The sequence below is a fragment of the Acinetobacter sp. MF4640 genome, assembly GCF_002018895.1.
In the GTDB taxonomy this organism is placed as follows: Bacteria; Pseudomonadota; Gammaproteobacteria; order Pseudomonadales; family Moraxellaceae; genus Acinetobacter; species Acinetobacter johnsonii.
In genome coordinates, this window is record NZ_MVOM01000025.1 from 1 (window position 1) to 54,494 (window position 54,494).

Consider the following 54,494-nt stretch of genomic DNA (forward strand, 5'->3'; position numbering starts at 1 on the left):
AAGTGAAGGAGCTGTCTGCTGAAATGCTGAACTTAAATTCTGAGAAAAAGTCATAAAAAAATGAGCGTATCTGGATACGCTCATTTTTACCGCATTTCAGCTATTTTGTCTTAACTGATCAGCATTACTCCTTTGGGGCGCTTTTTTTATTTATTCATTTTACTGCGAAAGTGATTATTTTAGGCAAGATACATCATGTTTTAGTGTTCATCCTAAAAATAGCGTAGAAGTTTACGCACACTAAATTGTCTAACAATCTACGCTTAAAACTGTCCTAAACTGATATTTTGCTGACCCTAACTGCACTTATGGGCGGAGCCCAATCACGTAAGATAAAAAGACGAAAACAACTATAAGTAATGGATGTCTTCAGGATATTCATAGGAGCAGAAAGATGAATGCAAAGGTAAAAATCACCAACCGTGCGGGCGCGAGTTTCCCTGTACGTCGGATGAACTTTGAGTTTGAAAGCGTACCTGAATATTGGATGAATGGTTCAGCTGGACTGACCCATTTTATGACTGCGCTTTCGGCACTCTTTCCAGCAGGTGAAATGTTTTTTATCGACAGTGTTCGTGTCGTTAGACAGCATCCCTCAATCAAAGATAATGCCGAACTACAAAAAGAGATTTCAGCCTTTATTGGTCAAGAAGCGATGCATACGCAAGAACATGAAGGTTTTAATGCTTCGGCACAAAAGTATGGGCACGATGTTGCACCACTTGATCGCTATACGGATCGTGCAATTCAAACCACGCGTAAAGTGTTTGCTTTTCTCGGCAAGCCTGTGGGTATTACTCAAGAGATGGTGGATTTAACGGCAACCACCGCGCTGGAACATTTTACTGCAACCATTGCCTCTCAGTTGTTGGTCAATAACCACATTCAAGAGCTGATGAGCGATGAAACCATGAAAACCATGTGGTTATGGCATGCCATTGAAGAAAATGAGCACAAAGCTGTGGCTTATGATGTGTTTGAAGGTGTTTTTGGTAAGGGAGTCAAATCCTATTTACTACGAACGGGATCACTGGTTGCAGCCATGGCCATTTTATTATGCGTGCAGTCGTACTTTGTATTTCGTTTATTACAGCAAGATAAACAGCTGAACAGGGCGGCGCTGAAAGATATTTATACCTATGCATATAGTCCATCGAAAGGGATTATTACAGGGATGGCACGTGAAATGATCATGTACTTTAAACCGGGTTTTCATCCTAATCATCACGACACCGATGCGTTACTTGAGAAGTGGAAGTTAAAATTAGGGTTTTAAGCAGTTTTGGCTCTTTGAGCGATGTAAATCGCTCTTTTTTTTGTTCGGTTTTTAGCACAAATTTTTTATACTGTGACCTCCACATTTTAGAAAGATAAACGAAGATGATTCGTTTAATGCAAGCTGCGGACTTAAGCCAAGTTGCGCAGATTGAAAATTTAGTTCAAACCCATCCTTGGAGCCTACAACAGTTCCAAGAGTCCATGCAGTCTTATCACAGTACCGTGATTGAACAGGCAGGGCAGGTGGTAGGCTTTTGTATCCTCCAGCCCGTTCTTGATGAGGCCAATTTATTGTTGATGGCCATTCATCCAAGCCAGCAAGGCAAAGGGTTGGGGTATCAGCTATTAGATGCTTCACTGGCACAACTTAAAAACAACCCGATACAAGTATTTTTAGAAGTCCGTGAGAGCAATCAAGCAGCGATTGCCTTGTATGAAAAGTCCGGTTTTCATCAAATTGATTTGCGTAAAAATTATTATCCTAAACCAGATGGTGGTCGTGAGCATGCCATTATTATGGTGAAATCGTGTAGTGATGACTTTTCCGAGTTATTTAAATAAGAGAACAGTTGAGCTTCTGTATGGTGCCATTATTTAATAATGGCGTTATTCCACCCCGAAGGTAGGGTGGTCATTAAGGAGTTTCCCAGTTGCTGCACTTCCTCGCTGCTCAGACTATGATTGAGTCTGCGCCACTGACCATCAATTAACAATTCTAGCGGTAAATACTGCGATTTATAGTTCATTTTTTCTGAGTGCGGCACCCAATAGCCTAAATACACAAACTGTAAAGCGCGTGCTTTGGCGAGCTCGATTTGTTTTAAAATGGCGAAAGTCCCTAGTGAGCGTTTGTTTTCATCGGGATCAAAAAAAGTATAAACCGCAGATAAACCATCATCTAGAGGATCGCAGGTCGACACACAGATGAGCTGGTCTTCTTTCCATAGCTCTAAGAAAAAGCTCTCAGTACAGCTATGCACGAGGAATTTATCAAATTGATCACGGCTAGGCGGGAACATGTCTCCATCGGCATGGCGTTTAAAAATATAACGCTCATATAAGTCATAATGTTTTTGGGTGGCGTCTGCAGTGCGGGTAATTTTTAAAGTGAGATCTTGATTGCGTTTCCATGCTTTTTTTTGACTGCTGTTCATTTTAAATTCGCGCACAGGTACGCGGCTAGATAGACACTGTCGACATAGATGACACTCTGGGCGGTAAACAAAATCACCACTCCGGCGAAAACCAACCCGAGAAAGTTCAGACAGCGTGACGACATCAATACGATGTGCTGGATCGAGAAATACCATCCGAGCTGACTTTTTTTCTAGATAGCTACAGTCATGCGGTGGCGTGATGTAATACTGTAAATCATTCAGTAGGGACTTCGGGTGATACGAATTCATGATAAATCCCTCTATTATTCTTTATTCAGTCAGTCGCGCATTTTGCGCTATTGTTTTACTTGAAAATACACCGTCCTGATACATTTTCCAATCGATAGCGGGTTGATTTACAACATCTTGTAACGATTTTAAGTAGGTTTGCCGAGAAAGTGTACAAGCACCAAGGCTTAACAGATGATTATTGACCAATTGGCAGTCGATCCAAGGCAGCTTATTTTCACGTCCAATCAACATCAGCGTATAAAATGCCATTTTTGAGACATCCGTTTCGGTACTGAACATGGACTCTCCAAAACAGCCGTGTCCAATGCTGACGCCGTATAGTCCACCAACCAAGCGTGTTTGATCCCATACTTCAACACTATAGCCATAACCTGCATCAAACATTGCACAGTAGCCATCAATAATGTCTTCACTGATCCACGTGTCATCAGCGTAGCTGCGTGGTAGTGAGCAGGCACGGATCACCCGTTCAAAAGCCTGATTGATGGTGATGCGATAATCTTGCTTTTTCATACTCCGAATGAGAGTTTTACTGGGCTGATAATCCTGCGGACGGATGATGCAACGTGGCTCGGGGCACCACCAGCAGATGGGCTCGCCTGTTGAGAACCATGGAAACAAACCATGGCTGTAGGCTTCAAACAGGGTAGAAGGGGAGAGGTCTGCACCGATACAAATTAAGCCTTCACCCTCGGGGTCAACTTCAAGCGGATCGGGAAAGATATACTCAGAAGGCGGTAACTGCTGCATAGTGATGTGTATACATGATAAAAAATGACTTTAAGATCATACATAAAAAAACCGCCTATGGAAGGCGGTCTTTTTCAAGGCTTAGATTATTCGCCTAAAGCATCCAAATACTTTTCCGCATCTAGCGCAGCCATACAGCCAGAACCCGCTGAAGTGATCGCTTGACGATAAACGCTATCAGCAATGTCGCCTGCTGCGAATACACCTGCGACAGAAGCAGCTGTGGCATTACCAGATGTACCGCTTTGGACTTGGATATAGCCATCACGTAAGTTCAATTGACCATCAAACATCGCGCTGTTTGGCTTGTGCCCAATGGCAACAAACAAACCTTGCACATCAATATCTTGTGTAGATTCATCTTGAGTCGATTTTAAGCGAACGGCCGTTACACCTGTGTTGTCACCTAAAACTTCATCGACTTGGTGATTCCAAATGATGCTGATTTTGCCTTCTTTTTCTTTCTCAAATAAATGATCTTGAAGAATCTTTTCAGAACGCAATGAATCACGACGGTGAACCAAAGTCACATGCGATGCAATGTTAGACAAATATAGTGCTTCTTCAACGGCAGTATTACCGCCACCCACAACCATGACTTTTTGGTTTTTGTAGAAGAAACCATCACAGGTTGCACATGCGCTTACGCCTTGGCCCATAAAAGCAGCTTCAGACTCAAGACCTAAGTACTGAGCGGTCGCACCTGTGGCAATAATCAGTGCATCACAAGTGAACTCATCCATGTCACCTTTGAGTACAAATGGACGTACAGAAAGGTCGACTTCATTGATATGATCGTAGATGATTTCGGTACCAAAGCGTTCAGCATGCGCTTGCATACGTTCCATCAGTGCAGGACCTGTTAAGCCTTCAGGGTCACCCGGCCAGTTATCAACTTCAGTCGTTGTCGTTAGTTGACCACCGAGTTGGATACCCGCAATCAATGTCGGCTTTAAGTTGGCACGCGCAGCATATACCGCAGCACTGTAACCCGCAGGGCCTGAACCGAGAATAATCAAACGTGAGTGACGAGCGCTCATACGTAGAATCCTTTTTTTATTTAGAAATTTGTGGAATTATACGTGAAACTCTATAACAGTTGTGTGAGTTCAATGTCGATATTATTGATCAATCAAATCGATTTGAGCTATATAGAAGAAATATGCGGTGTAGAGCGGGAAAAAGTGGAAAAATCATCTGCTCGTTATACATAAAGCATTTAAGAATAGTGCATCTTTTTATAAAGAAGAGGTGCATAATATGACGTTTATTGTGAAACTTTTGCTTTAGGTTTCGAACAAAAACATTAATGAAGAATTTGTTACAGGACAGTATATGACTGAGGTGTCGGGTGCTTATGCACAGCGCTTATTAATGACATTATTTTTAGTCTCGTTTGGCATTTATTTGTTCCTTGCTACCGTGACCTATACCCCATTTGATCCGGGCTGGATGCATATATCAAGTGATACCTTGCAAGTCTCGAATGCCAGTGGCGTTGCTGGGGCGTGGATTGCTGACTTATTGTTCGGTTTTTTAGGCTGGGCAAGTCTACTTATTCCTGTGTTTTTGTTCATTGAAGCCATTCAAGTATGGTGGCCGCATAGTTTTTTAAACCGCCCATTTCGTTATGCTGCACAATTCTTTATTTTGCTTGCAACCGCCAGCTTACTGTTCTTGTTTTGGAAAGTTCCAGCGGACACTTTAGACAATGCCTCTGGCGGCATTATTGGTTATGAACTGGGACAAAGTTTGTCGCAGATTTTAACCATTTACGGTGCAACCTTATTTTTGGTCGTGTTTACCGTGGTCTTATTGACCTTGGCTTTCGGTATCAAATGGAACCGTACTTTCGCGACCCTCAAAGCAACTCCTGCATATTTACAAGATTTATTTTACCGTAATGTGCCTGAAAGCGAGTCTGCCTTTGATCGCACGACGCCAAGTGTGAAAAAAGAAGTGATTGCAACGGCACCGAAAAAGAGTTTTGAAGAGACCGAATTGGTCGAGGCACCAGCCGTGCAAGAGCTATCAGTTAAAGCACCTCAGCGCGACTATTCAGCAGAGCATTTGTTTAATGACATGGTGGCCAAAGAGCAACGTGTTCAAGAACAACAGGTGGATGTGGATGATGAAGTAGAGCTTGAGCGGACTATAGAAAAAGCGCACCAATTAGAACAAGACAGTCAACGCGTGGTGGCGACAGGGGAAGTGTGGCGTGCATTAAACTCAGGAGAAGATCAACGTCATAAAAATGATATTGATGCTTTACTTCGTGCTGCCGAAGAAGATCGCCCATTTAGCCCAGAACAACATTTTCAAGCAGTGGTTCAAGATCATACAACCCCAATTGCTGATCCTCATTATTTCCAAGACGATGCCCCTGCACAGAAGAAAAATGTCGATTGGGATGATGATGAAATCTTTGACGAGCTGCTTGCTGCCGTACCCAATGGCAAAACAGCAACGGATGTTCACAGCCCATTCAATACGCCTGAACCGGTGTCTCATTTACATGTGGTTGAAGATCCAATTGCGGTAGCCGAGGTTGCAACCTTGAGTGTTGCTGCAAGTCCCGTTGCGTTACAACCAGCGCCGAGTGGAATTGCAAAAGCACAGCTTGATGAGTTGGATGATTTAGACGAATTCCTTGCTGAAGATTGGTCGGAGCAGAAAGTAGCTGCTTCAGATGTACGCTCCAGCAGCAGCTATGCGCAGTCATCAGCTTTTGTACAAGCACCCATTCAGCATCATAATACAGTGAGCACAAGTGCTACAGCGGCTGTAGCCAAAGAAGTTTTGTCCAAAGAAGCGTTTATTGAAGCATGGCAGGACACTGCTGGAAAACCGCAAGAAGAAGACGACTTCGATTTTGATGCGCCACTAACGGATGCATCAGGCCGTCCAATGTCTTTGTCCATGCAAGTAGCAGAGCGTCGTCGTGATTTATCACCGCTGCCAGGACTGGATTTACTGGATGAAGTTGACCTCAATAAAAAAGTCAATTTCACCGCTGAGCAGTTGGCGCGTTTATCTGAACTACTTGAAATTAAACTACAAGAGTTCAATGTCAAAGCCAAAGTAGTCGAAGCACAGCCAGGGCCTGTAGTAACTCGTTTTGAATTGGATTTGGCCCCAGGTGTGAAAGCCTCTAAAGTGACCAATATCTCGCGAGATTTGGCTCGTTCAATGTCGATGGCATCTGTACGTGTGGTTGAAGTCATTCCAGGTAAACCGTATATCGGGATTGAAGTGCCGAATAGCACACGTGAAATGGTGCGTTTAATCGAGTTGTTGACCATTCCTGCTTTTACCGATCCGAATAGCATTCTTTCGATGGCAATGGGCAAAGATATTTCGGGTAATCCCGTCATTGCTGACTTAGGTAAAGCACCGCATATGCTGGTTGCAGGCACCACAGGTTCAGGTAAATCGGTGGCAGTGAACTCGATGATTTTATCGATGTTGTTGAAATATACGCCGAATGAGTTGCGTTTAATTTTGATTGACCCGAAACAGTTAGAACTTGCTAACTATAACGATATCCCACATTTGCTCACCCCAGTTGTGACTGATATGAAAGATGCGGTCAGTGCATTGAACTGGTGTGTGAATGAAATGGAACGCCGTTATAAGCTGATGTCTTTCTTAAAAATTCGTAAGCTAGCGGACTATAACCGTAAAGTGGAAGAAGCGATTGCCAATGGCGAAGAGCTGATTGATCCGACCTGGAAAGCAAGTGATTCGGTTGTCGGTGAGCGTGCACCACGTTTGACCCCATTACCATCGATTGTAATTGTGGCGGACGAGTTTGCCGATATGATTATGCAGGTCGGTAAGAAAGCTGAAGAAATGATTACGCGTTTGGCACAAAAGTCACGTGCCGCAGGCATTCATTTGTTACTTGCAACGCAGCGTCCATCGGTCGATGTAATTACAGGTCTGATTAAAGCTAATATTCCAACACGTGTGGCTTTACGCGTGAACTCAAAAATTGACTCTCGCACGATTTTGGATGCTGGTGGGGCGGAAGACTTACTGGGTCATGGTGATATGTTGTTCTTAGGGCCGGGTAAAATTGAACCTGAACGTGTACATGGTGCCTTTATTGCCGATGATGAAGTCAACCGCATCTGTGATGCTTGGCGTGAACGTGGCTCGCCAAATTATGTTGATGAAATCCTAACACCATTTGATGAAGAGCCAAGTTCTCGTGGCTTTGAAGATGGTGATGGCGATCCAAACCGTGATGCACTTTATGACCAGTGCGTATCCTTTGTATTGGAAACACGCAAGGTTTCGGTGTCCTCGCTACAACGTAAGTTTAGTTTGGGCTATAACCGTGCCGCGCGGATTGTCGACCAAATGGAAGAAAATGGGATCGTGAGTGCGCAAGGTGCGAACGGTAAGCGAGAAATTTTAGTTTAAAAGGAAAGCCTGCGGATTGCAGGCTTTTTCTTAATCATTCAGTTTAGGCATCCAGTCATGCAAATTATTGATGCATTAATTCCATTGGTAGTACTCATTGCCATGGGGTATGTATTAAAGCGGTATCGCTTTTTAACGGTGGAATTTTGGCAAGGCGCTGAAAGACTGAATTATTGGATTTTGTTTCCTGTTTTGCTGTTCAGTAGTCTAGCCACCGTTCATTTTAATGTCGGGCAAGTCCTGCCAGCGCTTGCTGTGGTCTTTACTGTGACCTTGCTGATGAGTGTCGTGCTGTGGGTATTAAAAGCGGTGTATGGTACACCTGTGGCGCAATTTGGCGTCTATTTACAGAGTCATATTCGCTTTAATACTTATATTGGTTTGACCAGTATGGCTTTGATTTTTGGTGCTGCGGGGATGCAAGTCTTTGCCATGATTATTGCCTTTGTCATTCCTTTGGTGAATGTACTGTCCGTACTTGGTTTTTCTCAAGGGCAGGGACTGTCTTATAAAAATATTGCGTGGTCGGTTGCGAAAAATCCGCTGATTCTGGCTTGTCTGGTCGGGATTATTTTTAATTTTTCAGGTATGCATTTGCCCGAGAGCATCAGCCAATCTTTAAAGCTGGTAGTAGGGATGAGTCTCCCACTTGGGCTATTGTGTGTGGGCGCAGCACTACAGTTTAATGCGCTAAAATATGCTGGCCGAGCGCTGATTCTGAATACCTTTGGGCGTTTAATCTTGGTGCCTATTTTAGCCTATGTAGGATGTCTTTTATTTGGTTTAGCAACATTTGAAACCATGATTGTGGTTGTTTTCTTCTCACTGCCGACAGCATCGGCTGCCTATGTCCTGACCAAATATTTTCAAGGGGACAGTCAGCTCATGGCAGCAATCATTAGTTTGCAAACTTTGTGTTTCGGTTTGACTTTTCCACTTTGGATGTGGTTTTTACAGTCATAAAAAATGCCAGTCTTCTAGGAATGAGCTGGCATTTGTAGGTCATGTGCATTAAGCAGATCTAGGTTTAGGCGAATTTAGCCAAAACCTCTAAGAAGGGAGCTGCTTGACGTTGATATGCGGCAATTACTTCATGGATACGCTGACCTTCTGGATTGGTTGCATTAATGTCGCGACCATCCGTTTTAAATTGGGTGAGCAGACGCTCATAATCACTTGGGCGCATGTGTTTAAAGGCATGGTACAACACATGAAAGTCGCCATTCACACCTTCAGGAGGAAGCTGAGTTAAGTAGGCAAATACACGCTCATCTGACCATTCTTCATTGAACGTTGCTGGCTGAGATAATGCCATAGCAATCTCCTTACTGGTTTAATCATTAAAAAAGGCAAAATATGGGAGACAAAGAAAATACTTTCTTGTGTCTGCGCATATTCTGCCTTGATTCAATTTACTTGACTAATCAAAAATCAGATTAACGTTCTTCAGGCAAATTGATATTCATTTCAAGCATTTCAATATTCGCTTCAGAACGGACAGCCATTTGAATGTGCTGTTCATCTACACCGCGAACATAGCGATTCACCACTTGCATGATTTCTTTCTTCATTTGGTCGATTTTGTCTTGGCTAAGACGTTTACCTAAACCGCTTTCAGACGCTACGATGACTTTCAAACGATCTTTTGCGGTTTGAGCACTAGACGGTTTTTCATCATTACTAAAAAGCTTACTCCAAAATCCTGCCATGTCTACGCTCCAAATAGTCGTGCTAACCAGCCTTTAGGCTTCACCGTAATATGACGGTAAGGACGTTCTTCACCTAAGAAACGTGCCACAAGGTCATCATAGGCTTGGCCTGCTGCTTCTTCAGTAAAGAGAATCACTGGTTTACCTTCGTTAGATGCTTGTAAAACACTCTTACACTCAGGAATCACTCCCAAAGTTGGCACACGTAAAATATCTTTAGAAATGTCGTCAATGGTTAACATTTCTTGTTTATCCGCACGTTCAGGGTTGAAGCGTGTGATACACAAGTGTTTACGAATACGACCTTCATTCATTTCAACTTTTTTGGTTTTGCTGTCGAGCATACCAATAATACGGTCAGAGTCACGTACAGATGAAATTTCAGGGTTGGTGACAATAATCGCTTCATCGGCATGGTACATTGCTAAAATTGCACCGCGTTCGATACCTGCAGGTGAGTCACAAATAATGTAGTCAAACTCTTGTGACAACTCATCCATGACACGTGCTACGCCTTCATCAGTTAAGGCATCTTTATCACGGGTTTGCGACGCAGGTAAAATATATAAATTCTCGATATCTTTATCACGGATAAGCGCTTGTTGTAATCGAGCTTCGTTATTTAATACATTGACAAAATCATACACAACGCGGCGTTCACAACCCATGATCAAATCAAGGTTACGTAAACCTACGTCAAAATCGATCACAACAGTTTTGTGACCACGTAGGGCTAAACCTGTTGCAAAAGATGCGCTTGTCGTAGTTTTGCCTACGCCACCTTTGCCTGATGTTACGACAACAATTTTCGCCACCGAATCCACTCCTGTTATGGTTTAAATCCCCTTATTTATCATTTGGGGCTTTTGGTGTTTATTTATACATTAAAATTCAAGCGCTTCAAATACAAGCTCTTGTTGATCATTTAAGTAAATATGTGTTGGGCGTTTTAAATGCTGCGCTGGAATATCATCTGCAACACAATAGGTCCCTGCAATTGAAACCAATTCAGCTTCTAAAGCATGACAGAAGATGCGTGCAGCGCTGTTTCCGCCCGCGCCGGCAATGACTCTACCACGAGCACTACCATAAATATGTATATTTCCTGAAGCAATCACTTCCGAGCCACTGTTAATGCCTGCGGTAATAATGATATCGCCTTGATTTTGAACCAAGCACTGCCCCGTACGTAAAATTTCGTCATGATATGAAGTTGCATGGCGAATGACAGGTGCTGCCGCAACTGGCGTATTGGTAGAAACTGTCGTAGCAGGAGCAGGAGCTTCAACCACTTGCTCTTTGGTTGCTTTGACTTCTTGAAGTTGCGAGCTAATACCATGTCCTTGCGCGGGAATCACAGGGAATTGAATGGCACGGGCTTGTTCAGCCAAAATTCCTTCTTGTACTGCCATCGGCTGTACATCCAGATCCAGCAATAATTGAATCAAGGAAATTAATTCTTGCTCAACGCTACTTTCCAGAACAACTAACGCCCCAGCAGTCGATGCATTTTGTAATGTTTTACTTAATTGCTGTCGGATTGCATCATGATCATTGGTGTCAAGGGTAATGCGAATCGCATTGACCATTCTGCCAGTTATCCGGATATCAGCCATAATTTTTCCTTAAGACTTCTCAGATTTATTTTTTACTAAAGAAGTGATGTTGTAAATAGAGCAAATCCTAGAACAAAATGAAGGATTGCACTAGCTGCGTTTGTAATATTTTTACCTTAATGCTTATTCTTTGGCTTGATCATCTTTTTCAAGCTCTTCTAACCACTGTTTCACCTTAACTTGCTTGCGAATGGCATCTAAGCTTTCATAGACCACAGACTCAACCAACTGTTCCAAAGACTGATTATCGATTTTTAAATCACTGACTTTTTCAGCTATCAAGCGATAGGTGGCATTGGGCTGTGCTGGATTTCCCACAACCATTGGTTCCAGTAAACCTTGTGTGATGTTTTCACCAAGTCTTTGTCCGATACTTTGAATTTGTTGCTCAATTCTTCCACCCACAATTGGAATCAAACGCAGTAATTGGGTCAGTTCAGGGGTATCTTCAATCGCACGATTCACAATCAGACCGACATTTTGGGCAATGAAATATTGACGTTGTTTCAGTTCGGTGGCGAGAGATTCTTGTAAAATTTCAGCCAATGCTTGTGCAAATAAAGTCCGATGATGATCGACGAGGTCATGAATAATTTTTTTATGGGTCGAGCTGGTATTTAATTCGTGCTTCACCCCATCCAATACAGTAATAACCACACGGTCAGACAGTTCTTCCATCACTACGCGATAGTAAAATTTGCCCTTCGCTTGTACCGATGGAGGAATGACGTTATAGCCTAATTCATGCAGTCGAAAAGCAATCACTCCCGCGCGGAATAATCTTAAAAAGCGTAAATGAGGGATAATTGCTAAAATTTCGTACCAATGGATGAAAGGGAAGAAAAACCAGCGACGATGGTGTCGATACACGATGGCAATGCCCCAACGCACCAATAATTCAGTAATCAAGAACAGAATAAACCAAGCTTCTGTGGTGATGACCCACGGATGCAAATGCTCACGATAGAAGCTTAAGACACTTTCTAGGTGAATGGCATGGAAAAACCATCCACCGATATTGCTCATGATAAAAAAATTAGCACACAAACAAAACAAGTTAAAAATGATGAGAAACACCATAAAAATGTCATAGATCAAAAACAGTTTGAAATACAAACTTTGTGGATCAACCTGATGATATTTAGACTTTTTGACTTGGTTATTCTGCATCATGCATAGACCCTTACTGGGTTAAATTGGACGTTGAGTATTTGGCTTTCATTTTTTCAATCAATTGGTCTTTTTCAGTCCAAAGTTGATCGACCCACTGTTGGAATTGTTCACGAAAGTCTGCATCGTCTTCATAGTTTCCAGCGAGTACCCATGCAGGAATATCAATTTTACGCAAATTGACCGCAATCCGTGGGACGTCCCCGAGCCAAAATTCACTATAGCCAGGCGCGCCGTCAGGATAGACAATGGTCATATCCACTAAGGCATCAATGTCATTACCTAAAATACCTAAGGCTAAGGCCAAGCCACCCGCTTTCGGTTTAAGTAAGTTTTGATAAGGTGATTGCTGCTGTGCGTGTTTTTCTGGAGTAAAACGCGTGCCTTCCAAATAGTTTAACAGGGTGAATGGTTGGCTAAGCAGTTGTTCACAAGACTTACGTGCCTCTTCCATATCGCGTGTTTTCAACGCAGGATTTTTCGCAATTTGTTCTTTACTATGCCGCTTCATCATCGGGAAGCCGAGAATTTTAAAAGCTTGGCCGACAAATGGAATAAAAATAAGTTCCCACTTGGTAAAGAAGCGGGTAAGGGGCATACGGGTTAAACCAAAATATTGGTTAACCGTGGTGTCGACCCAACTTTGGTGGTTACAGGTCATGAGATAACGACCTTGCATACTTAGCTCAAGACCATCATCGACAGAAATATCCCATTTCGTGCTGGGCAAGACATGATCGATTAAATAATTGTTCACAGCCAGCCAACTGTTAGTGATTTGAATATTCGTCTCATCCACCTTTTTAGATTTTTTAAACAGTTTGGTCAGGCCAAGCGCAAGCACTGGAGGGCCATGAAAAAAAGTACTGCCTGTAATGACTGAACCAACAGTTAAACCACGTGTGATTTTTTTTAATAAAGGTTGTTTTTGGTTTGGTGATGACATAAAAATAAACCCTAAAATATAATGCGTTTCGCAACTCGTTCTATTTCTAAAGCTCAATATAGTACGGGATGATCAAATAGAAAAGCACCAAGCATTAACTGTGTAGAAATTGTGACGAAGAAAGCCTTGAAAAGGAAATTTTTTATTACATATTGTAAATAAAGGCTTTATTATTAACAAAAAATCAATGGTCTAGATCATCGTTTTACGACAATATTCGGTCTATAAACAAAACACACAAAGAAGGAGGCATGCGATGCGTGCACTAGCAATTTCCGCAGTCGTTGGGGCAATGGTTCTTACAGGTTGTCAAAGCACTGGTAATAACATTGGCGGTGTAGAATACGATAAAGCTGCTCTAGGGACCTTAATTGGTGCTGCTGCAGGTTATGGTGTTTCTAAAGGAAACGCAAACACGAGTCGTCAGAATAACCGTGCTGCAGCGATTGGTGCTGTACTTGGTGGTGCGACTGGTGTTTACCTTGACAACAAAGAGAAGAAACTTCGCCAACAAATGGCGGGGACTGGTGTAGAAGTTAACCGTAATCCAGATGGCTCTGTAGGCTTAATCATGCCGGGTAACATTACTTTTGATACCAACAAATCAAACATCAAGCCGAACTTCTATTCAACTTTAAACAAAGTTGCGCAAACCTTAACTGAAGATAACAAGAGCGGTATTCTTGTAACAGGTTATACAGACAGTACAGGTAATGATTCAATCAACATTCCTCTGTCTCAAGCGCGTGCGCAATCTGTAGCAAGCTACTTGGCATCTCAAGGTGTTTCTACAACACGTATTAATGCACAAGGTCAAGGTTCAGCAAACCCAATCGCGTCTAACGCGACTGCTGAAGGCCGTGAGCAAAACCGTCGTGTAGAAATCAGCATCTACGCAATTCAATAATTTTTATTGAAGACTGAAAAACCACCTTCGGGTGGTTTTTTTATGACTGTTAAAATATGAATTTGCATTATGCATCTGTAGCGGAGATGACTATAATCGAGCTCGGAATGAAATAGAGGAAAGACTATGTCACTGGCAAGTCAATTAAACGACAAGCAACTTGAAGCCATGAAATACACTCAAGGACCCTTGTTAGTACTTGCAGGGGCTGGTTCAGGTAAAACTTCGGTGATTACCCGTAAGATTGCCTACTTGGTGAAACACTGCGGCATTCCTGCTTATCGTATTACGGCGATGACGTTTACCAACAAAGCAGCACGTGAAATGAAAGAACGTGTCACCAAGCTGCTGTCACGTGAAGAGGCAAAAGGGCTTTCAGTCTCGACCTTCCACACCTTTGGCCTAAACATGCTGCGTTTAGAGCTGAAACACACGCCATTAAAAAATAATTTTTCTATTTTAGACGCAGACGACTGTAAGCGTATTTTGATGGACTTGATGCATCGTGACAATTTATCTGGTGCGGAAAGTAAAGAGCTGATTGCCAAAGCCATGAAGATGATTTCAGATTGGAAAAACGATCTGATTCCACCTGAGCAAGCACACACCACCTGTGAAACCGCAGAAGATGTTCAGTTTGCGCACTTGTATCAACTGTATGAGCGTAATTTACGTGCCTATAATGCGGTCGATTTTGATGACCTGATCGTGATGCCGACGCGTCTTTTACAAGAAAATGCAGAAGTACGTGAGCGCTGGCAAAATCGCATTCGCTATTTATTGGTCGATGAGTATCAAGACACCAACACCGCACAGTATATTTTGGTGAAATTGCTGGTGGGAGTGATGGGTCAGTTCACAGCGGTGGGTGATGATGATCAATCGATCTACGCATGGCGTGGTGCCAAGCCTGAAAATATGGCTTTGCTGAATGAGGATTTTCACAATTTAAAAGTGATTAAACTCGAACAGAATTATCGTTCGACCAGTCGTATTTTAAAAGCGGCCAATACCGTGATTGGTAACAATCCGCATATTTTTGATAAAAAACTGTGGTCAGATAAAGGTCATGGTGAAGTAATTCGAGTGATTACGTGCCGCAATGATGACGATGAGTCGGAACGTGTGGTGAAAGACTTAATTACGCATAAACTGATGAATGGTAAAAATTGGAAAGATTACGCCATTTTGTATCGGGGGAACTTTCAAGCACGTGCACTGGAAACACAACTGCGTCAAATGCAGATTCCGTACAAATTATCGGGTGGTCAGTCGTTCTTCGGACGGGCTGAAATCAAAGACGTGATGAGCTATTTGCGCGTCATTATTAATCCTGAAGATGACAGTGCATTTTTACGGATTATCAATACACCTAAACGTGCCATTGGGCCTGTGACTTTAGAAAAGCTGGGGCTGTTTGCACAAGAAAATCATTTGTCTTTGCTCTCTGCCGCAGGTGATCAGCGTCTCACCATGGTGATTCCTAAAAAAGCCACCACGCAGTTGGCGGAGTTTGCAGACTTTATTACCACCTTTACCCGTGAGTTGCTTGAGGATGATGAACCTGTACCGATTATTCGCAAGATGATGGTTGAAGCGGGTTATATCGACTATGTCAAAGAGTCTGCGGCGACGCCTGCGCAGGAAAAAACCAAGCTGGATAATATTGAAGTGCTGTATAGCAGTATTCAAAGTTTGATTAACCGTGCTGAAGATGTTGATGAGAAAAACATTGAAAGTGTAATTCGTAAAATGGTGTTGCTGGATATGTTAGAGCAGCAGCAAGAAGAAGAAGACACTGACAAAGTAAACCTGCTCACGCTGCATGCATCCAAAGGGCTTGAGTTTCCATATGTCTATCTGATTGGTCTTGAGGAAGAGTTGCTGCCGCATAAAAACTCGATTGCCGCAGATACAGTTGAGGAAGAGCGTCGCCTGATGTACGTGGGCATCACCCGTGCGCGTCAGGGTTTAACCATCACGCTTGCAGAACAACGTAAGGCGGGCGGTCAAATGAAGCAAATGACACCAAGTCGCTTCTTGGATGAGTTGCCGCAAGATGAGTTGGAATGGCTGGGGCGTAAAAAGAAACTGGCGGGCAATATCGATCCGAAATTACAAGCGCAGCATTATTTAGACAATTTACGTGCGTTGATTAAGCGCTAAATATTTTTTTGTTTTAGAAATTTATTGTACTAGGAAAAAGAGAATGAAAGTTCAGGTTAAAGTGTTGGATTCACGTTTAGGCAATGAATGGCCAATGCCAACTTATGCGACAACGGGTTCAGCAGGCTTAGACCTTCGTGCATGTGTCGATGCTGCGACCGTCATTGAACCGGGACAAACTGTTTTGGTCAAAACGGGTTTATCTATTTATATTGAAGACCCACACTTTGCGGGTTTAATTTTACCGCGTTCAGGCCTAGGTCATAAGCACGGCATTGTTTTGGGTAACTTGGTGGGCTTAATTGATTCGGACTATCAAGGTGAATTGATGGTGTCGGTTTGGAACCGTAGCCAAACAGCTTTCAGTTTAGAACCGGGTGAACGTCTTGCACAGTATGTACTTGTACCTGTGATGCAAGCACAGTTTGATATTGTAAATGAATTTGAAGCGACAGAACGTGGTGCAGGTGGTTTCGGACATACTGGTCAAAACTAATCTGTTAGTGATAAAGTAAAACAACAAAGCCTCTCCATGAAAGAGGCTTTGTTGTTTTAATGCTGAATGATCATTTTTAGTTCATAAAAAGTTACAACTCTTTTTTGAATCCTTAGTAAAATTAAACGCAGTGTTAAGCATAACAACAAGGACAGCTGAAAGAGCTGTTGATCTGAATAAATTAGAAGTTAGACCTATGGATTTTCAGCCAAAATTTCCTGCACATATTTTTCGTGCCTATGACATCCGTGGCAAATTGGATGTCATGAGTGCTGAGTTGATTCGTGCCATTGCACAAGCGCTCGCAACTCAATATTTAAAGACTGGGCAGACACGTTTAGCCATTGGTTATGATGCTAGACAAAGCAGTCCTGCTTTTGCAGAAATTATTTACAAAGAATGTCTTAAACAGGGCTTAGATGCGCAAATCATCGGATGTTGTGCTAGTCCTGTGTTGTATTACACGGCACGCCAGTTTGATGGCAACGGCATTATGGTGACAGCCAGCCACAATCCGAAGTCGGATAATGGGATCAAATGGATTATGCAGGGTGAGCCTCCTTTACCTGAGGCAATCCAGCAGGTAGCACGCGATGCAAATGAATATTTTGACAGCCATGCAGAGATGAACTGGCAAACGTTGCCACATCAGATCGTGCCTGAATATTGTCTGGCTTATCAGGGGGCATTGCTCAATGATATACAGCTCATGCCTCAACCTCGATCCTATAAAGTCGTGGTGGATGGTTTATATGGCTCAGCAGGACGTTGTGCCGTCTTGGTCTTAAAGAAACTCGGCTCTGAGGTGTATGCTTTACGCTGTGAGGCCAATGGCGAATTTCCTGAACATGCCCCCGATCCATCTCAAGCCAAACATTTAGATCTGTTGCGTAACGCCGTGCAACAGCAGCATGCCGATATCGGTATTGCCTTTGATGGTGACGGTGATCGTGTTGTATTGATTGATGAAAAGGGCGTAATCATTTCAGCAGACCGTTTATTGTCCTTGTTTGCGCACATGTGTTTGGCCGATCATCCAGAACATGAAGTGGTTTTTGATGTGAAATGTTCCACCATGGTTCGAAATACAGTACTGGCCCATCAGGGTATTCCAAAAATGATTCGTACAGGCAGTTCTTTTTTGCGGAAATATTTGGCGCAATCTAAAGGACATGCGGTTTTTGGCGGTGAATATGCAGGGCATTATGTGTTTAATGATGGTCGTGGTTTTGGTTATGACGATGGTTTATATGCCGCACTACGTGTGTTGGAATACTTAAGCTTGAAGCAATGCACTTTGTCGGAAGCACTGGCAGACTACCCAGAGCGTGCCAGTACAGAAGATATTTATATCAGCACCCATCAGATTTCACCCGCGCTGGTTTTAGCGAATGTGGAAAAACAAAGTCAGCACTTTCAAGCGGAAATGAGTAAAATTGATGGCGTAAGACTTGATTTTGAGGATGGATTTGGCATTATTCGAGCATCGAATACGGGCGAGTATTTTACTGTGCGTTTCGACGCGGACAGTGATCAGCGGCTCCATCAAATTCGCCATAACTTTGTGCACATGCTGACGGCAGATTATCCGCAGATTGCACAAGACCTATTAGACGCCCATTAAGGAGAGGCACATGCCACATCAACATACTGGCCTCGACAAAGCACAAGTCCTGACTGAAGCTTTGCCGTACATTCAACGTTTTGCTGGAAAAACGCTAGTAGTGAAATATGGTGGCAATGCAATGACCGATCCTGAGCTTGAGAGCTCGTTTGCACGTGACATCGTTTTGTTAAAAACCGTCGGTTTAAACCCAATCGTGGTGCATGGTGGCGGTCCACAAGTGGACTCGTTTTTAAAGCAGTTGGGGCGTGAGTCTGACCGTATTGATGGCATGCGAGTGACCGATCCAGCGACCATGGAAGTGGTTGAAATGGTGTTGGGCGGTAGTGTGAATAAATCTATCGTGAACTTGATTAATCAACATGGTGGTCGTGCCATTGGTTTAACGGGTAAAGATGGTAATTTACTGCGTGCACAAAAGTTACTGATGGAAAAAACTGCGGAAGATGGCACGGTACAAAAAATTGATCTAGGCCTAGTGGGCGAAGTGACCAGTGTTAAAACTGATGTATTGGAAATGTTTACCAGTGGTGATTTTATTCCTGTGATTGCACCTTTAGGTGTGGATGAAGAGGGCAATACCTACAACATCAACGCGGATTTGGTGGCTGGAAAAGTGGCTGAAGCCTTAGGTGCTGAAAAGCTGATTTTGTTGACCAATATTTCAGGTGTTTTAGATGAAAATAAAAACCTGCTCACTGGTCTAACCACTCAAGAAGTTGACCGTCTCATTGAAACGGGTGTGATTTACGGCGGTATGATTCCGAAAGTGGGTTGTGCTCTAGATGCGGTGAAAGGTGGTGTGGTGAGTGCACATATTGTGGATGGCCGTGTGCCACATGCAACGCTGTTGGAGATTTTCACCGATCATGGTGTCGGTACACTAATTACCAATCGCAGTAATAAACACTAAATATTTTGAAAAGCCTCCTCGGAGGCTTTTTTTAGGCCTATACGTTTTATAAAAATGGTTTTATGCGTGAATGTGGTCGGGTTATCAAGCATTGTGAATTGCAAGCCAGTCAGGACTCATGCACAATAAAACCATCATAAATAAATATGTTTAAATAAGATCAAGATTATGTGCCAACTGCTCGGAATGAACTGTGCAACGCCGACTGATATTACCTTTTCATTTCGAGGCTTTTCACAGCGCGCGGGGATTACTTCAGACCACTGTGACGGTTTCGGGATAGCTTTTTTTGAGGATAAAGCCTGCCGTTTATTCGTTGACAATCAATCTGCAGTTGAGTCGCCGATTGCTGAATTAATTCGTAATTATCCAATCAAATCACGCAATGTGATTGCACATATCCGCAAAGCGACACAGGGAAAAATTAACTTAGAAAACTCACATCCATTTAGCCGTGAGTTATGGGGACGACAGTGGATTTTTGCCCATAATGGCGATTTGCATGAGTTTGATCCTGTACTGTCAGGACGCTTTACCCCAGTTGGCAATACCGACAGTGAACGTGCATTTTGCTATTTACTGGACCAACTGGTGAATAAATTTGGCTATACCGAGCCAAGTCTAGATCAAGTTTTTGATTTATTAACTGATGTTTCTCCACGGATTGCGGAGCATGGCACGTTCAATTTCTGTTTATCAAATGGGCAGGCCCTGTTTAGTTATGCCATTACCAAACTGCATTGGTTGGTGCGTGAATACCCATTTAAACCTGCGCAGCTGATCGACATTGATGTTGAAGTTGATTTTAGTCAAGTGACTACCGCAGAGGATCGCGTGGCCGTGATTACCACCGAACCGTTGACTCAAAATGAAGCGTGGACGGCATTTTCACCCGGTGAAATGATTTTATTTCAATATGGCAAAGCGATCCGCCACCAAATGACCCATGTGGAACGTTTAATCCGAGAAGCCAAAGATCCGTCTTTAAAACGCGTCACTAAAGCAGATCAATATTAATTTATTTCAAAATGATTAGAATATAAAAGCATGTTGATAATAATATAAAACATGCTTTTATTTTGATACATACTTATAAAATAATAAAATCGATTAAATAATAACTGATTCTTTTGATCGGATTTAAATTTATTTACCTATTTAAAATATATACTTAAGTTTAATTTTGTGGAAATAGTATAAAACCAACCAATTTGATTCACTTTTATTTTTAATTATAGTCGATATGATTAATTCATGTAATTGATCTATTAATTTTTATTGGGTGGTCGGAATGATAATGAAGTGGGTTCCAGAATATAATACTGGTATCGATGTGATTGACGATCAACACCGCCGTATTCTCGATTATATCAATGAAATTGATGCGATCGATGTCAATACTGGCCGTGAACGCGTTAAACAGATTTTAGAAAATATTATTGATTACACACAGTCTCACTTTACTTTTGAAGAGTCTCTCCAAGAAGAAGCGGGTTATAAATATCGTGTACCGCACAAACGTGTACATGATTTATTTATTAAAAAAATTGAATCTTATCGGGACCGTTTTGAGCTGGGTCATTCAATCGAAGCTGAACTGCATGAAGTGTTGTCGAAATGGCTGATTAACCATATCCAGCATGATGATGCAGATTATGTCGGTGCCGTAAAAGAAAATATGATGGGCATTATCAAAGAAAAAGAAAAGAAAAAAGGGAAAAATTGGTTTGCTCGTTTCTTTTCATAAGTGAGCCAAACGAGGGATAAAAACAATAAATTTTAATTATATTTAGCGCAGCAAATCATCAGTTTTGATGGTTTGCTTTTTGTTTTTGATTTTCATAAGCGAGCAAGGCAAAATAGCGCAAGACTTATTGAAGGAACGCATCATGCAAGACAATGCTCTGTCACGATGGTTATCGCCGCTGATGGCATTTTGTTTATCATTTATTATCATTGCCACACTTGCACCCTTGGTGGGAATTCAGGTTGAACGTCAGCTCGACTTTTGGTTACTTTGGTTAGTGACCATGGTGATCTTGGCTTTACCTGTGTGTTACTTAGAAATTGCCTTAGCCAAGCGTTCAAAAACCACGGCATTGAATGCTTTGTCGAGTTTGACGCGTGATGCCGATGCTTCTCAGACGTGGCGTCTTGTTGGATGGCTTGCTGTCGTCTTTATTCCTTTTTTAGCGGGCGGCATGTTGTCTAATGCTGCGCGATTATTAAATCAATATGCACTCGCGGATATGACATCGTCCGTGATCTTTATTGCTTTGGCTGTGGTTGCCATTGCGTTGTCTTTTGCCCCACGTCTGTTGGCCTTAGCGTTAACGGCGGTCGGTGTACTGATTTCCTTAGTGTTTGCAAACCTCTCTGGTACAGGAACCGCTGAGTGGCAAGTGACGCCGGTTGAATTTTCAGAATGGGGCAGTGCAACGGTATTGGCTTTAGTGGCAAGCGGTTTAGGACTCGGCCTGTACTGGCAGAACAGTTTGGCACAAGTTCAACAGCAAGATGCTGCAACCAAGACTGTTTTACCGATTTGGATTGCACAAATTTTAGCTGTGGTTGCTTTTGCATTTTTTGCAGTCCAAGCGGCATTACCTGCGTATGCGATTGCCTTAACTGCGGTTGCAGCGGCAGCCGTGCTGTTACAGATGGCACGTGAGCAGTTGGCACAGCGCCAGTTAAATATTGTGATTCAGTGGCTCGTATTGCTAGCTGCAACGTTGGTGTGGTTAATTCCAGCCACTGGCCCGATTTTTAACATCTTATTGATGCTGTGGGGCTTAGTGATTTGTTTGATTTATGCCATTTTTGCTGGTTGGATTATGAAAATTAGCCATTTACGTAAGTCGATGAACTTTAGTAATGAAGCTTTTTATAATATTTGGCGCATTGCTGTACGTGTGGTATTACCCGTTTCTATCGTATTGGCAATTGTAGCCGTGCTTGGAAAACTGATTTAATGAGCATGCTTCAACAAGTCTGGGTTGCTTATGCAACAGCAGACCAGCAGTTTCATATTAGTGTGCCGTTTTCTGAGGGAATGACGGCACAAGATGCGATTCAACTGAGTGGTATAGGTTCGCAGGTTGAATTGCCTGAGCCTTTACAATTGGGCATCTTTGGTATCCGTTTGAAAGATCTTCAACAGGTTTTGCAAGTAGGGGATCGTGTTGAAATTTATCGTCCTTTGAGCATTAATCCTAAAGATATTAGAAGGATACGTGCACAAAATAACCCTGTGGGTCGCTTTGCAAAAGGCAATCGCTTAAAACAATCGAAATGATATGAAAAACCCCTCAGTTGAGGGGTTTCTTTTTTAGAATAAGGCTTTATAGTGGGGGCGCGTTTAGAATCGCTTCTTTCGATGCTGGTAAGCCCGGCTGAGATGCAGGAATGGTTTCTAAGCCTTCAATTTTTTGGACAATACCGTTTGGGTCGAAATAGACTTTCAGGTGTTGACCTTGTGCAGCAGGAATCTTGGCTTTTTTAGCATACGTTCCTGGGGTATAATTGTAGATGTAGTCCCAACGTAGCGGATTCATTGGATCTGAAACTGTCGGGCTGCCAAGCAAAAAGCGAACTTGTTGATGGCTCATGCCAACTTGTATTTTTGACGCTTGTGCTTGAGTTAATGGCGTACCTTGAGGAATATCAACTTTATAAACGCCCAAGGTCGAACAGCCTGCGAGCAGTGAAGTGACGAATAACGCCAACATGATTTTTTGCATTTTGCTACACTATCCCAAATTAATTATGATGCAATTGAGCCACGGATAGATCATACTGCATCTACACTTTGTTGCATATTCTAACTTTAAATTTGTTGAGAGACCTTTTTACATGCCAATTTCAAATCAAGATCTACGCAAAGCTGGACTTAAAGTTACACTTCCACGAATTAAAATATTAGAACTACTAGAAAATTCAAAGCAACACCATTTAAGTGCGGAAGATATTTATAAGACTTTACTTGAACAAGGTGAAGATGTCGGTTTAGCAACTGTTTACCGCGTGTTAACGCAGTTTGAAGCAGCGGGCATTATTCAGCGCCATCACTTTGAAAATAACCATTCTGTTTTCGAAATCATGCAAGACGATCACCATGATCATATCGTTTGTCAAAACTGCAACAAAGTGGTTGAATTTAGCAACGAAGTGATTGAGCATGAGCAGCACGAAGTTGCTGAAAAGCATGGCTTTACTTTAACAGGTCACTCACTCAACCTATATGGTTACTGTGATGCTGCTGAGTGCCAAGAAGCACTGCGTAAAAAGTAATAATTTAGATCTAAAAAAGGGCTTCATGAGAAGCCCTTTTTTATTGTTTAAAGAAATGCTTAAGCTTGTCCGTCAAACGTGATGTTTGCACTGGCATGCAATAGACGATCACCGCCTTCTTCAGATAACTTGATTTGTAAGCGTAAGTCGTTTGGAGAGTCGGCATGTTTCAGCGCATCTTTATAGGTAATCTGCTTAGCTTTGTACAAATCGAATAAGGCTTGGTCAAAGGTTTGCATACCGAGTTCACGAGAACGCTTCATCAGGTCTTTAATTTCGTGGATTTCACCTTTACGGATCAAATCGGAAATTAACGGTGAGTTAATCAAAATCTCAATCGCAGCGCGACGTGAATTACCATCAGGTGTTGGAATTAACTGCTGAGCAACCATTGCTTTAAGGTTTAAAGACAAGTCCATAAACAATTGGCTATGACGGTCTGCTTCAAAGAAGTGAATAATACGGTCGATGGCTTGGTTGGCGTTGTTGGCGTGCAGCGTTGCAAATACCAAGTGACCTGTTTCAGCAAAGGCAATCGCATAATCCATGGTTTCACGGGAACGAATCTCACCAATTAGTATCACATCGGGTGCCTGACGTAAGGTGTTTTTCAGTGCGATTTCAAAAGAGTCTGTATCAATGCCCACTTCACGCTGGGTAATGATACAGCCTGCATGCTCATGAATAAATTCAATTGGGTCTTCAATGGTAATGATATGGCCTTTCGAGTTTTGGTTACGGTAACCAATGATCGAAGCCAAAGAGGTCGATTTACCCGTACCTGTTGCACCCACAAAGATGATGATGCCACGCTTGGTCATGGCTAACTCTTTGAGCACAGGCGGGAGTTTTAACTCGTCCATGGTTGGAATTTGCGTCTCAATTCGACGCAAAACCATACCTGGCATATCACGCTGTTGAAAGGCACTGACACGAAAACGTGCCGTTTTATCCCGATTCATAATCGCGAAGTTGCACTCACGTGTGTCCGCAAATTCTTTACGCTGCTTTTCACTCATAATCGAGTTGAGCAGTTGCCCCGCGACATCACCCGTCAGCTTGCCCTTAGCCACAGGCACAATTTGACCGTTAATTTTCATGGAGGGTTCAACATCAGCGGTGATAAATAAATCTGACGCTTTTTGTTGAATCATATAATTGAGTAAGTCGTTAAAATCCATATCTATACCCCAAATCCGTTGTTTTCTTATAAGAAGGTTTCAGGTTGCTTGGCAGCTGTACGGGCAGTTTGTGGACTGATCACTCCTTTGGTGACCAAGTTTTTCAGACTTTGATCCAGTGTGGTCATACCGTAGTTTGCACCAGTCTGAATAGCAGAATACATCTGTGCCACTTTGTTTTCACGAATTAAGTTACGAATGGCAGGAATACCAATCATGATTTCATGTGCGGCAACACGGCCACCGCCATTTTTCTTGAGTAAGGTTTGAGAAATCACGGCTTGTAGCGATTCAGATAACATGGCACGAACCATGTCTTTTTCTTCAGCAGGGAATACGTCAATCACACGGTCGATGGTTTTTGCCGCAGAGGTGGTATGTAGTGTACCGAAGACCAAGTGACCCGTTTCAGCAGCAGTGAGCGCCAAACGAATGGTTTCAAGGTCACGCATCTCACCCACGAGGATAATATCGGGGTCTTCACGGAGTGCAGAACGCAGTGCTTCGTTAAAACCATGTGTATCACGGTGCACTTCACGTTGGTTGATCAAACATTTTTTTGACTGGTGTACAAATTCGATAGGGTCTTCAACTGTTAAGATGTGGTCATAGCGGTTATCGTTAATATAATCGATCATTGCAGCCAAAGTGGTAGATTTACCAGAACCAGTAGGTCCCGTCACTAAAACCAAACCACGTGGCAATTCACACAACTCTTTAAAGGTTTGTCCTAAACCTAAGTCTTCCATGGTCAGGACTTTAGAAGGAATGGTACGGAATACTGCACCTGCACCGCGGTTTTGGTTGAATGCGTTCACACGAAAACGAGCAATACTTGGAACTTCAAAGGAAAAGTCTGTTTCTAGTTTTTCTTCGAAATCACGACGTTGTTTGTCATTCATGATGTCATAGACCAGTTTATGCACTTCTTTGTGTTCTAAAGCTGGTAAATTGATACGACGAACTTCACCATCGACACGAATCATCGGTGGCATACCCGCAGATAAGTGTAAATCTGATGCCCCGTTCTTAGCCGAAAAGGCTAGTAATTCTGTGATATCCATTATTTCCCCGAGTTCATTTAAATGCTAATTATTTTGATAGAATAATAAGGCTTTCAATCAACTTAACCAACAGTTTGTTGAAAGGCAAAGCAAAAAAGATGACCGAAATGAGACCCTCGTCAATGAATATCTTGCAAAATTCACGTCAACACGTGTTATCCCAAATTCAACAGGCCTGCGAAATTTCAGGGCGTGACGTGGAGTCTGTAGAACTTTTGGCGGTTTCTAAAACACATCCCAGTGAAGTGTTACGAGACATGTACGCTTGTGGTCAACGCGCCTTTGGTGAGAACTACTTACAAGAGGCTTTGCAGAAGATAGAGGTGCTACAGGATTTAGAGATTGAATGGCATTTTATTGGGCATGTACAACGCAATAAAACCAAACATTTGGCTGAACAGTTTGCATGGGTGCATGGGGTTGATCGTTTAATTATTGCAGAGCGTTTATCGGCGCAGCGTCTGATAACACAACCACCATTAAATCTTTGTCTACAGGTCAATATCGATGCTCAAGACAGCAAAGATGGTTGTCAGCCTAATGAGGTTGCTGGGTTGGTAAAAAGTATCAGTCAGTTGCCTCACATCAAGCTGCGTGGTTTGATGGTGATTCCTGCACCGAACAATACTCAAGCCTTTAAGGCAGCGAAAGTGTTATTTGACCAAGTGAAAGAGCTGCATGTTCACCCTGAAGATTGGGATACCTTAAGCATGGGTATGTCAGGCGATATGGTCGATGCGATTGCAGCTGGGTCGACTATGGTTCGCGTTGGAACCGCCTTGTTCGGAGCGAGAGATTATTCACAGCATTAAGTCTAAATAGGGCTTCTTGTGCTTAAAGGCCGCGAGAAGTGCTTAACTTACAATTATATAAAACTAATAGGCTGCTGAAAAAATAGGCTTAATTTAAACTCATGAATTGAACCGTCTATAGATTAGACAGATGAACCATGAAAAATGATTGCTGACAACGATAAAAATTGCATTTAGGATGAAGCCAAAATGAAAAAACTCTATTTATTTATCTCCCTGCTTTTGAGCTTATTTGTAGCAGCTTGTAGTAGTACAAATACCAAAATGAGTGAGATGAGTGCGGAAGCTACAGTTCAGAATGCTCAGGTCGCTAAAAGTGAAAAATTAGGCACCAAGTGGGGCGATGAGATCAGTTCAAACGTCACCGAAGTCAATTTAAAACGTTTATCCAGTAGCCCAATTGCTGAATCACAAGTTCGCTATGCCAGCAAAAAATACGTGGGGAAAGCCGTGAACAGCCTGTCATTGGCCGCTGGAAAAATCAGTTTTTCGATTGTAGATGATGCACAGCGTCCACTGCCTTTATTTCGAGATGGTCAGCAGTATTATTTATCTGGTAAAGATGGACAAAGTTATCAGCTCAAATACCAGAACCATAGCAATAGCACGTTTGAAGTGGTTGCCAGTGTGGATGGTTTAGATGTTATTGATGGGCGTGCAGCATCACGCAGCAATTCAGGTTATGTGCTTCGTCCACAGGGAGAGTTGATTATCGAAGGCTTCCGTAAGAGTGACTCTGCGGTGGCATCCTTTACCTTTAGTCGACCTGAAGATGCCTATGCTGCAAACTCAGATCATGGTTCCATCCAAAATACAGGTGTGATTGGTACCGTGATCTATCCGCTACAGTCTATGGCGGCTACAGACAAAGCCGCAGATGCATCTAAATATGCACCTCCACCAAAAGCATTCCCAGCGGATTAAAGCATTCGTTTGGATCTCACAGGGAGCATTTACATCAAGTAGGATGCTCCCTTTATTTCTAACCGAGAGATGGTGTCTTAAAACAAATCAAACTTTGACTTTCAAAAATGTGAAATTATCCGACCACCTCAATGGTACTGGCACCTGCGCCCAAAGCTTTGACTTGGATTTGCACAGGAATACGCTCATGCATTTCTTGGATGTGTGAAATCAGCACCACCTTACGTCCTTGATTTTGCAGTTGATCGAGAGCATTCATGACCATGTGCAGGGACGATGCATCCAAAGTCCCAAAGCCTTCATCAATAAATAGAGATTCGATTTTCATTGAGCCTGAGGCCATATTGGCAATGGCAAGAGATAGGGCAAGGGCAGTCAGGAAAGACTCGCCCCCAGAAAGTGATGCAACGGAGCGGATCTCTCCATCCATATCATGATCAATAATAGCCAGACTCAGCGAATGCTCTAAACGCTTTAAGGTATAACGCTGTGAGAGTTGGTTGAGCTGTTGGTTGGCATGTTCCAGTAAAATATCGAGATTATATTGCTGCGCATAATCACGGAATTTTTTGCCAGTGGCATCTCCCATGAGGCCTGAAATTTTCCCCCAACGGTGTTCTTCCTGTTGTATGGCTTGAATCTGATCTGCAAATTGCTTTTGTTTTGCGACATTTTGCTGATGCAATTCGATCTGAACTTTATATTGATCTCGTTGTTCAGCTAAAGTTTGCATATTTTCAACAAGTGTAGTGAGCTTAGAAATTAATATTTCAAATGCAATTTCAGGTTGATGCTCAATGTGTTGTTTGAGTTGTTCCTGAACGGTTCTAATTCCTGCTTGTAGATCTGCATAAGTACGTTCAACTTTTAAAATATCTTGTTTTAATTGCTGTTCTTGCTCGTGAGAAATCGTACTTAGTTGTTCTAACATTGCATACGTAAAATCAGTATTTTGGTTTAACCAGTGCTGAATATGGGTAGTCGCTTGCTCAGCTTGTTTTTGCAGTTGTGAGTTATGAGCAAGACATTCTTTTAGTATATTGTTTGTAATTTCAAAGTCTTGTCGGATTTGATCAAAACTTTGACGTGCATTTTTAAATTGCTTTTGTAAATATTGTTGGTTTTTATCAAAATTGGTTAACCATTCATGTGGCTTTTCAACGGTATTTTGCGTTATTTCAAAAATAACTTGGATTGCAATATCGCTATTTTTTGTGCCTTCAATGGTTAAATTTTCAATATGCTTTGCAGCTGAATGAATCTTTTCCTCACCGAATTTAATTTGCTGTACACATTGTTGATGTTGTTGAGTGGTTTGATCGAGTTGTTTGTTCAGATCATTTCGCTGTTTTAATGTGAGCTGACGTTGTTGCAAGCAGCTTGAAACGTGTTCTGCGGAATTTAATGTAGATTGCATCCACATTTGTTTTTCTGTGTCATTCAACAAACTTACGATATGCTGAATATTTGATTCGGCTTGTTGAACATTTGATAAATGCTGTGTTGTTTGTTGAATCGATTGTACAAGTTCATGACGTAGCTTTTGAGCATTTCCAAGTGAAGCTAAACTGTCTTCAAGCTGTTTTTGAGTTCGTTGAATATTCTCTTTTTGAGTCTGAATGATCTGAGTAAACACATCATGATTTTTTGAAAAATCAAAAGTGATATGAAGCGTTATAAGTTGATGTTCAAGCTCAGACTGGAGCTGTAGTCTTTGAGCTGTGAGAGTAGCCAGTTGTTTTGCATTTGCATCTATCAATACTGTTTGCTGAGTGAGTGTTGTTTGTAACTTTTGCCAAGTTTCAAATGCCACTTTTTCAAACTCAAGTGCTTGATGCTCTTGCTGTTCTTGTAGTTTCAATAACTCATCAGAAAAAGTTTCTTTTTCAGCATATGGGTGATGTGTACTGCCACAAACTAAACAAGGTTCACCATCGACCAAATCAGCTCTCAGTTTTTCAATATTTTTAGTATTCAGTAAACGTTGTTGTTGCAAGATTTTTTGCAGTCGTTCACGTGCGTTTTTTTGTTCTTGGTAATTAGATTCGGCAGTTTTTAATTCAGTTTGAGTTTGTATAATTTGCTGATTTAGCGTATTTCCCCAGCTTGTTAATTTGTGGTGTTCAGCATCAATCTGTTGAAAGTTGTGCCATTGATGTTGAATCACATTGAATTGATTTAATTTTTGTACAAGCTGATCACGCTCGATGCCCAAGGTTTTGATTTTTTGATTAAGTGGATCATCTTGACCGAATTGTATGGTTATGTCCTCAAGCTGTTTCTGTTTTGCCAAAAGTTGCTGATTGGCATGTTGCACATCACCATAATTTTTTTCAAATAGAGCGTAACTTTGAATAAAGCGTTGAATTTGGGAGATGTGTGCTGAAAGGGAATCATCCAAAGAACCAAAATGATTGGATGTTTCTAACTGCGCCGTATGTTGAGAAATACTGAGTTGTAATTGTTTAAGCTGATTTTGAACTAATTGTTCCTGATCAAGATGGGGAATCTGTTGATTCTCTAACTCTTTTATATCACTTTGAGCTTTACGAAGTTGCTCACCCAATAGACGGCGGTCTGCAATACGATCACGCACCAATTTAATTTTGTCTTGATGCTGAGTCTCAAATAATTGTAGTTGATTGTGCTCAGTATCTATTTTTTCAAAGGCAAGTTTTTCAGTATTGTATTTCTGTTCAACGGTATTGAAATCTTGCTGTGCTTTGAGCAATTGAGGTTGTAATTTGCCAAGATCAGTATTGAAATTCTTATGTTGAATGACATATGGGTGAATAGAAGCAAAGCGCTCAAGTTGGTGTAATTGTGCTTTTTGCGGAGCGAGTGCCTCAATATGTTGTTGTTGAAGTTTCAATTGTTGCTGACGACCTTGAATATCAGCTTCTAGTTTTTGTTTTTGCTCAAACCATTGTTGTTGTTTTTCCAGTTGCGACTTTTGAGCTTCAAGCTGTTTATAATCCCTGTCACACTGCTGAAACTCAGTCGATAATGCAGTGACTTGTTCATCGGTTAACAGTTCAATATGACCCAGTACATTTTCCAGTTCTTTGCGCTGCGTGGCGACGGATTTGGTTTTCTCATAAGCCAGTTGACCAATTTTCCCAAAAATAGCGGAATTGGTCAGATATTCCAGCAACTCACCGCGTTCATTGTCCCGTGCTTTTAAAAAAACGGTGACCTCAGATTGGGCCAATAAAACGGCACGAGTAAATTGTTCAAAACTGAGCTGTGTGATGCGTTTGATATTTTCATCGACGGCTTTGGCTTTATCCGCAACGACGACACCATCGGTGACACATTTTAAAGAACGCTGCACACTTTGCAGTTTGCCGTCTGCTTTTTCCCGCGAACGTTTTAATTCCCAACGTGCGATATAGCGTTTTTGGTCTTGTGCAATAAAGCAAAGCTCAGCATAACCATGTGCAGTGCCACGACGCAGTACGGTCAATGGAGAGTTGGTGAGCAGCTCTGAACCATCGACATCTTGTAGTTTGCCATCACTGTCTTTTAACCGTGGAATACGGTTAAACAGGGCCAAACACATAGCATCTAAAATGGTGGATTTACCTGCGCCTGTTTTCCCTACAATGGCAATCAGACCTGCACTGGCTAAGGGATCACTTTCAAAATCAATCAAATGTTCCCCAGAAAGTGAAGCAAGGTTTTTAATTCGAATCGATAAAATATTCATACTAAACCTTTAAGCCTCTTGTTCATCTGCAAGGGATTGTTCTGCTTCACGCATTAAGCTCATAAAATCGTTTAACACTTCTGCATCATTGTGATAACCCTGTTTTTCCCAAATTTGCTGAAACAGTTTTTCTGGTGTTGGCGGTTCTAAACTTACTTTAGCGGGTGCATTGGGGTCTTGCTCAGTCGCTAAATATTGGCGCGAAATACGGACTAAACGATAACGGTCTTTGGGGAGAGCCTCTTCGAACTGTTGTCTTAAATTGGGCTGCGGTGGAACAGCAGTATGGTATTCAATATCGACATATTCACGTTGATCAATCTCTGGGATAGCGCCTTGAGGCAATGCTTGCAGTTTTTCCAGTATTTCATTGAGTTCACCCCGTATCTTATGCAGTTGAATACTTCGTGGTATTGCTAAAACATTCAACTGAAAACGCGAGACATCATTTCGTGTGGGATCAAGTGTCACTTCAACAACTTGATGTTTATAGTTAATTTCACTAAAGGATAGTGGAATAGGGGAGCCACTATAGCGGATATGCTCTTCACCAACTTTTTGCGGTTTATGCAAATGTCCGAGTGCCACATAGTCAATGATTTCATCAAATAATGTCGTTGAGAGTGCTTCTTCATTGCCAATCACAATAGGACGCTCAGAGTCAGAGGTTTCGCCGCCTTGCATATGTGCATGAGACATTAAAATCAGGGCTTGATCTGCTGTTTTTCGAGCTTTGGCCTCGGCAATCAGTTGTTGATGCAAATAGGCAATCGCGTTTTGGCTATTGGTGGTGTGTTCATTAAAGCCTGTAATTTCAGCAGGACGTAAAAAGGGCAGGCTCAGACACCATGCCACAGTATTTTGTTGCTCATCTAAAATTGGCACCAATAAGTGCTCAAGATCGATCTGCTGTTGGCTATTTTTATGAATCACTCCCACCGCTTTGGCATTGTATTTGGCCAGTAACGGTTCAACCTGTTCAATGCGATAGCCTGAGTCGTGGTTGCCTGCAATCATCAGGGTTTGCATATGCGGTGCACGTGCATGCGCATCTGCTAAGAACTGATAGAGTTGCTTTTGTGCGGACGATGCAGGGTTGATGACATCGAAAATGTCTCCTGCAATCAAAAGCGCATTTGGCTGTCTTGCACTGATTTGTTCCAGTAACCATGCTAAAAACTGTTCATGTTCATACTGACGGGAATGGTTATAAAAAAACTGTCCCAAATGCCAATCAGATGTATGAAAAAAACGAACAGCCATAGATACCCCAAGCTCAAAGCGCAATAGAGCTATAAGCTAACATAAATCAAAATTATGCGATGGATAATTGTCGCTACGACGACAATCTTTGACCTGATAGTTGAGTGCCTATTTTTAAGTTGAATTGCACAGAAAAACTATTGAGCGATTATGTGAAAAAGAATGTGATGGGTTTATTTGATTAACACCATAGTAAAAAGATAAATTTTGATTAAAAAATGTTCTTTTAATGGGGTATTATGTAATTCTGTGAAATTGTATATCGTGTCGAAGTCGTAAATGAAATGTGAACATCGATCACGGATTCAATTTTGAGACTTTATAAGAATGATTTATGCAGAATGTCTAAAAAATAAGTTATGCCTTGAATAGGACAGGGTATAAGGAGAACATAACTATGTCTGATTCTATTTTCAGTTCGCCCCGTATTGTGAATGATCTGGTATATAAGACGCTGATTGAATCAACACTTGCTATTCCTTGGAGTATTGATTGGGGTACCAAAAAGTTTAGTTATATTGGCCCACAAATTGAAAAAGTGCTGGGTTGGAAGCAAGACTCGTGGAGAACAGTCGAAGATTGGGCGATGCGAATGCATGAAAAAGATCGTGCATGGGTGGTTGATTTTTGTGTGGCGCAGTCGATTTCTGGGGTTGATCATGAGGCGGATTATCGCGCACTGACCATAAATGGAGAATATATTTGGATTCGCGATGTGGTGCATGTAGTGCGCAAACCCAATGGGGAAGTCGATAGTTTGGTTGGATTTATGTTCGATATTTCGGAGCGTAAAAAACAGGAACAAGAGTTAGAAATACTGAAAAAACAACTGGAAGAATATTCGTATCAAGACGGTCTGACGGAGATTGCCAACCGTCGCTTCTTTGAAGATAGCTACCAACGTGAGTGGCTCAATGCCCAGCGTGAACAGCAACCTTTGACCCTCATCTTATTGGATATCGATTATTTTAAACAATACAACGATCATAATGGTCATCTTCTCGGTGATGCTTGTCTGAAACAGATTGCACAAATACTGAAAAAAAGTGTCTCACGACCACGTGATTTGGTCGCACGTTTTGGCGGGGAAGAGTTTATTTTGATATTGCCTGATACAACACAAGCGTCTGCAATTGAAGTGGTGGAGCGTATTTTACAGAGTATCCGTACCGCTGATATTTGCCATAGTACATCACCATTGGATCAGCGTTTATCGGTCAGTTTAGGGGTGAAGACCATTATCCCAACGCAAAAAAATGACAAAATGGCCTTTTTAAAAGAGGTCGATCAGAATCTGTATTTGGCCAAAGAGCGGGGACGTAATGGTTATGTCATTCAGGATGCAGAAGACGTCCAGCACTTAAACTCATATTAACTTTTAAGGGCTTCTTGATCTATTGAGGTGAGGGAGCACTGAAAAATCAGTCCTCAAAAAAATAAAGACCGACGATTCGAGTGATGATGAAATCGTCGGTCAAAGAAAACTGCTTCACGCTTAAATGTCGGCTGCTGACAACATTTAAATTTGGAGCCAATCTTATTGCTCTAGGAAAGGTCACCGTACGTATTGTGGATGCCGGTACAATGTTGACGGTTGCTGCGACCTTGTACCCTATTTAACGCACATCAACTTCGATTGGTTGACATGAAAATGAAAAAAAACTGAATTTTTTTTATAATGATTTTTTGGCTGGGTTTAAAGTAGCGCTATGATTTCGCTAACACGATATTTTCTCTGGTTTTTTTTCATATGTTTTGTCTTTAGTTGTGTCTGTGGTGTACTCGCTGCTCTACTTCCGACAGGGATGGGAGCGGTATTAACGGCTGTACCTTATTTGGTGGCCATGATTTGGGTTTTACTTAAATTTATTAAGCAACAACGCCGTGCGCCAACCCAAGTAGAACGGAAAAAATTCACTTTAGGTTTTAGTTTGATTTTTTGGAGCTATAACTTTGCCTTTCTCATGTTAGGTTTATTTATCTTTGCGCAGGGAGATGCTGAAGTTTGGCAAAACTTTATGCTCTACGTCCAACAACCGCAATTTATCAGTATGGTGGTGATTCTGATTTTATTGATCGCGATTCCGCTGTATGTGCTGACGTACTGGTTTTATGGCAAACAAGCAGAGCGTATGGCAGCAAAAATAATCGATTAATCGTAAAGCTTTCTTCTAAATGCTATAGTTTGAGCAAAAGCATCATTTGAGATCACGCTATGCAAAAAGAACGTGTATTGGTGACAGGAGCAAGTGGTTTTATTGGTTCAAACTTGCTCGATTATTTATTAGAAAAAGATTATGAAGTGATCGGCTTAAGTCGACAGAAAAATTTGCCTAAAATTCACCCACATTTAACTTGGATTCGAGCTTTAGAAGAACTCAAGCATGATCGCATTGATTATGTGGTGAATTTGGCTGGGGAAAGTATTGCTCAGGGGCGTTGGACAGATGCCCGCAAACAAAAGCTGATCGCCAGTCGCGTTGAAATGACGACGATGCTCTATCAATATCTCGCTAAAAGAAAGATTAAACCGAAATGTATTATTTCAGGTTCAGCGGTGGGCTATTATGGTATCGATCCGACTGAACAATGGACAGAGTGTTGTAATGAGCAGTCAGCGCCGCAGTCTATTTTTATGTCAGAGTTGTGTCAAAAATGGGAACAATCTGCACGGCAAGACACATCGCAAAATACCAAAATTATTCGTTTAGGTGTGGTCTTTGGACGTGGGGCTGGCATTTTGCCGCAAATGTTGTTTCCGATCAAAATGAACTTATGTGGACGTATTGGTTTGGGGCGGCAACCTGTGGTGTGGGTGCATATTCAAGATGTACTGCGAGCGATTGAGTTTCTAATGTTGCATGAAACCACTGCACAAGTCTTTAATGTCGTCAGTCCAGAAAAAGTTACCCAGTCAGCGTTTGCACAAACTGCAGCGCAAATTCTAAAACGTAGACCTGTACTTTCTTTACCCGCTTTTGTGTTGAAATTACTTTTAGGCGAGCAGTCTCAACTGGTGTTGAATGGTCAATTTGTTCGCCCCGAAGCATTGAAAGCACAGGGATTTGAGTTTAAGTATCCGACTTTAAAAGAAGGATTGATCCACATTATTCAACCGCAAAATTTACCCAAGTAGCGTTTGATCAAGCAAAGCTTACCAAACGCTCAGGGCTATAGGTACTGGCGTCAACCGTTAAGTTTTGGCCTAACATCAATTCGCGTAGCAGTCGTGCAGATGCAGGCCCCATACATAGACCATTTCTATAGTGACCGAAATTTGCCCAGAGATTGGCTATTTCAGGGAAGGGGCCGATATAAGGGACGCCCGTTGGCGAACTTGGGCGTAGACCTGCCCAATGTTTCACAATTGGGAAATCGGCCAGCTCAGGTACCATATCCAAACAGGCTTTATAAATATTTTGCTGGGTTTGTAGTGAAGGGCGTTGGTCAAAACCGACATCCGCCATGCTTGAACCACAAACGATATGACCGTCCAAACGTGGAATCAGATACATAACCTGATTCATACACATGGTTGGTAGCCAGTTTTCCGGGGTTTTAAACAGTAACATTTGCCCTTGTACGGGGTTCACTGGAATGCTGCACTGGAGTTGTTCGGACCAATGCTGTGACCATGCGCCTGTTGCAATCACCACATGATCCGCTGAATAGCTCTGACCATCAGCAGTTTTTATCCCTTGAATTTGCTGATTGAGCATGTCAAAGGTATGTACCCACGCTTGCTCATGAAAGGTGACTTGTGGCTGCCGTTTGAGATATTCCACAATCGACTTGAGCAGTCGCGGATTGCGGACGTTGGCCAATTGCGGAAAATGGATGGCTTGTTTAAAGCGTGAGGAAATGCGTGGATTGACCTGTTCTAGTTGCTCGCGTTGTAAAAGTTCACAATGCTGCATCGGTTCTTGATGTTGATCTTTATAATTTAGGCCAATGTCAAAATCAGTTTCATCAAAAATCAGCATACCTGTTTCGTGGATTTCAAAATCTATCCCCGAAACCGGACTAATTTTTTGATTCCATGCTTGATACATGCACTTGCCATATTTGGCGAGGTCATTGACACTTTGTGGATAGCGCCATGGGTACATCGGGGAGAGAATCCCTCCACCTGCCCATGAAGCCGCTTGCCCCGCTTGTTGTTGATCAAAAATTTCAACAGAACAACCGTGTTCAATCAGCTCAAGCGCTGTCAGTAAACCACTGATTCCCGCGCCAATGATGGCAATATGCATTGCAACTCAATCCTTCTAAACGCGCTGTTATTTCATATCTTTTAGTTTTAGTGCAGCTTCTTCTGCAAAATAGGTCCAGATGCCATCTGCACCCGCGCGGCGGCAGCTCATCAGTGATTCAATAATCACGTTGTCCGATAACCAGCCGTTTTGGATGGCCGCTGCGAGCATGGCATATTCGCCACTGACTTGGTAAACGAAAGTAGGCACGCCAAAGTTGTCTTTGACTTCACGGACAATGTCCAAATACGGCATACCCGGTTTCACAATCACCATGTCAGCCCCTTCTTGAATATCAAGGGCAATTTCATGTAATGCTTCTGCGCGGTTGCCTACATCCATTTGATAGTTGTATTTGTTGCCACCTTTAAGATTGCTGGATGAACCGACCGCATCACGGAAAGGGCCATAGAAGCTCGACGCGTATTTTGCTGAATAGGCCATGATTGAGGTGTAGATATGACCATTGGCTTCAAAGGCTTGACGAATCGCACCGATACGACCATCCATCATGTCACTTGGCGCAAAGACATCTGCTCCAGCTTCAGCGTGGCTTAAGCCTTGTTTGATCAGTGCTTCAACGGTTTCATCATTGAGTACATAACCTGTGTCATCTATGATGCCGTCTTGACCATGCGTGGTATACGGGTCAAGTGCGCCATCGGTAATCAGCACCATTTCAGGTAATTCTTTTTTGAGCAGACGTAGCGTGTTTTGAACCACACCATCTTCACGCCATGCTGCTTCGGCACTTAAGCTTTTATCTTCTTGGGGAGTAACTGGAAATAGCGCCAGTTTCGATACGCCAAGTTCAAGTAAACGTTCTGCTTTTTTTAAGAGTAAGTCCGCAGATAGACGCTGCACATTCGGCATACTGGGAATGTCTTGCGTTTGGTTCTGTCCCGGCAGTACAAATACCGGATAGATAAGATGATCTGTCGTTAAATGGGTCTCGCGAACCATAGAGCGCAGATGTTCATTTTTACGAATACGGCGCATGCGAGTAGCGGGGAAGGCGGGACGATTGAACGTATAGGTCATACAAATCTCGATAATCGGTATTAAACTAGGTCAGTATTGTAGACCTATCTTATGGCTTTGGGCACATATTGACGGGTTTTTATTGTTTTAAGAGTGAAGCAGATTGTTATGAGTAGTGGTGAAAAAAGCTGGACGGGCAGCATACACTTAGGAGCAAAAGTGGATATTGATGTGGTTTTTGAGCAGTTGGTTAAGGCTTTTAATGCGTCGCCATTTTTTAAGCACAACACCATGACCATGCGAGTCGTTGACGGGCAAATTGAAGCCTATATCGATATGCAAGATTACTTAATTGGCAATGTTGCGTTCCAAATTTTACATGGGGGCGTGGCTGCAACGGTTTTAGACAGTATTGGTGGCATTGTAGCGATGGGAGAACTGTATAAAAAAGCGGAACCTGACACGATTGCGGACACCATTAAAAAAGTATCCCGTTTAGCTACAGTCGATATGCGGGTCGATTATCTCGCGCCGGGACGTGGAAAATACTTTATTGCCCGTGCTGAAACCCTAAGATTAGGGCGTAAAGGCTGCACGATGCGCATGACCATGGTCAATGATGAAGGCAAATCGATTGCAACAGCGATTGCTTCTTATGCTTATTAGTTTTAAGTTAATTAAGTAGTTAATATTCAAGTGAAATTTACAGCATCTAATAGGAAGTTGGATGCTGAAAACTAAAATAGACTGAGCAGTTACAATTTATTTTCTCAAAATGTGATTATTTGCTCTTAGAATGCATCAAATTTTATTGTGACTTTCTCATCGACACCAATGCAGACAATACTTGTCTGATGTCCCTTTCGTAGGGATGATGCCGGCTGACCAAGTCTGTTAGATTTAGGAAAAATCAATGACAGATGCCTCAAATACACTGCCAGATACTGATCCAGTCGATCAAATCAATGATCAAGCACTGAAAGCCAAACGTAAGAAAAGCTTAGGTTTTGTGGCTGTGATCCTGATCATTACTGCCATTTTATTCTTGATTTGGAAACTGTTCTTTAATCATTCGGTTTCAACTGATAATGCCTATGTGGGTGCGGAAACGGCCTCGATTACTTCTATGGTGACTGGCCAAGTTGAAAAAGTGTTGGTCAGTGACACGCAAACTGTAAAGCAAGGTGATGTGCTGGTTTTGGTCGATCATCGTGATGCTGAAATTGCTGTAGCCCAAGCTCAGGCCGAATTACTTAAAGCACAGCGCCAGTATAAACAAAGTGCGGCCAACAGCAGCTCTTTAAACTCGCAAGTCTTTGTTAGCGATGATGCTATTCACAGTGCTGAAGCGCAAGTGGCTAAAGCCAAAGCGGAGTTAGATAAAGCGCAAGATGACTTGAACCGTCGTCAGCAGTTGAGTGCGACAGGCGCGATTTCTAAAGAAGAATTAAGCACGGCACAAGCTGCTTTAAATAATGCACAAGCGGGCTATAACTTGGCGCAAGCGGGTTGGGCGCAGGCTAAATCCAGTCAGAAAGCTGCGCAAAGCAATTTGGCTGCAAATGAAGCTTTAATTCAAGGCAGCAATGAAAATTCGACTCCCGATGTTTTGGTTGCTCAAGCAAAACTGAAACAAGCTTTACTTGATTTAGAACGTACTGAAATTAAAGCACCATTTGATGGGGTGGTGACGAGCCGAAAAATTCAAGTTGGACAGCGTGTGGCGCCGGGTTCGGTGCTCATGGTGGTGGTGCCAATTTCACAGATATATGTCGATGCGAACTTTAAAGAAAGCCAGCTTGAAAATGTACGCCCAGGTCAAAAAGCGGTTTTAACCTCAGACCTCTATGGCGACTCGGTTGAGTTCCATGGCACGGTCTTGGGCTTTTCCGGTGGAACAGGTTCAGCCTTCGCGCTGATTCCTGCACAAAATGCCACAGGCAACTGGATTAAAGTGGTACAGCGTTTGCCTGTACGTATTCAACTCGACCCGAAAGAGTTGGCTGAACATCCTTTACGTGTCGGCTTATCTATGGAAGCTCAAATCGATTTGAAATCGAAGTAGTTACGCATGAATAGCTACGTTCCTTATGGTGACTTAAAGGGTGGTCGCCTTATGCTGGCGGCCTTCGTCCTCGCTTTGGCTAACTTTATGGTCGTGCTGGACATGACCATTGCCAATGTTTCTGTGCCTCATATTACAGGGAGCCTTGCCGTATCGAGTTCGCAAGGAACATGGGTGATTACCTCTTATGCCGTGGCTGAAGCGATTTGTGTCCCTTTAACAGGCTGGCTCGCAGGTCGTTTTGGTGGCGTGAGGGTTTTTACCTTAAGTCTGATTGGCTTCACCATATTTTCGGTATTTTGTGGTTTATCGACCAGTTTAGAAATGCTGGTTTTCTGCCGAATTGGCCAAGGTTTATTTGGTGGCCCGATCATGCCGCTCAGTCAGATGTTACTGATGCGGATTTTTCCTCCAGAAAAGCAATCCCAAGCCATGGGCATGTGGGCAATGACGACGGTGGTTGGCCCGATTCTTGGTCCGATTTTAGGGGGAACCATCAGTGACAACATGTCTTGGCACTGGATTTTCTTTATTAATATTCCCGTCGGTATAGCGTGTGCTTTTGCTGCGATGCGTCTACTTAAACCTGCGGAAACAGCAACGGCCAAACTCAAAATTGATCGCGGTGGATTGATCCTCCTGATTTTATGGATTGGGGCATTACAGCTCATGCTCGATTTGGGGCATGAACGTGATTGGTTTAATAGCCCTGCGATCGTGATACTGGCTTTAACGGCTGTGATTGGCTTGGTGATTTTTACCATTTGGGAGCTGACCGAACGGCATCCAGTGGTGAATATCCAAATCTTTAGATACCGTAGTTTCACGATTTCTGTCTTGGCACTGGCCTTTGGCTTTGGCGCATTTTTCGGCAGTATTGTACTGATTCCGCAGTGGTTACAGATCAATTTGGGCTATACCGCAACTTGGGCTGGTTATTTAACCGCAACCATGGGTTTTGGTAGTTTAGCCATGTCACCCATTGTGGCGAAATTGGCAACCAAATATGACCAACGTGCACTGGCCAGTTTTGGTTTGAGCATCTTGGGCGGGGTGACCTTGATGCGCTCGTTCTGGACCACAGATGCAGACTTTTTTGCATTGGCATTGCCGCAAATCTTGCAAGGCTTTGCTGTACCATTTTTCTTTATCCCATTATCAAATATGGCACTGTCATCGGTATTGCCGCATGAAATGGCATCTGCCGCAGGTTTAATGAACTTCTTAAGAACCATGGCAGGTGCGATAGGTGCCTCTATTGCTGTCACTATTTGGGACGACCATACCAAAGTTGCACGTAGCGAAATGGTCGGTAGTTTGCATACAGATCAAACTCAGTCGGTGTTGATGCAGCAGGGAATGAGCGCGGAAGGTGCATTAGGTTATATTTCTAGTTTGGTGGATAAAGAAGCGTTGACTCTATCGGCAAACTATATTTTCCTAATCTTGGCCTTGGTGTTCCTATTTGCAGCATCTATTATTTGGCTCTGTCCTAAACCTAAAATAGGGGCAGGCGGTGGCGGGCATGCGCATTAAGGTAATAAAAAACCGCTTTCTTGAAGCGGTTTTTTATTATGCATGTTATGCAGTTTTATGATGTTTTTGTTATCTCAAAACAATAGCGTTAAATAATCAAAGTTCTGACTTTGCACGCTTTAAGGCAGATTGCCATTGTTGCAAATGAAACTCACGTTGATCTGGACTCATTTTCGGTTCAAAAGCACGTTCAAGCTGCCAAGACTGTGCAATTTCATCCAAACTTGAAAATACGCCAGACCTTAAGCCTGCCATAGCAGCCGCGCCCCATGCGGTCGACTCCTGCATCTTAGGGCGTAGTACAGGCACATTTAAAATATCGGCTTGAAACTGCATGAGCATGTCATTTTGACTGGCGCCACCATCGACACGGAGCTCTTTCAGCGGCTGCTGGATATCGGCTTGCATGGCGGTCAGTACATCCGAGACTTGAAAGGCAATGGATTCTAAGGCTGCACGAGCAATATGGGCCTTATTGGTGCCGCGTGACATTCCACATAAGAGGGCACGCGCTTCACTGTCCCAATGTGGCGCACCAAGTCCAGTAAATGCAGGAACAAGCATAACGCCATCGGTATCTTTAACTGTACAAGCTAATTTTTCAACATCGCTACTTTTTTGAATAATGCCTAAATTATCCCGTAGCCACTGAACAATCGCACCTGCCATAAATACACTGCCTTCTAGGGCATAAGTGGTTTGATTTTGCGTTTTCCAACCCAGTGTCGAAAGCAGTTTGTTGTTACTGTATTGAACGGTCTCGCCTGTATTGAACAGCATAAAACAACCTGTGCCATACGTGTTTTTTGCAGTCCCAATGTCAAAACAGGACTGTCCAAACAGTGCAGACTGCTGGTCGCCTAATATGCCTGTGATCGGAATATTGGCACCGAGCAAGCCTGCCGCGGTATCTGCGACGTAGGTATCTGAGTTGATGATTTTCGGTAGTAATGCAGACGGAATATTAAATAAATCTAATAGCTCTTCATCCCACTGCTGGGTACTTAAGTTCATGAGCATGGTGCGAGAGGCATTGCTGACTTCCATGACATGTTGAGCACCTTGGGTAAGATTCCAAATCAGCCAACTATCAATCGTGCCAAAGGCCACATGCCCCTGTTCAGCCAGTCTGCGTAGACCATTGACATGCTCAAGTAACCAGACCAATTTTCCTGCACTAAAGTAAGGGTCAATTCGGAGTCCAGTTTTGGATTGAATCTTATCTTTTAAGTTTTGCTGTAGGAGCTGATTGCACCATTCAAATGCGCGACGGTCTTGCCAGATAATGGCTGGTGCAAGCGGCTGTCCTGTGCGCTTATCCCATACGACAGTCGTTTCTCTTTGGTTAGTAAGGCCTATGGCTTTAATGTCTTTGGCTAAAATACGAGCAGAGGCCAGAGCCTGCTGTACAACAGCAATTTGTGAGCTCCAAATCTCTTGGGCATCTTGTTCTACCCAGCCTGATTGAGGGGTATGTATACGTGTTTCGCGTTGCGCCGTTGCCTGAACTTGACCTTGTTCATTGAAAATAATGGCACGACTCGAAGTGGTTCCTTGGTCGAGTGCAAGTAAGTAGCTCATAAATTATTTTATTGTTGGACTTGAAAACCAAAATATTAGCGCAATTATATAATTAAGCGCATCAATATGTGTGTTTGTTTAGAAAATAGATCGTATTTTCTAGCAACTATGCTATGATTACCGCTACTTTGGGGGTGTTTCTGGCTTCGACGCTGGTGATGAAACTCATAGATGCATGTCGAGAGCGCATTTTCTCTCGTAAATCAAATTTGCATTTTTTAGTCGCAAACGACGAATCATACGCTCTAGCTGCCTAAGGGCAGCTTGTCCGCCTCTCCGAATACTTGTGGTTAGAGAGTCCGACTGAAGCGCACGCACACAAGTCCGTATAAAACCAAGCCTCGGGGTTTTGTACTAAATTAAGAGGATCGCGATTTGTACCCTGTTCGTCGGGTCACAAAGAGTTAAAACAGTAGACGATATCTAAGCATGTAGTATTCTCGAGCGTAGTGCTGGCGGACGCGGGTTCAACTCCCGCCACCTCCACCAAAATTCCCCAAATAAAACAAGCGCCTTAATAGGCGCTTGTTTTTTTTGACAGGTTTTTGACAGGTTTAGTCTGTCTTGAGCTTTCCCATCTCTATTTTGTTCTTATCCCCATGCATCCACTTCGCATAGCGCTTCATCATCATCTGTAAGCTATGGCCCATCTGATTAGATACAAAAACGGGGTTTAAGCCATCCATAAGCATCATAGTCGCATAGGTGTGCCGAGCGTTGTAAGCAGGGCGGTGACGAATACCGCATGCTTTTAGTGCCGCTACCAACCTATTACGTGGTGGTTTCTCATTAAAAAAAGGTTCACCAGTTTCAGGGCAGAGCATCAAATATTTACTCTGAATATTTCTATCCTTTTTATATTTGATTAACTCTTGTGCTGCTTTCTTGGATCGTGCATTCAAACAAACTTCACGCGCCGTGTGAGTTTTCGTCACGTTTTTTTCAACACCGCGAACCCGACTTTTATTAACTTTGAACATTCCACTAAAAAAATCAAAATCTGACTCTTTTAATGCAATTAGTTCAGAGGGGCGGCATCCAGTCCAAAAAGCTAGTTCGTAGTACCAATAATATAAAATTTCATCTCCCTTTAAAGTCGTTTTAAGATTTTCAAGTATTGCGTCCATTTCTGGTCTACTAAAGGGATCTGGAATATCAACTTGTACTTTTTTATTCCGTATGCTGTCTAAAGGGTTTTCTGTAATAAATTTATTTTCCATTGCACAATCGAAAACCCCACGTAAAGGAATCAGGCAATTATTTAGAGTTTTCGCTGTTTTAAAATCACGATCAATAATAGCCTCTTTAATGTTCTCAATTGATATTGAGTTGATTGGCATAAGTGCGAAATAACCCATCCAATGAAATTCCAAAATATTTAAATAACCTTTTTTGGTATCGGTATTACTTTCACAGAATTTAAGATATTTCTGAGCGACCTCTTGAAATAGAATACCGCCGTTGACAATGACTGCATCATCATCAACGAGCTGGCCTCTTGCTTCGGCAATATCACTGTCAGTTAAAATACCCCATTCAGCCTTTGTTACTAACTGAGCTCTAATTTTAGCGGCCGCCGAGATACCTTCTGCACTTGGGGGGTGAGGTAGCGTGATGTTGTACTCTTTCTTTCTTCTCTCGAAGTAGATTTGGATCGCCCCGTTTCTGATCCGCACGCCTGTTGGCATCGACTTTGTGCTTTTTGAGTCAGCCATTCATTGAAACCTTTAATTGAGTAGTAAATATTTCCATCTTGTTTAGTCCAAACAAGATCTTCTTGCCAATTTTTACGGCGGTGGGTCAGTTTCTCTTCATTAATGCCTGTAAGTGCTGAAAACTGGCTGGCACTAACCCAATCTAATGGGATTAGACCGAAGCGCGAAAGTAGTTCTAAGAGTTCCTCATTCATATCTCATCTCCATTTTCATGAAAGTGATCCAGTGAGTATTTGCACGCTTTCCACTGATGTGTCCAAACACAGGCTTTTGATCAGTCAAAGCTAAAATTTCACTGACTTTAATTTGTGTTTCATTCCACTTGAAAATAAGCACACCGCCGTCGGCCAACACGCGAAAACATTCCTCAAATCCTTTTTGAATATCTTCCCGCCAGTTTTCTTTCAGCTTTCCATACTTCAAAGCTAGCCAGCTTTCATTTCCTGCTTTGATCAAATGCGGTGGATCAAATACAACTAAACTGAATTGACCATCTTTGAATGGCATTGCTCGAAAGTCCATTTCAATATCAGGTGTTACCTCAAGAGAGCGACCATCACATAAAATGTGCTTTTCAGTACGAATATCTCCGAATACGACATTTGGATTTGTACGATCAAAATGCATCATGCGAGAGCCGCAGCAGGGGTCAAGGATTGGGGCATTCATGACTTTGCTCCTGTGCTTCGATCATGGCTTTATTCTTTGCAACAATCTCCAAGCATTCAGCATGAGTTCCAACAAAGAAATTAGCTTTTTCAGATGGGTCGATTGCTTCAGCAAACCAGGTGCCAAAAAGTATTTCTTTATTGACATGCGCTTGAGTAAATTTATTGATCTCCATGATTTCACCAAGATCAATGCAATCTCCTAGGCAATCGAAATCAGATTCATTTGAGCAAAAGTTTTCAGGTTCATCATTGTCTTGCCAATAACAAGAAATATTTTCTTTCGGCACCAAAACAAACCCTTCAGGAACCGCTTGGGCTTTGGCTGCTTGCCATCCTTTTTTAAACAAATTGAATGCAAGGACTGTATCACTGTTTTCATAAGGGTTTTCGTAGTCACCCCACTTCTGATCCAAGCAAAATCCAACTTCATCAGCTTCAACTTCAAAAGCTTCTTGGATTAAATTGTTTTCTTCCTGAATATCCATCACGCGACCTCATAGAAGCGCTTAGCTTCATCAAAATCAGAAGTAATTAACTCAACACCATCTTTGTAGCAGTGCACGATTTCACCGTACTTAAAAGCTTGTTCAGCCTGCTGCATGTTTTTGCACTGGTACATCGGTTCTTTAAACCAGTCTTCTGTATAAAACATTTGTTTCTGGTGTTCTTCGGTTGTACCTTCCCACTCTTGAACCTGAAAATACTCATCAAATGACTCAATCATGAACTCATTACCTTCAGCTTTAGTCATTGCTCTGTAGCGAGCCAAAGCACGTTCAGCAATTTCTTTTGATGCAGCAGGTGATTGCTCATGAGTACTATCATCTTCAGGACAGATTCCTATGCACCACAATTTATTATTTTCCATCACGCCACCTTCAAGTTATGCGTTTTATTTTTGATCTTCGCCATCAAGACACAGGTTTCATTTGTTTCTGGTGTGGCAAGCTTTCGATAAGATTGATTTAAGCGAACAAGCTCAGCGCGACTAATCAACATCAGATTTTCAAGTCGACAGTCTTGCTTGTTCATATTTTTAAAAACAAGAACATGGTTATCTGGTATCTTCCCGTGGTGCTGCTCCCAAATCCAGCGGTGCTTTGATTCAAAAACATTTGGTTCAGCAACCTTTACCTCAACATAACCATCAACGGTGATTCGCTCATAACCGACAGGCCTGTGATTAAGGGGTGTATTTCCTTTTTTAAAGGATGTTGAGTTCGCACCCATATAACCCTTTAAACCTTTATTCCAAGATTTTTGACCAAGTGAAAAGCATCCTGTTCGACCTGTTTTTAATCCCATGCGCAGACATTTGGCCTTGATGCTATCTACTGAAAGCTTGTAGCCAAACTTTTCATTAAATTTACAAGTTAGTTCAGTACGTGGCGTTTCCTCATGCTGACGTAAAAACATCAGCATTTCTTCTGTGTACTTAATCGCAATACCTTTCGCCATATCAAACACTCACATTCATATCACCAACAGAAATCTGTGGCGCTTCTTGATTCGTGTTAAGCCCTTTGTATTGAGCCACCAGTTTTACCGCTTCCAGTTGAGTTTTGTGCGCATCCACAATCTGCTCACTCACTTGCGACATGGTTTGAGCGCGTTTAACCTCAGTTTCAAGCTCATCTTTATCAGCCTTGGCTAAACGATCCAACTGATCAAACAGATGCTTGTTTAAATCTTTCAATGTACTCATCACGCCACCTCAATCTTCTTATTCAGCGCTTCAATAAATTGCTTGCCGATAGTTAACCAGTGATTTAGAAAATCCCACCAAAGCAACTGGCATGCTTTATTCATTTTTCCGTTCTGCCAAAGCACTATTTGTCTGCGCTCTTTCGGCATTTTGGGATTTATACAAGTGATAGAACCATCAGCATTTGTCTTTGCGGTAAAACCAACAACAGATAAAAACATCGTGAATTGGTCCATGTGTCTTTTAGGGATTTTTTTCATGGTGAGGCCTATTTACCCGAGCCAAACTGCATTTGATGCTTAACAGCCATGGCTTTCTGATGTTCAACATCATCGGCACAGCCTTTCAAAATCAATATTCCAAAACTGAAAATACTGATCATCAGCAGGGTGCTTGCTGCAAAGTTCTTTACCAACTCAATAACTGGCTTATGTTGTGGCTTTGTTTCCTCCAAGGTCGGTTCTTGGTAGAGGATTGCAGAAGTTTGGCTTTTGGTTGCGCCAAATTCAGGTAATTTGCTATGAGATGCGCGTTGATTCATAATTAGCCTCGTAAGCGTGCAAGTGTTTACAAAGAGCCCTGATCGCCGTGCAAAGTAATCAGGGCTTTTTAATGTCTAAAATTAAGCTGTGAATGTTCCAATACGAACAGGGTTGTCAGGCAGTAATTCAATTACTTTGGCTTTAAAGTCTTGAATGATTTCGTCTAGCAATAATTCTTCTTTCACGATCTGAATTGAGAATACTGGCTTATCGTCATTTGTGTTGATGACTAGACGCAGAACAATAAGACGCTCATCTAAACCAAAATAAGCAGAGTCACGGATCTTGAAATATGCAGGCGTAAATTCTTCTTTAGAACGAGCTTCAACTTGGTCAAAGCGAGAGCGACTTTCAGACATATTGCCAACTGAGTTATCAACACTAACCGTCGCATCAATTTTCATATTGCGGACAGCCGCCAATGCTTGTGCGCCGCCAATCACATTACCTGCAGCATCAGTAATTTCTAAAACACTTACCCAGTCTTCCAAGAAGACAGCAAAATCACGCTGAGAAAGTTTGCGGTCTTTAAGTGCATTCAACTTTGACCAAACAACAGTTGGTTCTAGTTGTAAGATGGCTTTGTGGTCGCAATGGCCTTGTTCATATACACCATCTGAATAATTCAAAATGCATGTGGCTGTAACATTTTTATGATCAACAAAGACAGGTGCATCGCCGAACTGACCGTCAATAACAAATGATTTGAAGTCTGCCATTGTTGGGGTTTTTAAAACACCACGTGCACGCTCACGACCACCTTGGAAAATTTCTAAATCTTGAATTTTATAATCTTCATGTACCGCAACTAAATCACCACGAGCTACATCTTTAACTGGGTTTGCAAGTACCGCGATTGCATTTGCTTCTGTATTTTCCATTTGGAACATTCCTATTGAGGGTTAAAAATTAAAGGTTTTGTGTTGTTGGTTAAGCTTTTTCGAATTCGTTAAACAATTGTTTTGTGTGATTGGCGAAGATAGTCACGCTGCCATCGTTGTTTAAATACATAGGTGTTTCAGAGGTTGTGTCTTCTGAGCGTTTGCCTTTGGCAGTAGGTTCTACATAGGCAAGTGTGTGCGAGATATTCACTTGGTTCGATTCACCAATACGTGCAATATCGATGGTTACTTTGACTTGGCCTTTTTTGCCGTTTGCTACAACGCCTTGAGCTACTTCTGAAATAGCGATACCAAGTTGTTGCGAGAAATTACCGCCTGAGAGGTCGGCAACGAATTGAGGTGCATCTGTTTGTTTTGTCATTTTGGTTTACTCACATTGGGTTGGTGTGTGAGTAAAGATTACTTGACAATAATTATAGTGTAAAGCGTTATTTACATTTTAATGTAAATTAAACTCTACAATATGCTTTAATAGACAAAAGAAAACCCACCGCAGGGGTGGGTTGAATGTAGTTTGTTATGAGTGGCAGTAAAGGTATTTTTATGGGTACATTTAGTAATTTATGCTTCCATTTAAACGGTGAGCATCCTGGTATTTATACTGAGCTAGATATAAATTCTGACGTGTTTTTACTTAGTGGGGGGAATATGTTGCTCAAGTTTATTAGAAAGAGCCCAACCACGTTCCAATTAGAACAACTGCTGCCGGCAGATTATCAACACACTCATCCAGTAATTTTGTGGTCAGGTGTTTTATGGACTCGGCAGGAAGCTCTTCGAGTGCATCAATCATTGATTTCTTATTCTCAGGAGTTAATTCAGACTGGTTAATTTTTGTTGCTAGAATTGCTCTAAGCGTTTCGGTCTCAAACCTAACTGTAACCACATTAAGTATGGCGCCTAAACCACCATCATCCGCTAACAGATCTAAACCTTTATTTGTTATAGTAATTGACTGTATAAAGTAATCACCTTCAAGAGTGGTATCAAATGATCCACTCTTTATTAGACCATACTCCTCAAGATATTTTAAATTTGCAAAAAGCTTCCGATTTGTTCCTTCACTAGATGTTTCCATGTCATCTGGAAAATCATTGTCATCTATGGAATCGGGATAATGCTCTGAGGAAAGTCGCAAAATTTCATATTGTAATTGTCTATCAAGATGCATGTTTAAGTATTTCCTTTTAAATTTTTCTATATAAACCAACAACTTTACCAACTAATCGGCAGTCTTCACTAAGCTTTATAATTTGCTCTGGCCAATTTGGGTTTAATGGCTGTAAATACTTATTATCACCTTCAATAATTAATTTCTTAAAAGTTGCTTCAGTTTCTCCATAGCAAGCAATGATGACTAGATCGCCAGTTTGCAAATCAAAAGTTTGTACCTCTGGATTCACATAAATACGGTCATCTGGAAGAAAGTAAGGTGACATTGACATGCCAGTAACTTTTAAGCCGTAACCACTTTTTCCACAGTCTTTATTTGGTGGAAGCCATTCATCAATTTCAGTGTCTTTTAAAACGGTCTCAATTGAAGAAAGTGAGCCTGCCGCAACCCATGAAATAACAGGAATAGGGCGACCCTCTAAGGGGATTTTTTTTGATAGGTCAATGTTGTTATCTAGAGAAGTTGGGTCATTTAATAGCATTGGTGCTCGCTCACCAGCAAGCCATAAAGGGTTCACACCCATAAACTCAGAAACTCTTAACAGTTTAGAGCCCTCGAGTTCCTTTGTTGGGCCGTTAATCCAAAGACCAACATTTGCGCGAGTCACCTCTGCAAATCTTGCTAAATCAGTATTTTTAAATCGTTTGCCAGTGCTTTTTTCAAAATTTTTTATAGCTAAAGACATTCGCTCTTGAAGTGTGCTCATAACTAAATCTCATGGCTAATGCCATATTAAGAATGTAAAGAAAGCTTAACTTTTCATATGTAAAGCTTGCTAATCAAAATAAGGTCAAGTATTCTTGACAAAATAAAGTTTTATTTACGGATCTATTATGCGAATTGAGATGAAGAAGGCCGATGTATTAGCACGGTTCAATGCGCCCAAAATCGCAAAAATCTTAAAAATTACACGCCAAGCTGTTTACCAGTGGGGTGACTCAGTTCCAGAGGCTGCTGCTTTTAAACTGGCAGAAATCGAACCGACTTTACCGCATAAAAAAATTACATAGGAACAACCATGAGCCTTGAAAAGAAATCTACACATGTCCGCTTGTCTCCTGAAAACCATGAACGAGCAAAAGTTTTATCTGAAATCAAAGGCAAAGATCTTGCCCAATATATGGCTTACCTACTTGAGAAAGAAATTGCAGGTGAGTGGCATGTACTTAATTTACAAGCAAAATCATTTGAGCGCTTGGGAGTATCAGCTTTGTTGCGGGATTTAAGCACCGAAGTCGAATTTCGTGAGGGACCAGATGGGACTCACAGGGATTTAGAAAGTAAAAAAGCCTGATCTTGGGGATCAGGCTTTTGTATTCAATTCAGAGGGTAAATCTTTATGAATATGCCAATAAGTATACCACAAGCAATTACAGGTTCAATCAATCACATTGAAATTGCTCAGATTGTTCATACAGAACCGCGCAATGTGAAGCTTTCTATTGAGCGATTAGCCCAAAAAGACGTAATTCAACTACCGCCAATGGCGAAAGTTGAAAACAAACAGTCACTTAGCCCTAATCGCTTCTCTGATGCATACGTTTTTAGCGGTGAGCAAGGGAAATTAGACAGCATTACCGTGGTTGCACAGCTTTGCCCTCAATTCACGGCGCTCCTGGTAAAGCGTTGGTATGAGTTGGAAAGCCAAGCTGCAAAGCCTGTTGAACTCAGTCGAATGGATCTAATTCAATTGGCCTTAGCTGCTGAACAAGAAAACCAAGCGCTTAAGGACCATGTCGCCGTGCTAGAGCCTAAGGCACAGGTGATGGATGTGATTGCAGACACGGTAAACACATATTCAATCCGTGATTCAGCAAAGACCATCGGCATTCAAGAATCAAAGCTCATTGACTTCATGTTGAAGAAGCGCTGGGTATTTAGAGAAAACAGCCGTCACCGACGGTTATGTGCATATGCACAACGAGTAGAGCAAAAGGTAATGGTAAACAAGGTTTCACAGGTGATTGCATGTGTAGAGGGTGACAAGGTTTACACCCAAGCACGCATTACAGCCTTTGGATTAACAAGATTAACGGCACTCGTTGCTGCTGCGGGGTTATTAAACAAATGAGTCAATTCACTCCTAACAGCTTTCAGGTACCTAACGCCTTTGTAGACGATGTTCTTTGTCAAATTGGGGATGTTGCAGCAAAGCTGTATTTGATCATCTGTCGTAAGACACGTGGCTGGTACAAAGAGCATGATTCGATTTCTCTAAGCCAGTTCCAAAAGATGACAGGCAAGAGCCGTCCTACAGTCACAAAAGCAATTGCTGAACTCATTCAAGTAGGTTTGGTAATTGAGTGCGGATCAACCATCCATGGCAATACTTTTAAGCTGAATGACGAATGTGTTGTTGGTTGGAAAATGTCTTTCCCTAGTAAAAATTCTTTACTACCTGAAGGCACTAGTAAAAAATCTTTACTAGTAAAGAAATTTAACTACGCTAGTAAAGAATCTTTACCACCACTAGTAAAAATTCTTTACACACAAAAGACACTATCAAAAGACACTCTACAAAATAAAAAAATAAATAAAAAAAGTAAGAGTGTTCCTGAACAACCTAAGGCTGAAAAACCAAAAGCGGAAAAGCAAAATCAATTCGATCCAAAATCGGTTGAGTTACCAGCGAATGTAAATCGTGATTTGTGGGTTCAGTTTGTTGACATGCGCAACAGCATCAAAAAACCACTGACTGAAAACGCCGTGAAGTTGCTGATCAACAAATTAATTGGTTTTGGTGTAGGGGCAAATCAATCCTTGGAGTCTTCGATCATCGGTAGCTACCAAAGCGTATACCCACCGAAGAATACACAAGCACCAGTTCAACAACCTTTGGAACGCCGTCGTTTTGGCAGCCAAGCAAATCAACCAGCGCCAATGCGTGATGTTCAAGGAGAGTGCGCATGAGCAATATCCAATTATTTGAGCAAGCATTTGCGATTGATTTCCCAGTTGAAGTAGCGGACATGGTTCTTCAGCGCATGAGTGATCTTTACGGATCAGCATTCACGAAAAACTTTGAGGTTTATGCGGATGAAGAACTTCGCCAATTGGCCTGCACAGTCCTAAATGGCCTAACCCCAGCAGATATCGCACGTGGTTTAGCGCGCATGAACTCTGAGGAGTGGTGCCCGAAGAATTTACCGACATTCCGCAGCTGGTGTGAACAGGGCGGTGATTGGTGGACGGCTGATATGGCGTGGGCAAAGGCTATGCAGTTTGAATCAGATCCACAAACGAAGATCACAACGCTGACCAAGCGTGTACTTGATGAAGTTCGCCATGTGTTGAGCGCAGAGGGGCAAAAATCGGCTCACTTCGCTTTCAAAGATATTTATATGGATTACCTACGCCGTGCTAAGGCGAGTGGCAAGACTCAAGAAATGTGGGTGAAGCCTAAGGCTCTAAAGCAGCTTGATAACCATGAGCGAAACCGTACAGGTGTTCCTTGCCCGCCTGAATTGGCAGCAAGAATAGGGAAGACGTTTAATCGTGTTGAGGGTGAAGCGTGAACAAAGAAGAATTTCAAGCTCGAATTACAGCAGCTCAAGCGGGTAAAAACACCACATTTTCGGAACTAGAGAAAAAGAAGACCCTGCGTGAACAGCTTGAGAGTGATTTGGAGTTGTTTTTAACGTGTGGCGGTGAAGTGAATGAATTGCCTCAAGGTTTCTCTGGTGAGCTTCATAAGGGGTGGAACAACGGACAACCAAAACCCCAAAAGACCATGCATGAAATTATGGCAGGCGCTGTATCAGAAACTCATAAGAAGCGTGCTCGACAAAAGGAGGATCAGGCAACGCTTGCAGAGATTAAGGCTTTGGATCGGTGGTGCAAAGAACGCAAGGGCCGTGGTGGCGATCTATGTCGAGAGTTGAAAGTAGCTCATTCATTTATATCGCAAATAACCCAACAAAATAGACCATGCTCAAAAGAGCGTTATGAGCAAATTAAGTTAGCAATGAAAGCGATTGAACAACGGGAGAGAGTGGCGTGAACTTAATCGAAAAATATGGTGTAGATGCTCAAGGCTTGGTGCAGCGCTATGGTGGCATAGAAAAGTGTCGTGAGATCGTGGAAAAAGCTCCAGAAGGTGCGGAGTGCTACTCGTGGCGTTTGGGGGATTCTGGCGTTAGAGACAACACGGTTTACTTGGATGATCTGAGAGCAGCCATCGCTGACCACGACCGAACCGACCATGTAACAGATATTCGCAATCACATTAGCCCCAATACGAGAGTTTCGGAGGCGCATGTGAATGAAGCATATAAATTAAATAGATTGGGGTGAGCAATGAAAGCAGGCGACCGCGTAAAAGTAGATTTTATTGGTGAATCAGCAACGATTTACTCAGGCAAACGCTTCACTGGATACGGTGTGTTAGACCGAGTTGAAGATGGTCGTGTGTATGGGCGTTTGGATGATGGAACGCCGTTTAGTTGCTTTACTGGTGATGTGGAGGTTATCCAATTAGTAGATCGTACTGAAGAATTTGAAGCATTTTTTACAGCACAACCATTCTTTAAAAACTTGAGATTTATACACGGCGATAAGCTCTTTGATTTTGACAAGGGCATCGGGTATCGCAATTTAACCGTTCAAGTTGGCTATGTGTGTTTTTGCAAAGGTGATGGGGAGTTTGTATTGAATGACTAAGTATCTCATTGGCATCGATACAGGTGTGAACACAGGCTACGCCGTGGCAGAAGAC

The 54,494-nt window shown here is 42.2% G+C and carries 60 protein-coding genes and 1 other RNA gene; 32 read left to right on the forward strand and 29 right to left on the reverse strand.

Annotated features, from left to right (window positions below; genetic code table 11):
* The first annotated feature begins 394 nt into the window (after nt 1–394).
* Both MF4640_RS09680 and rimI read left to right on the forward strand, forming a co-directional pair.
* Entirely contained in the window at nt 395–1,276 is an 882-nt protein-coding gene (locus MF4640_RS09680; RefSeq protein WP_078389438.1) for a metal-dependent hydrolase, read from the forward strand.
* Nucleotides 1,277–1,380: 104 nt separating this feature from the next.
* Entirely contained in the window at nt 1,381–1,839 is a 459-nt protein-coding gene (gene rimI, locus MF4640_RS09685; protein WP_058869027.1) for a ribosomal protein S18-alanine N-acetyltransferase, read from the forward strand.
* 29 nt (nt 1,840–1,868) lie between these two features.
* Here rimI and MF4640_RS09690 read toward each other — a convergent pair whose 3' ends face one another.
* The 3 genes from MF4640_RS09690 to trxB form a co-directional block, all read right to left on the reverse strand.
* On the reverse strand, nt 1,869–2,684 hold the full coding sequence (locus MF4640_RS09690) for an arginyltransferase (RefSeq protein WP_005400173.1): 816 nt from the start codon (nt 2,682–2,684) through the stop codon (nt 1,869–1,871).
* Between the two features lie 21 nt (nt 2,685–2,705).
* Nucleotides 2,706–3,437 (reverse strand): leucyl/phenylalanyl-tRNA--protein transferase, encoded by a 732-nt coding sequence (gene aat, locus MF4640_RS09695; protein ID WP_078389439.1) that lies wholly within the window; start codon nt 3,435–3,437, stop codon nt 2,706–2,708.
* A gap of 86 nt (nt 3,438–3,523) precedes the next feature.
* The gene (trxB, locus tag MF4640_RS09700) at nt 3,524–4,477 is read right to left on the reverse strand and encodes a thioredoxin-disulfide reductase (RefSeq protein WP_004694912.1); all 954 of its coding nucleotides are present in this window, start codon (nt 4,475–4,477) and stop codon (nt 3,524–3,526) included.
* A 42-nt stretch (nt 4,478–4,519) separates the two neighbouring features.
* Here trxB and MF4640_RS19895 point away from each other — a divergent pair, with 42 nt between their 5' ends.
* The 3 genes from MF4640_RS19895 (at nt 4,520) to MF4640_RS09710 (ending at nt 8,828) form a co-directional block, all read left to right on the forward strand.
* A complete protein-coding gene (locus MF4640_RS19895; RefSeq protein ID WP_264754357.1) occupies nt 4,520–4,651 on the forward strand; it encodes a hypothetical protein in 132 nt (43 codons plus the stop codon).
* A 121-nt stretch (nt 4,652–4,772) separates the two neighbouring features.
* A complete protein-coding gene (locus MF4640_RS09705) occupies nt 4,773–7,865 on the forward strand; it encodes a DNA translocase FtsK (RefSeq protein ID WP_078389440.1) in 3,093 nt (1,030 codons plus the stop codon).
* Between the two features lie 57 nt (nt 7,866–7,922).
* On the forward strand, nt 7,923–8,828 hold the full coding sequence (locus MF4640_RS09710) for an AEC family transporter (RefSeq protein ID WP_078389441.1): 906 nt from the start codon (nt 7,923–7,925) through the stop codon (nt 8,826–8,828).
* A gap of 64 nt (nt 8,829–8,892) precedes the next feature.
* Here the strand turns inward: MF4640_RS09710 and MF4640_RS09715 are convergent, their stop codons facing one another.
* From MF4640_RS09715 to MF4640_RS09740, 6 genes are all read right to left on the reverse strand, one after another.
* The gene (locus MF4640_RS09715; protein WP_078389442.1) at nt 8,893–9,180 is read right to left on the reverse strand and encodes a PA4642 family protein; all 288 of its coding nucleotides are present in this window, start codon (nt 9,178–9,180) and stop codon (nt 8,893–8,895) included.
* A 121-nt stretch (nt 9,181–9,301) separates the two neighbouring features.
* Nucleotides 9,302–9,574: a cell division topological specificity factor MinE gene (minE, locus tag MF4640_RS09720; RefSeq protein WP_004694905.1), complete on the reverse strand. Its 273-nt coding sequence runs from the start codon at nt 9,572–9,574 to the stop codon at nt 9,302–9,304.
* A 2-nt stretch (nt 9,575–9,576) separates the two neighbouring features.
* The gene (minD, locus tag MF4640_RS09725) at nt 9,577–10,389 is read right to left on the reverse strand and encodes a septum site-determining protein MinD (protein ID WP_010326008.1); all 813 of its coding nucleotides are present in this window, start codon (nt 10,387–10,389) and stop codon (nt 9,577–9,579) included.
* A 69-nt stretch (nt 10,390–10,458) separates the two neighbouring features.
* Nucleotides 10,459–11,190 carry a septum site-determining protein MinC gene (minC, locus tag MF4640_RS09730; RefSeq protein WP_078389443.1) on the reverse strand — a complete coding sequence of 244 codons (732 nt, stop codon included), beginning with the start codon at nt 11,188–11,190 and terminating at the stop codon, nt 10,459–10,461.
* Between the two features lie 123 nt (nt 11,191–11,313).
* Nucleotides 11,314–12,363 carry a hypothetical protein gene (locus tag MF4640_RS09735; RefSeq protein WP_004694898.1) on the reverse strand — a complete coding sequence of 350 codons (1,050 nt, stop codon included), beginning with the start codon at nt 12,361–12,363 and terminating at the stop codon, nt 11,314–11,316.
* Between the two features lie 10 nt (nt 12,364–12,373).
* Entirely contained in the window at nt 12,374–13,306 is a 933-nt protein-coding gene (locus tag MF4640_RS09740; protein ID WP_078389444.1) for an acyltransferase, read from the reverse strand.
* Nucleotides 13,307–13,562: 256 nt separating this feature from the next.
* Between MF4640_RS09740 and MF4640_RS09745 the strand changes: the two genes are divergently transcribed.
* The 9 genes from MF4640_RS09745 (at nt 13,563) to MF4640_RS09785 (ending at nt 22,707) form a co-directional block, all read left to right on the forward strand.
* Nucleotides 13,563–14,213, forward strand: coding sequence for an OmpA family protein (locus MF4640_RS09745; RefSeq protein ID WP_078389445.1), 651 nt, complete (start codon nt 13,563–13,565; stop codon nt 14,211–14,213).
* A 126-nt stretch (nt 14,214–14,339) separates the two neighbouring features.
* Nucleotides 14,340–16,379, forward strand: coding sequence for a UvrD-helicase domain-containing protein (locus MF4640_RS09750; protein WP_078389446.1), 2,040 nt, complete (start codon nt 14,340–14,342; stop codon nt 16,377–16,379).
* 43 nt (nt 16,380–16,422) lie between these two features.
* Nucleotides 16,423–16,875: a dUTP diphosphatase gene (dut, locus tag MF4640_RS09755; RefSeq protein WP_004984286.1), complete on the forward strand. Its 453-nt coding sequence runs from the start codon at nt 16,423–16,425 to the stop codon at nt 16,873–16,875.
* A 196-nt stretch (nt 16,876–17,071) separates the two neighbouring features.
* The gene (locus tag MF4640_RS09760; RefSeq protein WP_005400162.1) at nt 17,072–18,499 is read left to right on the forward strand and encodes a phosphomannomutase/phosphoglucomutase; all 1,428 of its coding nucleotides are present in this window, start codon (nt 17,072–17,074) and stop codon (nt 18,497–18,499) included.
* Nucleotides 18,500–18,509: 10 nt separating this feature from the next.
* Nucleotides 18,510–19,412, forward strand: coding sequence for an acetylglutamate kinase (gene argB, locus MF4640_RS09765; protein ID WP_004984290.1), 903 nt, complete (start codon nt 18,510–18,512; stop codon nt 19,410–19,412).
* Between the two features lie 168 nt (nt 19,413–19,580).
* Nucleotides 19,581–20,429 (forward strand): class II glutamine amidotransferase, encoded by an 849-nt coding sequence (locus MF4640_RS09770; RefSeq protein WP_078389447.1) that lies wholly within the window; start codon nt 19,581–19,583, stop codon nt 20,427–20,429.
* Between the two features lie 274 nt (nt 20,430–20,703).
* Nucleotides 20,704–21,159 (forward strand): bacteriohemerythrin, encoded by a 456-nt coding sequence (locus MF4640_RS09775; RefSeq protein WP_078389448.1) that lies wholly within the window; start codon nt 20,704–20,706, stop codon nt 21,157–21,159.
* Between the two features lie 142 nt (nt 21,160–21,301).
* Nucleotides 21,302–22,384, forward strand: coding sequence for a hypothetical protein (locus MF4640_RS09780; RefSeq protein WP_078389468.1), 1,083 nt, complete (start codon nt 21,302–21,304; stop codon nt 22,382–22,384).
* Nucleotides 22,384–22,707: an RnfH family protein gene (locus MF4640_RS09785; RefSeq protein WP_078389449.1), complete on the forward strand. Its 324-nt coding sequence runs from the start codon at nt 22,384–22,386 to the stop codon at nt 22,705–22,707. Before MF4640_RS09780 ends, MF4640_RS09785 begins: the two co-directional genes overlap by 1 nt.
* Before the next feature lie 46 nt (nt 22,708–22,753).
* Here MF4640_RS09785 and MF4640_RS09790 read toward each other — a convergent pair whose 3' ends face one another.
* Nucleotides 22,754–23,152: an outer membrane protein assembly factor BamE gene (locus MF4640_RS09790; protein ID WP_004694868.1), complete on the reverse strand. Its 399-nt coding sequence runs from the start codon at nt 23,150–23,152 to the stop codon at nt 22,754–22,756.
* A 112-nt stretch (nt 23,153–23,264) separates the two neighbouring features.
* Between MF4640_RS09790 and fur the strand changes: the two genes are divergently transcribed.
* Nucleotides 23,265–23,702, forward strand: a complete 438-nt coding sequence (fur, locus tag MF4640_RS09795; RefSeq protein ID WP_004694866.1) for a ferric iron uptake transcriptional regulator — start codon at nt 23,265–23,267, stop codon at nt 23,700–23,702.
* A 59-nt stretch (nt 23,703–23,761) separates the two neighbouring features.
* Here the strand turns inward: fur and MF4640_RS09800 are convergent, their stop codons facing one another.
* Nucleotides 23,762–24,883 (reverse strand): PilT/PilU family type 4a pilus ATPase, encoded by a 1,122-nt coding sequence (locus MF4640_RS09800; RefSeq protein ID WP_010326019.1) that lies wholly within the window; start codon nt 24,881–24,883, stop codon nt 23,762–23,764.
* Nucleotides 24,884–24,909: 26 nt separating this feature from the next.
* Entirely contained in the window at nt 24,910–25,947 is a 1,038-nt protein-coding gene (locus MF4640_RS09805) for a type IV pilus twitching motility protein PilT (RefSeq protein WP_004694862.1), read from the reverse strand.
* 122 nt (nt 25,948–26,069) lie between these two features.
* Between MF4640_RS09805 and MF4640_RS09810 the strand changes: the two genes are divergently transcribed.
* Nucleotides 26,070–26,759, forward strand: a complete 690-nt coding sequence (locus MF4640_RS09810) for a YggS family pyridoxal phosphate-dependent enzyme (protein WP_078389450.1) — start codon at nt 26,070–26,072, stop codon at nt 26,757–26,759.
* Nucleotides 26,760–26,948: 189 nt separating this feature from the next.
* Complete coding sequence (locus MF4640_RS09815; RefSeq protein ID WP_078389451.1) at nt 26,949–27,683, forward strand: hypothetical protein; 735 nt, start codon at nt 26,949–26,951, stop codon at nt 27,681–27,683.
* 115 nt (nt 27,684–27,798) lie between these two features.
* Here the strand turns inward: MF4640_RS09815 and MF4640_RS09820 are convergent, their stop codons facing one another.
* Nucleotides 27,799–31,392 carry an AAA family ATPase gene (locus MF4640_RS09820; RefSeq protein ID WP_010326023.1) on the reverse strand — a complete coding sequence of 1,198 codons (3,594 nt, stop codon included), beginning with the start codon at nt 31,390–31,392 and terminating at the stop codon, nt 27,799–27,801.
* Between the two features lie 9 nt (nt 31,393–31,401).
* Nucleotides 31,402–32,655, reverse strand: a complete 1,254-nt coding sequence (locus MF4640_RS09825) for an exonuclease SbcCD subunit D (RefSeq protein WP_078389452.1) — start codon at nt 32,653–32,655, stop codon at nt 31,402–31,404.
* A gap of 397 nt (nt 32,656–33,052) precedes the next feature.
* Between MF4640_RS09825 and MF4640_RS09830 the strand changes: the two genes are divergently transcribed.
* The 3 genes from MF4640_RS09830 (at nt 33,053) to MF4640_RS09840 (ending at nt 35,791) form a co-directional block, all read left to right on the forward strand.
* Nucleotides 33,053–34,030, forward strand: a complete 978-nt coding sequence (locus MF4640_RS09830) for a GGDEF domain-containing protein (protein WP_078389453.1) — start codon at nt 33,053–33,055, stop codon at nt 34,028–34,030.
* A 334-nt stretch (nt 34,031–34,364) separates the two neighbouring features.
* Nucleotides 34,365–34,811, forward strand: coding sequence for an ABZJ_00895 family protein (locus MF4640_RS09835; RefSeq protein ID WP_029574955.1), 447 nt, complete (start codon nt 34,365–34,367; stop codon nt 34,809–34,811).
* Between the two features lie 59 nt (nt 34,812–34,870).
* Nucleotides 34,871–35,791: a TIGR01777 family oxidoreductase gene (locus MF4640_RS09840; protein ID WP_078389454.1), complete on the forward strand. Its 921-nt coding sequence runs from the start codon at nt 34,871–34,873 to the stop codon at nt 35,789–35,791.
* A gap of 7 nt (nt 35,792–35,798) precedes the next feature.
* Here MF4640_RS09840 and thiO read toward each other — a convergent pair whose 3' ends face one another.
* Nucleotides 35,799–36,908, reverse strand: coding sequence for a glycine oxidase ThiO (gene thiO / locus MF4640_RS09845; RefSeq protein WP_010326028.1), 1,110 nt, complete (start codon nt 36,906–36,908; stop codon nt 35,799–35,801).
* A gap of 27 nt (nt 36,909–36,935) precedes the next feature.
* Complete coding sequence (hemB, locus tag MF4640_RS09850) at nt 36,936–37,949, reverse strand: porphobilinogen synthase (RefSeq protein ID WP_010326029.1); 1,014 nt, start codon at nt 37,947–37,949, stop codon at nt 36,936–36,938.
* A gap of 108 nt (nt 37,950–38,057) precedes the next feature.
* Between hemB and MF4640_RS09855 the strand changes: the two genes are divergently transcribed.
* From MF4640_RS09855 to MF4640_RS09865, 3 genes are all read left to right on the forward strand, one after another.
* Nucleotides 38,058–38,555, forward strand: coding sequence for a thioesterase family protein (locus tag MF4640_RS09855; protein ID WP_004694841.1), 498 nt, complete (start codon nt 38,058–38,060; stop codon nt 38,553–38,555).
* A gap of 247 nt (nt 38,556–38,802) precedes the next feature.
* Nucleotides 38,803–39,954 carry an efflux RND transporter periplasmic adaptor subunit gene (locus MF4640_RS09860; RefSeq protein ID WP_010326030.1) on the forward strand — a complete coding sequence of 384 codons (1,152 nt, stop codon included), beginning with the start codon at nt 38,803–38,805 and terminating at the stop codon, nt 39,952–39,954.
* 6 nt (nt 39,955–39,960) lie between these two features.
* Nucleotides 39,961–41,490, forward strand: coding sequence for a DHA2 family efflux MFS transporter permease subunit (locus MF4640_RS09865; RefSeq protein ID WP_005400144.1), 1,530 nt, complete (start codon nt 39,961–39,963; stop codon nt 41,488–41,490).
* Nucleotides 41,491–41,586: 96 nt separating this feature from the next.
* Here the strand turns inward: MF4640_RS09865 and glpK are convergent, their stop codons facing one another.
* Entirely contained in the window at nt 41,587–43,071 is a 1,485-nt protein-coding gene (glpK, locus tag MF4640_RS09870; RefSeq protein WP_004984334.1) for a glycerol kinase GlpK, read from the reverse strand.
* Nucleotides 43,072–43,201: 130 nt separating this feature from the next.
* On the opposite strand from glpK, the gene ssrA reads away from it, so the two are divergent.
* Nucleotides 43,202–43,560: a transfer-messenger RNA gene (ssrA, locus tag MF4640_RS09875) on the forward strand.
* A 65-nt stretch (nt 43,561–43,625) separates the two neighbouring features.
* On the opposite strand, the gene MF4640_RS09880 is transcribed toward ssrA, so the two are convergent.
* The 12 genes from MF4640_RS09880 to MF4640_RS09935 form a co-directional block, all read right to left on the reverse strand.
* A complete protein-coding gene (locus MF4640_RS09880; protein ID WP_005400143.1) occupies nt 43,626–44,786 on the reverse strand; it encodes a tyrosine-type recombinase/integrase in 1,161 nt (386 codons plus the stop codon).
* A gap of 186 nt (nt 44,787–44,972) precedes the next feature.
* Nucleotides 44,973–45,455 carry a class I SAM-dependent methyltransferase gene (locus tag MF4640_RS09885; RefSeq protein WP_005400142.1) on the reverse strand — a complete coding sequence of 161 codons (483 nt, stop codon included), beginning with the start codon at nt 45,453–45,455 and terminating at the stop codon, nt 44,973–44,975.
* Nucleotides 45,436–45,942, reverse strand: a complete 507-nt coding sequence (locus tag MF4640_RS09890) for a hypothetical protein (protein WP_050764487.1) — start codon at nt 45,940–45,942, stop codon at nt 45,436–45,438. Before MF4640_RS09890 ends, MF4640_RS09885 begins: the two co-directional genes overlap by 20 nt.
* Nucleotides 45,942–46,325, reverse strand: coding sequence for a hypothetical protein (locus MF4640_RS09895; RefSeq protein ID WP_004695858.1), 384 nt, complete (start codon nt 46,323–46,325; stop codon nt 45,942–45,944). Before MF4640_RS09895 ends, MF4640_RS09890 begins: the two co-directional genes overlap by 1 nt.
* Entirely contained in the window at nt 46,325–46,915 is a 591-nt protein-coding gene (locus MF4640_RS09900) for an HNH endonuclease signature motif containing protein (protein ID WP_078389455.1), read from the reverse strand. The genes MF4640_RS09895 and MF4640_RS09900 overlap by 1 nt, the downstream gene beginning before the upstream one ends.
* 1 nt (nt 46,916) lies before the next feature.
* Nucleotides 46,917–47,162 carry a hypothetical protein gene (locus MF4640_RS09905; protein ID WP_062034570.1) on the reverse strand — a complete coding sequence of 82 codons (246 nt, stop codon included), beginning with the start codon at nt 47,160–47,162 and terminating at the stop codon, nt 46,917–46,919.
* Nucleotides 47,162–47,422 carry a hypothetical protein gene (locus tag MF4640_RS09910; protein WP_078389456.1) on the reverse strand — a complete coding sequence of 87 codons (261 nt, stop codon included), beginning with the start codon at nt 47,420–47,422 and terminating at the stop codon, nt 47,162–47,164. Before MF4640_RS09910 ends, MF4640_RS09905 begins: the two co-directional genes overlap by 1 nt.
* A gap of 8 nt (nt 47,423–47,430) precedes the next feature.
* The gene (locus MF4640_RS09915; RefSeq protein WP_078389457.1) at nt 47,431–47,703 is read right to left on the reverse strand and encodes a hypothetical protein; all 273 of its coding nucleotides are present in this window, start codon (nt 47,701–47,703) and stop codon (nt 47,431–47,433) included.
* Between the two features lie 81 nt (nt 47,704–47,784).
* Nucleotides 47,785–48,585 (reverse strand): DUF2303 family protein, encoded by an 801-nt coding sequence (locus tag MF4640_RS09920; RefSeq protein ID WP_078389458.1) that lies wholly within the window; start codon nt 48,583–48,585, stop codon nt 47,785–47,787.
* Between the two features lie 49 nt (nt 48,586–48,634).
* Entirely contained in the window at nt 48,635–48,967 is a 333-nt protein-coding gene (locus MF4640_RS09925; RefSeq protein ID WP_062034566.1) for a hypothetical protein, read from the reverse strand.
* A gap of 303 nt (nt 48,968–49,270) precedes the next feature.
* Nucleotides 49,271–49,777, reverse strand: a complete 507-nt coding sequence (locus tag MF4640_RS09930; RefSeq protein ID WP_078389459.1) for a hypothetical protein — start codon at nt 49,775–49,777, stop codon at nt 49,271–49,273.
* A 16-nt stretch (nt 49,778–49,793) separates the two neighbouring features.
* Nucleotides 49,794–50,486, reverse strand: coding sequence for a LexA family protein (locus MF4640_RS09935; RefSeq protein ID WP_078389460.1), 693 nt, complete (start codon nt 50,484–50,486; stop codon nt 49,794–49,796).
* A gap of 127 nt (nt 50,487–50,613) precedes the next feature.
* Between MF4640_RS09935 and MF4640_RS09940 the strand changes: the two genes are divergently transcribed.
* Genes MF4640_RS09940 through MF4640_RS09975 form a run of 8 tightly spaced genes read left to right on the forward strand, consistent with a single transcriptional unit; the run spans nt 50,614 to nt 54,439 of the window.
* On the forward strand, nt 50,614–50,790 hold the full coding sequence (locus tag MF4640_RS09940; RefSeq protein WP_078389461.1) for a Cro/CI family transcriptional regulator: 177 nt from the start codon (nt 50,614–50,616) through the stop codon (nt 50,788–50,790).
* 8 nt (nt 50,791–50,798) lie between these two features.
* On the forward strand, nt 50,799–51,074 hold the full coding sequence (locus tag MF4640_RS09945; protein ID WP_078389462.1) for a hypothetical protein: 276 nt from the start codon (nt 50,799–50,801) through the stop codon (nt 51,072–51,074).
* Between the two features lie 45 nt (nt 51,075–51,119).
* Nucleotides 51,120–51,851, forward strand: a complete 732-nt coding sequence (locus tag MF4640_RS09950; protein WP_078389463.1) for a phage antirepressor KilAC domain-containing protein — start codon at nt 51,120–51,122, stop codon at nt 51,849–51,851.
* Complete coding sequence (locus MF4640_RS09955) at nt 51,848–52,690, forward strand: replication protein (protein ID WP_078389464.1); 843 nt, start codon at nt 51,848–51,850, stop codon at nt 52,688–52,690. The genes MF4640_RS09950 and MF4640_RS09955 overlap by 4 nt, the downstream gene beginning before the upstream one ends.
* Entirely contained in the window at nt 52,687–53,295 is a 609-nt protein-coding gene (locus tag MF4640_RS09960; RefSeq protein WP_078389465.1) for a restriction endonuclease, read from the forward strand. The genes MF4640_RS09955 and MF4640_RS09960 overlap by 4 nt, the downstream gene beginning before the upstream one ends.
* Entirely contained in the window at nt 53,292–53,780 is a 489-nt protein-coding gene (locus tag MF4640_RS09965; RefSeq protein WP_078389466.1) for a hypothetical protein, read from the forward strand. Before MF4640_RS09960 ends, MF4640_RS09965 begins: the two co-directional genes overlap by 4 nt.
* The gene (locus MF4640_RS09970) at nt 53,777–54,073 is read left to right on the forward strand and encodes a hypothetical protein (protein ID WP_227518641.1); all 297 of its coding nucleotides are present in this window, start codon (nt 53,777–53,779) and stop codon (nt 54,071–54,073) included. Before MF4640_RS09965 ends, MF4640_RS09970 begins: the two co-directional genes overlap by 4 nt.
* A 3-nt stretch (nt 54,074–54,076) precedes the next feature.
* Nucleotides 54,077–54,439: a hypothetical protein gene (locus MF4640_RS09975; RefSeq protein WP_078389467.1), complete on the forward strand. Its 363-nt coding sequence runs from the start codon at nt 54,077–54,079 to the stop codon at nt 54,437–54,439.
* Nucleotides 54,440–54,494 lie beyond the last annotated feature (55 nt).

Coding starts and splice junctions, on each gene's coding strand:
- MF4640_RS09860 (WP_010326030.1), top strand. CDS start 38,803: ATGACAGATGCCTCAAATACACTGCCAGATACTGATCCAGTCGATCAA.
- MF4640_RS09715 (WP_078389442.1), bottom strand. CDS start 9,180: ATGGCATTATCTCAGCCAGCAACGTTCAATGAAGAATGGTCAGATGAG.
- fur (WP_004694866.1), top strand. CDS start 23,265: ATGCCAATTTCAAATCAAGATCTACGCAAAGCTGGACTTAAAGTTACA.
- MF4640_RS09770 (WP_078389447.1), top strand. CDS start 19,581: ATGTGCCAACTGCTCGGAATGAACTGTGCAACGCCGACTGATATTACC.
- MF4640_RS09960 (WP_078389465.1), top strand. CDS start 52,687: ATGAGCAATATCCAATTATTTGAGCAAGCATTTGCGATTGATTTCCCA.
- MF4640_RS09760 (WP_005400162.1), top strand. CDS start 17,072: ATGGATTTTCAGCCAAAATTTCCTGCACATATTTTTCGTGCCTATGAC.
- MF4640_RS09865 (WP_005400144.1), top strand. CDS start 39,961: ATGAATAGCTACGTTCCTTATGGTGACTTAAAGGGTGGTCGCCTTATG.
- MF4640_RS09735 (WP_004694898.1), bottom strand. CDS start 12,363: ATGATGCAGAATAACCAAGTCAAAAAGTCTAAATATCATCAGGTTGAT.
- minC (WP_078389443.1), bottom strand. CDS start 11,190: ATGGCTGATATCCGGATAACTGGCAGAATGGTCAATGCGATTCGCATT.
- MF4640_RS09935 (WP_078389460.1), bottom strand. CDS start 50,486: ATGAGCACACTTCAAGAGCGAATGTCTTTAGCTATAAAAAATTTTGAA.
- MF4640_RS09800 (WP_010326019.1), bottom strand. CDS start 24,883: ATGGATTTTAACGACTTACTCAATTATATGATTCAACAAAAAGCGTCA.
- MF4640_RS09825 (WP_078389452.1), bottom strand. CDS start 32,655: ATGGCTGTTCGTTTTTTTCATACATCTGATTGGCATTTGGGACAGTTT.
- MF4640_RS09840 (WP_078389454.1), top strand. CDS start 34,871: ATGCAAAAAGAACGTGTATTGGTGACAGGAGCAAGTGGTTTTATTGGT.
- MF4640_RS09950 (WP_078389463.1), top strand. CDS start 51,120: ATGAATATGCCAATAAGTATACCACAAGCAATTACAGGTTCAATCAAT.
- MF4640_RS09945 (WP_078389462.1), top strand. CDS start 50,799: ATGAGCCTTGAAAAGAAATCTACACATGTCCGCTTGTCTCCTGAAAAC.
- MF4640_RS09955 (WP_078389464.1), top strand. CDS start 51,848: ATGAGTCAATTCACTCCTAACAGCTTTCAGGTACCTAACGCCTTTGTA.
- MF4640_RS09925 (WP_062034566.1), bottom strand. CDS start 48,967: ATGACAAAACAAACAGATGCACCTCAATTCGTTGCCGACCTCTCAGGC.
- MF4640_RS09855 (WP_004694841.1), top strand. CDS start 38,058: ATGAGTAGTGGTGAAAAAAGCTGGACGGGCAGCATACACTTAGGAGCA.
- MF4640_RS09910 (WP_078389456.1), bottom strand. CDS start 47,422: ATGAAAAAAATCCCTAAAAGACACATGGACCAATTCACGATGTTTTTA.
- MF4640_RS09920 (WP_078389458.1), bottom strand. CDS start 48,585: ATGGAAAATACAGAAGCAAATGCAATCGCGGTACTTGCAAACCCAGTT.
- trxB (WP_004694912.1), bottom strand. CDS start 4,477: ATGAGCGCTCGTCACTCACGTTTGATTATTCTCGGTTCAGGCCCTGCG.
- MF4640_RS09705 (WP_078389440.1), top strand. CDS start 4,773: ATGACTGAGGTGTCGGGTGCTTATGCACAGCGCTTATTAATGACATTA.
- MF4640_RS09900 (WP_078389455.1), bottom strand. CDS start 46,915: ATGGCGAAAGGTATTGCGATTAAGTACACAGAAGAAATGCTGATGTTT.
- MF4640_RS09880 (WP_005400143.1), bottom strand. CDS start 44,786: ATGGCTGACTCAAAAAGCACAAAGTCGATGCCAACAGGCGTGCGGATC.
- MF4640_RS09930 (WP_078389459.1), bottom strand. CDS start 49,777: ATGCATCTTGATAGACAATTACAATATGAAATTTTGCGACTTTCCTCA.
- MF4640_RS09790 (WP_004694868.1), bottom strand. CDS start 23,152: ATGCAAAAAATCATGTTGGCGTTATTCGTCACTTCACTGCTCGCAGGC.
- MF4640_RS09885 (WP_005400142.1), bottom strand. CDS start 45,455: ATGAATGCCCCAATCCTTGACCCCTGCTGCGGCTCTCGCATGATGCAT.
- MF4640_RS09785 (WP_078389449.1), top strand. CDS start 22,384: ATGAGCATGCTTCAACAAGTCTGGGTTGCTTATGCAACAGCAGACCAG.
- MF4640_RS09940 (WP_078389461.1), top strand. CDS start 50,614: ATGCGAATTGAGATGAAGAAGGCCGATGTATTAGCACGGTTCAATGCG.
- MF4640_RS09815 (WP_078389451.1), top strand. CDS start 26,949: ATGAAAAAACTCTATTTATTTATCTCCCTGCTTTTGAGCTTATTTGTA.
- MF4640_RS09895 (WP_004695858.1), bottom strand. CDS start 46,325: ATGGAAAATAATAAATTGTGGTGCATAGGAATCTGTCCTGAAGATGAT.
- MF4640_RS09750 (WP_078389446.1), top strand. CDS start 14,340: ATGTCACTGGCAAGTCAATTAAACGACAAGCAACTTGAAGCCATGAAA.
- MF4640_RS09905 (WP_062034570.1), bottom strand. CDS start 47,162: ATGAGTACATTGAAAGATTTAAACAAGCATCTGTTTGATCAGTTGGAT.
- MF4640_RS09780 (WP_078389468.1), top strand. CDS start 21,302: ATGCAAGACAATGCTCTGTCACGATGGTTATCGCCGCTGATGGCATTT.
- MF4640_RS09805 (WP_004694862.1), bottom strand. CDS start 25,947: ATGGATATCACAGAATTACTAGCCTTTTCGGCTAAGAACGGGGCATCA.
- aat (WP_078389439.1), bottom strand. CDS start 3,437: ATGCAGCAGTTACCGCCTTCTGAGTATATCTTTCCCGATCCGCTTGAA.
- argB (WP_004984290.1), top strand. CDS start 18,510: ATGCCACATCAACATACTGGCCTCGACAAAGCACAAGTCCTGACTGAA.
- glpK (WP_004984334.1), bottom strand. CDS start 43,071: ATGAGCTACTTACTTGCACTCGACCAAGGAACCACTTCGAGTCGTGCC.
- MF4640_RS09975 (WP_078389467.1), top strand. CDS start 54,077: ATGAAAGCAGGCGACCGCGTAAAAGTAGATTTTATTGGTGAATCAGCA.
- MF4640_RS09745 (WP_078389445.1), top strand. CDS start 13,563: ATGCGTGCACTAGCAATTTCCGCAGTCGTTGGGGCAATGGTTCTTACA.
- MF4640_RS09775 (WP_078389448.1), top strand. CDS start 20,704: ATGATAATGAAGTGGGTTCCAGAATATAATACTGGTATCGATGTGATT.
- MF4640_RS09820 (WP_010326023.1), bottom strand. CDS start 31,392: ATGAATATTTTATCGATTCGAATTAAAAACCTTGCTTCACTTTCTGGG.
- MF4640_RS09835 (WP_029574955.1), top strand. CDS start 34,365: ATGATTTCGCTAACACGATATTTTCTCTGGTTTTTTTTCATATGTTTT.
- minE (WP_004694905.1), bottom strand. CDS start 9,574: ATGGCAGGATTTTGGAGTAAGCTTTTTAGTAATGATGAAAAACCGTCT.
- rimI (WP_058869027.1), top strand. CDS start 1,381: ATGATTCGTTTAATGCAAGCTGCGGACTTAAGCCAAGTTGCGCAGATT.
- MF4640_RS09810 (WP_078389450.1), top strand. CDS start 26,070: ATGAATATCTTGCAAAATTCACGTCAACACGTGTTATCCCAAATTCAA.
- dut (WP_004984286.1), top strand. CDS start 16,423: ATGAAAGTTCAGGTTAAAGTGTTGGATTCACGTTTAGGCAATGAATGG.
- MF4640_RS09915 (WP_078389457.1), bottom strand. CDS start 47,703: ATGAATCAACGCGCATCTCATAGCAAATTACCTGAATTTGGCGCAACC.
- MF4640_RS09740 (WP_078389444.1), bottom strand. CDS start 13,306: ATGTCATCACCAAACCAAAAACAACCTTTATTAAAAAAAATCACACGT.
- MF4640_RS09680 (WP_078389438.1), top strand. CDS start 395: ATGAATGCAAAGGTAAAAATCACCAACCGTGCGGGCGCGAGTTTCCCT.
- MF4640_RS09710 (WP_078389441.1), top strand. CDS start 7,923: ATGCAAATTATTGATGCATTAATTCCATTGGTAGTACTCATTGCCATG.
- hemB (WP_010326029.1), bottom strand. CDS start 37,949: ATGACCTATACGTTCAATCGTCCCGCCTTCCCCGCTACTCGCATGCGC.
- MF4640_RS09890 (WP_050764487.1), bottom strand. CDS start 45,942: ATGGATATTCAGGAAGAAAACAATTTAATCCAAGAAGCTTTTGAAGTT.
- MF4640_RS09690 (WP_005400173.1), bottom strand. CDS start 2,684: ATGAATTCGTATCACCCGAAGTCCCTACTGAATGATTTACAGTATTAC.
- MF4640_RS09830 (WP_078389453.1), top strand. CDS start 33,053: ATGTCTGATTCTATTTTCAGTTCGCCCCGTATTGTGAATGATCTGGTA.
- thiO (WP_010326028.1), bottom strand. CDS start 36,908: ATGCATATTGCCATCATTGGCGCGGGAATCAGTGGTTTACTGACAGCG.